Source organism: Castellaniella sp., from assembly GCF_041677825.1.
Classification (GTDB): domain Bacteria; phylum Pseudomonadota; class Gammaproteobacteria; order Burkholderiales; family Burkholderiaceae_B; genus Castellaniella.
The window spans coordinates 1-57,671 of the sequence record NZ_JBAYPG010000005.1; the positions used below are offsets into that span (position 1 = coordinate 1).

Annotated in this window: 49 protein-coding genes, 1 tRNA gene and 2 pseudogenes (1 of these 52 running past the window's edge); 16 read left to right on the forward strand and 36 right to left on the reverse strand. The window is 62.7% G+C overall.

Annotated elements, in window-relative coordinates:
- Positions 1-229 precede the first annotated feature (229 nt).
- Positions 230-1,822 (reverse strand): glutamine-hydrolyzing GMP synthase, encoded by a 1,593-nt coding sequence (gene guaA / locus WCY17_RS03355; protein ID WP_372700756.1) that lies wholly within the window; start codon positions 1,820-1,822, stop codon positions 230-232.
- A 98-nt stretch (positions 1,823-1,920) separates the two neighbouring features.
- Between guaA and WCY17_RS03360 the strand changes: the two genes are divergently transcribed.
- Positions 1,921-3,180: a YbfB/YjiJ family MFS transporter gene (locus WCY17_RS03360; RefSeq protein WP_372700757.1), complete on the forward strand. Its 1,260-nt coding sequence runs from the start codon at positions 1,921-1,923 to the stop codon at positions 3,178-3,180.
- On the opposite strand, the gene guaB is transcribed toward WCY17_RS03360, so the two are convergent.
- The 13 genes from guaB to WCY17_RS03425 form a co-directional block, all read right to left on the reverse strand.
- On the reverse strand, positions 3,165-4,625 hold the full coding sequence (guaB, locus tag WCY17_RS03365; protein ID WP_372700758.1) for an IMP dehydrogenase: 1,461 nt from the start codon (positions 4,623-4,625) through the stop codon (positions 3,165-3,167). The two genes, WCY17_RS03360 and guaB, sit on opposite strands and share 16 nt — an antisense overlap.
- 59 nt (positions 4,626-4,684) lie before the next feature.
- Positions 4,685-8,743: a phosphoribosylformylglycinamidine synthase gene (gene purL / locus WCY17_RS03370; protein WP_372700759.1), complete on the reverse strand. Its 4,059-nt coding sequence runs from the start codon at positions 8,741-8,743 to the stop codon at positions 4,685-4,687.
- Between the two features lie 59 nt (positions 8,744-8,802).
- The gene (gene greB, locus WCY17_RS03375; protein WP_372700760.1) at positions 8,803-9,357 is read right to left on the reverse strand and encodes a transcription elongation factor GreB; all 555 of its coding nucleotides are present in this window, start codon (positions 9,355-9,357) and stop codon (positions 8,803-8,805) included.
- A 58-nt stretch (positions 9,358-9,415) separates the two neighbouring features.
- Positions 9,416-10,252, reverse strand: coding sequence for a PHP domain-containing protein (locus tag WCY17_RS03380; RefSeq protein ID WP_372700761.1), 837 nt, complete (start codon positions 10,250-10,252; stop codon positions 9,416-9,418).
- Between the two features lie 21 nt (positions 10,253-10,273).
- Entirely contained in the window at positions 10,274-11,212 is a 939-nt protein-coding gene (locus WCY17_RS03385; RefSeq protein WP_372700762.1) for an alpha/beta fold hydrolase, read from the reverse strand.
- A gap of 11 nt (positions 11,213-11,223) precedes the next feature.
- A complete protein-coding gene (gene lpdA, locus WCY17_RS03390) occupies positions 11,224-12,636 on the reverse strand; it encodes a dihydrolipoyl dehydrogenase (RefSeq protein ID WP_372700763.1) in 1,413 nt (470 codons plus the stop codon).
- Positions 12,637-12,642: 6 nt separating this feature from the next.
- The gene (locus tag WCY17_RS03395) at positions 12,643-14,079 is read right to left on the reverse strand and encodes a dihydrolipoamide acetyltransferase family protein (protein ID WP_372700764.1); all 1,437 of its coding nucleotides are present in this window, start codon (positions 14,077-14,079) and stop codon (positions 12,643-12,645) included.
- On the reverse strand, positions 14,079-15,116 hold the full coding sequence (locus tag WCY17_RS03400; protein ID WP_372700765.1) for an alpha-ketoacid dehydrogenase subunit beta: 1,038 nt from the start codon (positions 15,114-15,116) through the stop codon (positions 14,079-14,081). Before WCY17_RS03400 ends, WCY17_RS03395 begins: the two co-directional genes overlap by 1 nt.
- A 2-nt stretch (positions 15,117-15,118) precedes the next feature.
- Complete coding sequence (locus WCY17_RS03405) at positions 15,119-16,351, reverse strand: 3-methyl-2-oxobutanoate dehydrogenase (2-methylpropanoyl-transferring) subunit alpha (RefSeq protein WP_372700766.1); 1,233 nt, start codon at positions 16,349-16,351, stop codon at positions 15,119-15,121.
- A gap of 134 nt (positions 16,352-16,485) precedes the next feature.
- The gene (locus tag WCY17_RS03410) at positions 16,486-19,023 is read right to left on the reverse strand and encodes a DNA internalization-related competence protein ComEC/Rec2 (protein WP_372700767.1); all 2,538 of its coding nucleotides are present in this window, start codon (positions 19,021-19,023) and stop codon (positions 16,486-16,488) included.
- A 116-nt stretch (positions 19,024-19,139) separates the two neighbouring features.
- Complete coding sequence (locus WCY17_RS03415; RefSeq protein ID WP_372700768.1) at positions 19,140-19,976, reverse strand: TatD family hydrolase; 837 nt, start codon at positions 19,974-19,976, stop codon at positions 19,140-19,142.
- On the reverse strand, positions 19,970-20,680 hold the full coding sequence (locus WCY17_RS03420) for an ABC transporter ATP-binding protein (RefSeq protein WP_372700769.1): 711 nt from the start codon (positions 20,678-20,680) through the stop codon (positions 19,970-19,972). The genes WCY17_RS03415 and WCY17_RS03420 overlap by 7 nt, the downstream gene beginning before the upstream one ends.
- A complete protein-coding gene (locus WCY17_RS03425; protein WP_372700770.1) occupies positions 20,673-21,938 on the reverse strand; it encodes a lipoprotein-releasing ABC transporter permease subunit in 1,266 nt (421 codons plus the stop codon). Before WCY17_RS03425 ends, WCY17_RS03420 begins: the two co-directional genes overlap by 8 nt.
- Before the next feature lie 43 nt (positions 21,939-21,981).
- On the opposite strand from WCY17_RS03425, the gene WCY17_RS03430 reads away from it, so the two are divergent.
- Both WCY17_RS03430 and recJ read left to right on the forward strand, forming a co-directional pair.
- Positions 21,982-22,911: a hypothetical protein gene (locus tag WCY17_RS03430; RefSeq protein WP_372700771.1), complete on the forward strand. Its 930-nt coding sequence runs from the start codon at positions 21,982-21,984 to the stop codon at positions 22,909-22,911.
- Complete coding sequence (gene recJ / locus WCY17_RS03435) at positions 22,896-24,614, forward strand: single-stranded-DNA-specific exonuclease RecJ (protein ID WP_372700772.1); 1,719 nt, start codon at positions 22,896-22,898, stop codon at positions 24,612-24,614. The genes WCY17_RS03430 and recJ overlap by 16 nt, the downstream gene beginning before the upstream one ends.
- On the opposite strand, the gene WCY17_RS03440 is transcribed toward recJ, so the two are convergent.
- Positions 24,571-25,479: a DMT family transporter gene (locus WCY17_RS03440; RefSeq protein ID WP_372700773.1), complete on the reverse strand. Its 909-nt coding sequence runs from the start codon at positions 25,477-25,479 to the stop codon at positions 24,571-24,573. The genes recJ and WCY17_RS03440 overlap by 44 nt on opposite strands.
- A 316-nt stretch (positions 25,480-25,795) precedes the next feature.
- Between WCY17_RS03440 and infA the strand changes: the two genes are divergently transcribed.
- Positions 25,796-26,056: a translation initiation factor IF-1 gene (gene infA / locus WCY17_RS03445; protein ID WP_372700774.1), complete on the forward strand. Its 261-nt coding sequence runs from the start codon at positions 25,796-25,798 to the stop codon at positions 26,054-26,056.
- 72 nt (positions 26,057-26,128) lie between these two features.
- Here the strand turns inward: infA and WCY17_RS03450 are convergent, their stop codons facing one another.
- The 4 genes from WCY17_RS03450 to WCY17_RS03465 all read right to left on the reverse strand — a co-directional run bounded on the left by WCY17_RS03450 (position 26,129) and on the right by WCY17_RS03465 (position 29,689).
- On the reverse strand, positions 26,129-26,977 hold the full coding sequence (locus WCY17_RS03450; RefSeq protein ID WP_372700775.1) for an ABC transporter substrate-binding protein: 849 nt from the start codon (positions 26,975-26,977) through the stop codon (positions 26,129-26,131).
- A gap of 115 nt (positions 26,978-27,092) precedes the next feature.
- Entirely contained in the window at positions 27,093-27,821 is a 729-nt protein-coding gene (locus WCY17_RS03455) for an ABC transporter permease (protein ID WP_372700869.1), read from the reverse strand.
- A gap of 81 nt (positions 27,822-27,902) precedes the next feature.
- Complete coding sequence (locus WCY17_RS03460; protein WP_372700776.1) at positions 27,903-28,898, reverse strand: ABC transporter substrate-binding protein; 996 nt, start codon at positions 28,896-28,898, stop codon at positions 27,903-27,905.
- Positions 28,895-29,689 (reverse strand): ABC transporter ATP-binding protein, encoded by a 795-nt coding sequence (locus WCY17_RS03465; protein ID WP_372700777.1) that lies wholly within the window; start codon positions 29,687-29,689, stop codon positions 28,895-28,897. The genes WCY17_RS03460 and WCY17_RS03465 overlap by 4 nt, the downstream gene beginning before the upstream one ends.
- Before the next feature lie 200 nt (positions 29,690-29,889).
- Between WCY17_RS03465 and WCY17_RS03470 the strand changes: the two genes are divergently transcribed.
- Positions 29,890-30,456 carry a hypothetical protein gene (locus WCY17_RS03470; protein ID WP_372700778.1) on the forward strand — a complete coding sequence of 189 codons (567 nt, stop codon included), beginning with the start codon at positions 29,890-29,892 and terminating at the stop codon, positions 30,454-30,456.
- On the opposite strand, the gene WCY17_RS03475 is transcribed toward WCY17_RS03470, so the two are convergent.
- The gene (locus WCY17_RS03475; RefSeq protein WP_372700779.1) at positions 30,395-31,531 is read right to left on the reverse strand and encodes a tellurite resistance/C4-dicarboxylate transporter family protein; all 1,137 of its coding nucleotides are present in this window, start codon (positions 31,529-31,531) and stop codon (positions 30,395-30,397) included. The two genes, WCY17_RS03470 and WCY17_RS03475, sit on opposite strands and share 62 nt — an antisense overlap.
- 138 nt (positions 31,532-31,669) lie before the next feature.
- Between WCY17_RS03475 and prfB the strand changes: the two genes are divergently transcribed.
- Positions 31,670-32,774, forward strand: a protein-coding gene (gene prfB, locus WCY17_RS03480; protein ID WP_372700780.1) for a peptide chain release factor 2 whose coding sequence is annotated in 2 segments (ribosomal slippage) — positions 31,670-31,750 and positions 31,752-32,774 — 1,104 coding nt in all. Because the reading frame shifts where the segments join, the coding sequence is not laid out codon by codon here.
- 3 nt (positions 32,775-32,777) lie between these two features.
- Positions 32,778-34,292, forward strand: a complete 1,515-nt coding sequence (gene lysS / locus WCY17_RS03485) for a lysine--tRNA ligase (protein WP_372700781.1) — start codon at positions 32,778-32,780, stop codon at positions 34,290-34,292.
- Positions 34,293-34,430: 138 nt separating this feature from the next.
- Here the strand turns inward: lysS and iscA are convergent, their stop codons facing one another.
- The 6 genes from iscA to uvrB all read right to left on the reverse strand — a co-directional run bounded on the left by iscA (position 34,431) and on the right by uvrB (position 39,782).
- Positions 34,431-34,754, reverse strand: coding sequence for an iron-sulfur cluster assembly protein IscA (iscA, locus tag WCY17_RS03490; protein ID WP_372700782.1), 324 nt, complete (start codon positions 34,752-34,754; stop codon positions 34,431-34,433).
- A gap of 10 nt (positions 34,755-34,764) precedes the next feature.
- Entirely contained in the window at positions 34,765-35,154 is a 390-nt protein-coding gene (locus tag WCY17_RS03495; RefSeq protein ID WP_372700783.1) for an iron-sulfur cluster assembly scaffold protein, read from the reverse strand.
- Positions 35,155-35,164: 10 nt separating this feature from the next.
- Positions 35,165-36,388, reverse strand: coding sequence for an IscS subfamily cysteine desulfurase (locus tag WCY17_RS03500; RefSeq protein WP_372700784.1), 1,224 nt, complete (start codon positions 36,386-36,388; stop codon positions 35,165-35,167).
- A gap of 16 nt (positions 36,389-36,404) precedes the next feature.
- The gene (gene iscR, locus WCY17_RS03505) at positions 36,405-36,923 is read right to left on the reverse strand and encodes a Fe-S cluster assembly transcriptional regulator IscR (RefSeq protein WP_372700785.1); all 519 of its coding nucleotides are present in this window, start codon (positions 36,921-36,923) and stop codon (positions 36,405-36,407) included.
- Positions 36,924-37,202: 279 nt separating this feature from the next.
- A complete protein-coding gene (locus WCY17_RS03510; protein ID WP_372700870.1) occupies positions 37,203-37,694 on the reverse strand; it encodes a low molecular weight protein-tyrosine-phosphatase in 492 nt (163 codons plus the stop codon).
- A 69-nt stretch (positions 37,695-37,763) separates the two neighbouring features.
- Positions 37,764-39,782: an excinuclease ABC subunit UvrB gene (gene uvrB / locus WCY17_RS03515; protein WP_372700871.1), complete on the reverse strand. Its 2,019-nt coding sequence runs from the start codon at positions 39,780-39,782 to the stop codon at positions 37,764-37,766.
- Positions 39,783-39,938: 156 nt separating this feature from the next.
- Between uvrB and WCY17_RS03520 the strand changes: the two genes are divergently transcribed.
- Positions 39,939-41,144: an aromatic amino acid transaminase gene (locus WCY17_RS03520; protein WP_372700786.1), complete on the forward strand. Its 1,206-nt coding sequence runs from the start codon at positions 39,939-39,941 to the stop codon at positions 41,142-41,144.
- An 82-nt stretch (positions 41,145-41,226) separates the two neighbouring features.
- A complete protein-coding gene (lexA, locus tag WCY17_RS03525; protein ID WP_372700787.1) occupies positions 41,227-41,946 on the forward strand; it encodes a transcriptional repressor LexA in 720 nt (239 codons plus the stop codon).
- A gap of 29 nt (positions 41,947-41,975) precedes the next feature.
- On the opposite strand, the gene lon is transcribed toward lexA, so the two are convergent.
- From lon to tig, 4 genes are all read right to left on the reverse strand, one after another.
- Positions 41,976-44,450 carry an endopeptidase La gene (gene lon, locus WCY17_RS03530; protein WP_372700788.1) on the reverse strand — a complete coding sequence of 825 codons (2,475 nt, stop codon included), beginning with the start codon at positions 44,448-44,450 and terminating at the stop codon, positions 41,976-41,978.
- Positions 44,451-44,626: 176 nt separating this feature from the next.
- Positions 44,627-45,913, reverse strand: coding sequence for an ATP-dependent Clp protease ATP-binding subunit ClpX (clpX, locus tag WCY17_RS03535; RefSeq protein WP_372700789.1), 1,287 nt, complete (start codon positions 45,911-45,913; stop codon positions 44,627-44,629).
- Positions 45,914-45,922: 9 nt separating this feature from the next.
- Complete coding sequence (gene clpP / locus WCY17_RS03540) at positions 45,923-46,588, reverse strand: ATP-dependent Clp endopeptidase proteolytic subunit ClpP (RefSeq protein ID WP_372700790.1); 666 nt, start codon at positions 46,586-46,588, stop codon at positions 45,923-45,925.
- Positions 46,589-46,602: 14 nt separating this feature from the next.
- On the reverse strand, positions 46,603-47,913 hold the full coding sequence (gene tig, locus WCY17_RS03545; RefSeq protein WP_372700791.1) for a trigger factor: 1,311 nt from the start codon (positions 47,911-47,913) through the stop codon (positions 46,603-46,605).
- A 129-nt stretch (positions 47,914-48,042) separates the two neighbouring features.
- Here tig and WCY17_RS03550 point away from each other — a divergent pair.
- From WCY17_RS03550 to WCY17_RS03560, 3 genes and pseudogenes are all read left to right on the forward strand, one after another.
- Positions 48,043-48,127 (forward strand) — tRNA-Leu (locus WCY17_RS03550).
- Between the two features lie 399 nt (positions 48,128-48,526).
- Positions 48,527-48,943 (forward strand): type II toxin-antitoxin system MqsA family antitoxin, encoded by a 417-nt coding sequence (locus tag WCY17_RS03555; protein ID WP_372700792.1) that lies wholly within the window; start codon positions 48,527-48,529, stop codon positions 48,941-48,943.
- A 32-nt stretch (positions 48,944-48,975) separates the two neighbouring features.
- Positions 48,976-49,203: pseudogene (locus WCY17_RS03560) on the forward strand (helix-turn-helix domain-containing protein); the annotation flags it as partial.
- A 17-nt stretch (positions 49,204-49,220) separates the two neighbouring features.
- Here WCY17_RS03560 and WCY17_RS03565 read toward each other — a convergent pair.
- The 5 genes and pseudogenes from WCY17_RS03565 to WCY17_RS03585 form a co-directional block, all read right to left on the reverse strand.
- A complete protein-coding gene (locus WCY17_RS03565; protein ID WP_372700793.1) occupies positions 49,221-50,549 on the reverse strand; it encodes an arsenic transporter in 1,329 nt (442 codons plus the stop codon).
- 106 nt (positions 50,550-50,655) lie between these two features.
- Entirely contained in the window at positions 50,656-51,861 is a 1,206-nt protein-coding gene (locus tag WCY17_RS03570) for an ABC transporter substrate-binding protein (protein WP_372700794.1), read from the reverse strand.
- A 62-nt stretch (positions 51,862-51,923) separates the two neighbouring features.
- Entirely contained in the window at positions 51,924-52,523 is a 600-nt protein-coding gene (locus WCY17_RS03575) for a YqiA/YcfP family alpha/beta fold hydrolase (protein ID WP_372700795.1), read from the reverse strand.
- A 46-nt stretch (positions 52,524-52,569) separates the two neighbouring features.
- Positions 52,570-53,376: pseudogene (locus tag WCY17_RS03580) on the reverse strand (enoyl-CoA hydratase/isomerase family protein).
- Between the two features lie 27 nt (positions 53,377-53,403).
- Positions 53,404-53,688, reverse strand: a complete 285-nt coding sequence (locus tag WCY17_RS03585) for an acyl-CoA dehydrogenase family protein (protein WP_372700872.1) — start codon at positions 53,686-53,688, stop codon at positions 53,404-53,406.
- Between the two features lie 299 nt (positions 53,689-53,987).
- Between WCY17_RS03585 and WCY17_RS03590 the strand changes: the two genes are divergently transcribed.
- The 4 genes from WCY17_RS03590 to WCY17_RS03605 all read left to right on the forward strand — a co-directional run bounded on the left by WCY17_RS03590 (position 53,988) and on the right by WCY17_RS03605 (position 57,385).
- Positions 53,988-54,266, forward strand: a complete 279-nt coding sequence (locus tag WCY17_RS03590; RefSeq protein ID WP_372700796.1) for a hypothetical protein — start codon at positions 53,988-53,990, stop codon at positions 54,264-54,266.
- 137 nt (positions 54,267-54,403) lie between these two features.
- A complete protein-coding gene (locus WCY17_RS03595; protein WP_372700797.1) occupies positions 54,404-55,585 on the forward strand; it encodes an alpha-hydroxy acid oxidase in 1,182 nt (393 codons plus the stop codon).
- Between the two features lie 82 nt (positions 55,586-55,667).
- Positions 55,668-56,282, forward strand: coding sequence for a DUF1989 domain-containing protein (locus WCY17_RS03600; RefSeq protein ID WP_372700798.1), 615 nt, complete (start codon positions 55,668-55,670; stop codon positions 56,280-56,282).
- 53 nt (positions 56,283-56,335) lie between these two features.
- On the forward strand, positions 56,336-57,385 hold the full coding sequence (locus tag WCY17_RS03605) for an ABC transporter substrate-binding protein (protein ID WP_372700799.1): 1,050 nt from the start codon (positions 56,336-56,338) through the stop codon (positions 57,383-57,385).
- A 115-nt stretch (positions 57,386-57,500) separates the two neighbouring features.
- Here the strand turns inward: WCY17_RS03605 and WCY17_RS03610 are convergent, their stop codons facing one another.
- Positions 57,501-57,671 carry the 3' portion of a FadR/GntR family transcriptional regulator gene (locus WCY17_RS03610; protein WP_372700800.1) on the reverse strand. The gene runs 555 nt beyond the window's last position, so 171 of the gene's 726 nt are visible here — the last part of the coding sequence; its start codon lies beyond the right edge, outside the window; its stop codon occupies positions 57,501-57,503.

A 57,671-nucleotide genomic window follows, 5' to 3' on the forward strand; every position in this document is an offset into this window, starting at 1 on the left:
CTCTATGCCCACCTTGGCCTTGAATTCCGCGCTGTGAACCTTGCGTTTCCTGACCTCTGTCACGCTGTTTTCCTCCTCGGATTACAGCTTAAACCGCTGTCTCGATTCTGGGGTCCACTTTAGCCATAGCGTGCTTACTGCATACCATGAAAAATGCCATTGACCATGCAAGAAACATCATCAATAGCATTTATTTTATTCAATAAAATCAATCAGATGGGAAACATCCTCACTCCCACTCGATTGTCGCAGGCGGCTTGCTCGACACGTCATAAGTCACCCGGTTGATACCCCGGACCTCATTGATGATGCGTGTGGATACTTTCTTGAGTAGTGCGTAGGGAAGCTCAGCCCAGTCGGCCGTCATGAAATCGGTGGTCTGCACCGCCCGCAGGGCCACGACATAGTCATACGTGCGGCCGTCACCCATCACGCCGACTGACTTCACCGGCAAGAATACGGCGAAGGCCTGCGAGGTCAGATCATACCATGACTGGCCGGTATCCGGATCGATGGTGCTGCGCAGTTCGGTGATGAAAATATCGTCTGCACGGCGCAGCATCTCGGCGTATTCTGCCTTGACTTCGCCCAGGATCCGCACCCCCAGACCCGGGCCGGGGAATGGGTGACGAAACACCATGGCTGGCGGCAGGCCCAGCGCCAGGCCCAGCTGGCGCACCTCATCCTTGAACAGCTCGCGCAGGGGTTCGAGCAGTTTCAGGTTCAGCGTATCGGGCAGGCCACCGACGTTGTGATGCGACTTGATGGCCACCGCCTTGCCCGTGCGGGAGGCGGCCGATTCGATCACGTCCGGATAAATGGTGCCCTGCGCCAGCCAGCGGGCAGTGGCCATGGTGGCCGCCTGCGCCTGGAAAACCTCCACGAACTCGCGGCCGATGGTCTTGCGCTTGGCCTCCGGATCGGCGATGCCGACCAGCTTGCCCATGAACTGCGCCGCCGCATCGACATGAATGACGCGAATGCCCAGGTGGGTCGACATGGTCTCCATGACCTGTTCGGCCTCATTCAGCCGCAGCAGGCCATGGTCGACGAACACACACGTCAGCTGATCGCCAATGGCCCGGTGAATCAGCGCAGCGGCCACCGAGGAATCCACACCGCCCGACAGGCCCAGGATGACCTGATCGCTACCCACCTGCTCGCGGATGCGGGCCACCTGCTCGGTCACGTAATCGGGCATGTTCCAGTCACCTGAGCAGCCACAGATATCGATTGCGAACCGCTGCAGGATCGCCTTGCCCTGCAGGGTATGAGTCACTTCGGGGTGAAACTGGACGCCATAGAAGCCCCGCTGCTCATCGGCCATGGCCGCGATGTCGCAGTTCGGGGTCGATGCCATGCGCACAAAACCGGGCGGCAGGCGGGTCACCTTGTCGCCATGGCTCATCCAGACCTTCAGCATGCCGTGGCCTTCGGCTGTGGCGAAATCCTGCAGACCGTCGAGCAAGCGCGTATGGCCATGTGCGCGCACCTCGGCATAGCCGAACTCACGCTGGTCGGAAAACCGCACTTCGCCACCCAGTTGCAGGGCCATGGCCTGCATGCCGTAACAGATGCCGAGCACCGGCACACCCGCCTCGAATACGGCTGACGGTACCTTGATGGATTCATCGGCATACGCCGAGGCATGCCCGCCAGACAGAATGATGCCCTTCAACCCCTGCGCGGATTGGTCCTGGATGAACGCGGCATCGACATCGCCTGGCTGGATTTCGCAATACACCCCGGCCTCGCGAATGCGACGGGCAATGAGCTGGGTGACCTGGGAACCGTAATCCAGGATGAGAAGGCGCTGATGCATGGTGAATGTGTCCGGGGCTGATCCAAGCCGTTAATGTAACCCATTGGCACAAGCGCCTGCTGGCACGGTACAGTACCGCCTGAAAGGAGATATTGTCGATGGCTTCACCCCTGCTCCGCACGCCCCTGCCGCTGGCCGGCTTTCTCGCATTGGCTGTGGCCATGGGCATAGGCCGGTTTGCATTCACCCCCATCCTGCCCATGATGCAGGTGGATCAGGGGATCAGTCTGTCGCAAGGCGGCTGGCTGGCCAGCGCCAACTATCTCGGCTACTTGCTGGGCGCCCTGTTTGTCACTCGACTGAGCTGGACACCCGCCCGATTGCTGCAGAGCGGCATGTGGCTGGTCGTCCTCTCCACCGCGGCCATGGGACTCGACAGCCACTGGCTGGGCTGGCTGGCATGGCGCCTGTTGGCTGGCGTAGCCAGTGCCTTTGTCCTGATTGGTGTCGCAGCCCTCGGGCTGGCGCGCCTTGCCGCCCAGGGGCGCCCGCACCTGGGCGGCGTGATGTTCTCCGGGGTGGGGTTCGGCATCATGTTCGCGGGGCTGGCGTGCATGGTGCTCATCATGCTGGGCGCTTCTTCGTCCGCAGCCTGGCTGTGGCAGGCCGCAGCCGCTCTGGTTGCGCTGGCGGGCGCATCATCCATGTGGCATGAAGACCTTCGGCGGACTGCACCTGCAGCAACGCATCGACCGGCCAGCGGCGTACGGAAGGCTGCCTGCACACCCGGAAATCACGCCGCATTGTCTGCAGCAGACAGACCCGTCAGCCTGCACTGGGGGTTGATCCTGTGCTACGGGGTATTTGGTTTCGGCTATATTCTGCCCGCCACGTTCCTGCCTGCGCAGGCCCGTGAAATGGTACCAGACCCCTGGCTGTTCAGTCTGGCCTGGCCTGTACTGGGCCTGGCCAGTGCCCTGGCCACCCTGCTGGTGTCGTTCGTTCTGATCCGGCGCTACACCCGCACCCAGATCTGGGCTGCCTCGCACGGCGTCATGGCATTGGGGCTCATATTGCCAATTTTCTGGCATACCCTGACCCCCATTCTGATTGCCGCATGCTGCATAGGCAGCACGTTCGTCGTCATCACCATGGTGGGCTTTCAAGAGGCACAAGCCATTGTCGACCGGGGCATCGTGAAACAGCAAATGGCAGCCATGACGGCATCCTTTGCCGTGGGCCAGCTGGCGGGCCCCTTGTTTTTCAGCCTCACGCACGAATGGCTGGGCGCGCCACTGGAATTTTCGCTGGCGGTGGGGGCCGCAAGCCTGGTGGCCGGTACAGTGCCGATCCTCAGGCTGCAGCAAAGCCCCGGGCCCACCGGCACACCCCCGCCGAAGGATCAGTCGGCCCGATAGTTGGGGGCTTCCTTGGTGATCTGCACGTCGTGCACGTGTGATTCGCGCACGCCGGATGCGGTGATTTCGACGAACTCGGCTTGCGCATGCAGGTCTGTGATGGTGGCACAGCCACAATACCCCATGGCTGCCCGGATACCCCCGACCAGCTGATACATGATGGCGATCACGCTGCCCTTGTAAGGCACGCGGGCTTCGATGCCTTCGGGCACCAGCTTCTCGAGGTTGTTCGTGGGATCCTGGAAGTAGCGGTCGGCCGAACCGTCGGCCATCGCCCCCAGGCTGCCCATGCCCCGGTACGACTTGTACGAGCGGCCCTGGAACAGCACCACTTCGCCGGGCGCTTCTTCGGTGCCGGCGAACATGCTGCCCATCATGCAGCTGGACGCCCCTGCAGCCAGGGCCTTGGCGACGTCGCCCGAATAGCGGATGCCGCCATCGGCGATGAGCGGAATATCGGATCCCTTGAGGGCCTGGGCGACATCGGAGATGGCGGTGATCTGTGGCACCCCGACCCCGGCCACGACGCGGGTGGTACAGATGGAACCGGGGCCGATGCCCACCTTGACGGCATCGGCACCGGCTTCGGCCAGCGCCAGTGCAGCCGCCGCGGTGGCAATGTTGCCGCCGATCACCTGAATGCGCGGATAGTGCTTCTTGACCCAGCGCACCCGGTCGAGCACCCCCGCGGAATGACCGTGGGCCGTATCGACCACGATGACATCCACACCCGCAGCCGCCAGTTTCTCTACGCGCTCTTCGGCGCCTTCACCCACGCCTACCGCGGCGCCCACGCGCAACTGGCCATGCGCATCCTTGCAGGCCAGGGGGTGTTCGGTGTTCTTGACGATGTCCTTCACGGTGGCCAGACCGCGCAATTGGAACTGTTCGTTGACGATGAGCACCCGCTCGAGACGGTGCTTGTGCATGAGTGCCTGGGCTTCTTCGAGTGTCGCACCTTCGCGCAGCGTGACCAGGCGCTCTTGTGGTGTCATGACTTCGCGCAGGGACACGTCGAGGCGATCTTCGAACCGCAGATCGCGATTGGTCACGATGCCCACCAGCTTGCCGGCCTCGACCACCGGCAGACCCGAGATGCCATGCTGACGCTGCAGCGCGATGGCATCGCGCACTTTCATGGTGGGGGTGACCGTGACCGGATCGATGACGATGCCGAATTCATGTCGCTTGACGCGTGCGACTTCGCGCGCCTGGGCATCTGCACTGAGGTTCTTGTGGATGATCCCGATGCCGCCTTCCTGGGCCATGGCGATGGCCAGGCGAGATTCGGTCACGGTATCCATGGCCGCTGACACCAACGGAATGTTCAGCTGGATGGTGCGTGTGAGCTGGGTGCCCAGGCGCGCGTCGCGCGGCAGGATCTGGGAATAGGCCGGGACCAGCAGGACGTCGTCGAAGGTCAGGGCTTTCTTGATGAGACGCATGGAACAACTCCGCACAAAGATCGATTATAGCGTGCCGCACCACACGCCCAGGCCCCACCTCACCCCAGCCAGACACGTGCATTGCGGAACATGCGCATCCAGGGGCTGAACCCGCCATGCGCCGGGGATGCCTCGGCACGATCGGCCGGGCCCCACGATGATGGCCGCCACGACAGATTCAGATTGCGCACGACCCGCTCGGGATGCGGCATCATGACGGTGAACCGGCCATCCGCCGTAGTCACGCCCGCCAGGCCCTGCGGGCTGCCATTGGGGTTGGCCGGATAGGCTTGCGTGCGCTGGCCGCGGGTGTCCACGTAGCCCATCGCCAGCGCAACCCGGGCCGGCTCACCCTGACGCGAGAAATCGGCCCGCCCTTCGCCATGGGCGACCGCAATCGGTGCCTGCATGCCGGCCATCCCCGAAAAAAACAGCGAAGCCGAGTCCGTGATCTCGACCATGGACAGCCGCGCTTCGTATTGCTCGGACTGATTGCGGGTGAAGCGGGGCCAATGTTCGGCACCTGGTATCAGGTCGGCCAGGGCCGCCATCATCTGGCAGCCGTTGCATACGCCCAGTGCAAACGTATCGGGGCGTGCGAAAAAGGCCGTGAAGGCGTCGAGCAGCACCGGGTTGTAGCGGATGCTGCGTGCCCAGCCCTCGCCCGCGCCCAGAACGTCACCGAAACTGAAGCCGCCCACGGCAACCAGCCCCTGCACGCTGGCGAGCCGGGCCCGCCCCTCGAGCAGGTCGGACATGTGCACATCCAGCGCTTCAAAGCCAGCCACATCGAAGGCCCAGGCCATTTCGACCTGGCTGTTGCAGCCCTGTTCGCGCAATATGGCCACGCGGGGCCGCACACCGGTTGCAATGAACGGCGCCGCAATGTCTTCCTGGGGGTCGAATTGCACCCGCGCCCCCAGCCCCGGATCTTCGGTATCCTGCCAGAGCGCGTGCTCTGCCTGGACACAGTCCGGATGATCGCGGTGCAACCGTATGCGCCTGCCCGGTTCAGCCCAGATGCTGCCCAGCTCGGCCAGGGGGCGGTGATAGACGATCGCGCCATCGCGAAAAATCTGCAGTTCGCGCCGATCGTTGGGCATGCCCACCACCTGCGTACAGTGCCCAAGCCCCGCCTGGCGCAGATAGTGCAGGATCTCGTCGCGGCGTTCACGCGGCACCTGCAACAGCCAGCCCGCCTCTTCGTTGAACAACGCGCGCAGGTTGCGGTCGTGGTGCAGCATGGCGACCTGGTCGTTCTTGATCTTGTAATCGCCCGCGTCATCGGTGAGCGGATCCAGGGTCAGCATGTCCAGATTCAGCGATACGCCCAGCCGACCCGTAAATGCCATTTCAGCCGCACAGGCCAGCAGGCCGCCGTCCGAGCGGTCGTGACAGGCCAGCAGCCAGCCCCGTGCCGCCATTTCGCGCACCGCCAGGAAGCCGGCGCGCAACAAGGCCGCTTCGTGCAGGTCGGGCGCTTCGGCACCGATGGTGCCATAGGCCTGCGCCAGGATCGACCCTCCCAGGCGCTGACGGCCCTCGCCCAGGTCGATGAGCAGCAACACCGACGGCCCGGCTGAGGCATCCAGCTGCGGCGTGAGGGTACCGCGCACGTCAGCCACCGGCGCGAACGCCGTGACCACCAGAGACACCGGCGAGACGACCTGGTGCGTGCCCGCGTCATCATCCCATCGGGTGCGCATGGACAATGAATCCTTGCCTACCGGAATCGACAGGCCCAACGCCTGGCACCAGTCGCTTGTGGCGGCCACCGTGTCATACAGTGCCGCATCCTGACCGGGCTCGCCGCATGCCGCCATCCAGTTGGCCGACAGCTTGATGTCCTCGAGCCGGGCCACGGGCGCAGCCGCCAGGTTGGTGAGCGCCTCAGCCACGGCCATGCGCCCCGAGGCCGGCGCGTCGATGATCGCCAGCGGCGTGCGCTCTCCCAGGGCCATGGCTTCGCCGGCCACCCCTTCGTAATCGCGCAGCGTCACGGCGCAGTCGGCCACCGGAACCTGCCAGGGGCCCACCATGGGATCACGGACCGTGAGCCCGCCCACCGTGCGATCACCGATGGTGATCAGGAAGGACTTGTCCGCGACCGAGGGGTGACGCAGCACGCGCTCGATGGCCTCGGCCAGATCGATGTCCGCCAGTTCCGGGTCTGTGCCCGACCAGGCCGCGCGTACCGCTTCACGCTGCATGCGCGGCGGCTTGCCCAGAATCACTTCAAGCGGAATATCGACCGGCTGTTGGGGGATGCCGGACAGGTCTGCAGCAGGCACTGCAGCGGGCCGATCGAGGCCAGGCAGGCCGAGGCCGTCGGTGACCCGCAGGCGACACGCTTCGGTCGCCACGCCAACCACCGCAAACGGACAGCGTTCGCGCCCGGCCAGTGCCGCGAACCGGCCCAGATCGTCGGGGCGCAGGGCCAGTACATAGCGCTCTTGCGATTCGTTGCTCCAGATCTCGGCCGGAGACAGGCCGGATTCCTGCACCGGCACGCGCTGCAGCTCGAACTCGGCCCCTCGCCCGGCATCATTCACCAGTTCAGGGAACGCGTTGGACAGCCCGCCTGCACCGACATCATGGATGGCGAGAATCGGGTTGCCCTCGCCCAGTTGCCAGCAACGATCGATGACTTCCTGAGCGCGCCGCTGCATTTCGGGATTGCCGCGCTGCACGGAGTCGAAATCGAGCGCCTGCGTGTTGCTGCCCACCCCCATGCTGGAGGCTGCCCCACCGCCCATGCCGATGCGCATGCCGGGCCCGCCCAGCTGCACCAGCAGCGCCCCGGCCGGGATGCCCAGCTTGGTGGCCTGGCAGGCGTCGATCTGGCCCAGACCGCCAGCCAGCATGATGGGCTTGTGATAGCCCCAATGAACACCCGCGTGATGCGCCTCGAAAACACGAAAATAGCCCAGCAGATTCGGGCGCCCGAATTCATTGTTGAACGCCGCCGCCCCAATGGGCCCCTGCACCATGATATCCAGCGGCGAGGCAATGCGATCCGGCGCGCTCGAGGGGGGTTCCCAGGGCTCGGGCTGGTCATCGAGCCGCAGGGCGGACACGGTAAACCCGGTCAGGCCCGCCTTGGGACGCGAGCCACGCCCCGTGGCCCCCTCGTCGCGAATTTCGCCTCCGGCCCCGGTTGCAGCCCCCGGAAACGGTGCAATGGCCGTGGGGTGATTATGGGTCTCGACCTTCATGAGCACATGCGCCGTGATGCCATGGCGCCCGTAGGTGGTGCCATTCGGCCCCGCGTGAAACACCTGGGCCGGGCCACCTTCCATGACGGCTGCGTTGTCGGAATACGCCACGACGGTACCGCGCGGCTGTGCGGCATGCGTGGCTCGAATCATGTCGAACAGGCTGTTGCCATGCGCCTGGCCATCGATCACCCAGTGGGCATTGAAAATCTTGTGGCGGCAGTGCTCGCTGTTGGCCTGGGCGAACATCATCAGCTCGACATCGGTGGGGTCACGCCCCAGATCATGAAAGGCACGCATGAGATAGTCGATTTCGTCATCCGACAGCGCCAGCCCCATGGCCAGATTGCCCTCTTCGAGCGCGACCCGCCCGCGTGCCTGTACGTCGAGCGTAGCCAGCGGCTTGCCGGGCATGGATTCGAACAAGGCCACGCCATCGAAATCCGCAGGCACCACGGCCTGGGTCATGCGGTCATGCAAGCGGGTGGCCACTTTGTGCTGCTGCTCGATACTCAGCCCCTTGCCGCGCAGCAGGCCGCTCTGTGGCCAGAATTCATAGCGTACGGCCTGCTCGATGCGGCGTACGCTGCCCAGGCCACAATGATGGGCGATATCGGTGGCCTTGCTTGACCAGGGCGAGACCGTACCCGGGCGCGGGATCACCAGCACGCTGACCACATGCCGCTCGGCCACCGGCGCAGGGGCGGGCCGGCCATCAGCCAGCAAGGCCTGCAGACGGGCCTGCTCGCTCTTTGAGAGGGTGGCATCGAACTGCACGAAATAACGGGCGGCCGCCTGCAGGCCGGCCAGGGCCACCCCCTGATCGTTGAGTTCACGCAACAGGCGATCACGGCGAAAATCCGACAGGGCGGCAGAGCCCGGGAGAATCAGGATGGAGGACACGACAGCAGGCTCGCAGACAGCAATGAATGGCTTATTTTAGCCGGCCCCCCGAAGATCGTTCACGGGTCGGGATACTCTACATCAAGTATATCGAGTTCCTGTATGCCCGCAGGCGTACGCAGACTGACCGTATCGCCCACATGCGCCCGCAGCAGCGCCCTGGCCACCGGCGATATCCAGCTGATGCGCCCGGCCAGCGGCTCGGCCTCGTCCACCCCGACGATGGTCACCGTCGTGTCCTCGCCATCTGCCGGACAGTAAGTGACCGTGGCACCGAAGAACACCTGGTCCCGATTGGGTTGCTGCGCCGGATCGACGACTTCGGCCTCGGCCAGCCGGCGGGTCAGGAAGCGGATGCGCCGATCGATCTCGCGCAGGCGCTTCTTGCCATAGATGTAATCGCCGTTCTCTGAGCGATCGCCATTGGATGCCGCCCACGACACCACCGAGACCACCTCGGGACGCTCGGTGTTCATGAGATGCATGAGTTCGTCATTCAGTGCCCTGTAGCCATCGGCCGTGATGTAGTTCTTGACGCCCGCCGGCAGGGTCTGGATCTCGGGCAGATCGTCTGCATCATCGTGGTCTGTTTCTTTGACAAAAGCCTTGTTCATCACTGCACTCCAGGCACCTGCGCCATTTGCGCGCATTTGCACCAGCGCGTTGGGCGCATCATACCCAATCGTGCCACACCGGCGTCAGACCCGGGGGCAGATCGGGCATGCAGCCCAGATCGAACTGCCCGGCCCCGGGCGCATGGAAGTCCGATCCACGCGACCCTTCAAAGCCATAGCGCGCGGCCAGCCGCGGCCAGGCATCCTGCCCGGACCCCGCACGAGGCCCGGACATGACCTCGAGCCCCTGTCCGCCCAGATCCCGGAAGGCGTCAAAGAGCGCCGCTTGCTGCACCGGCGTATGCCGGTTGCGCCAGGGATGGGCCATGACGGCCTTGCCGCCTGCACCATGGATCCAGCCCAGGGCAGCCTCGAGGCCGGCCCAGCGCACGGGCACGAAGGCACGCCGGCCTTCACCCAGATAGCGGTCGAACGCCTGCTGCACGGATTGGCAATGGCCTTGTTCGACCAGAAAGCGGGCAAAGTGCAGGCGGCCCATGAGTTCGGGGTTGCCTGCCTGCGCCAGGGCCCCCTGCAAGGCATGCCCAATGCCATGGGCCGCCAGCCGGTCGGCAATGAGGCGGGCCCTTTGGTTGCGCGCCAGACGAACCTGAGCCAGCCCCGCCGCCAGGGCCGCATCGGCAGGATCGACATTCAAGCCCAGCACGTGCACCGTATGCCCGCCCCAGGTCACCGAGATCTCGACCCCGGGAATGAACGCCATGCCCAGCGCCATAGCCGCCCGGTCCGCCTCGGCCAGGCCGCAGGTTTCGTCGTGGTCGGTCAGCGCCCAGACCTGCACCCCATTTGCTGCCGCGCGCGCCGCGACCCCGGCGGGTGGCAGTACGCCATCCGAGGCCCGGGAATGACTGTGCAGATCGACATTGAACGCCACGCCGCAGTGCCCCCCTCCGACCTATGCCAGCAGGAAGCTCCGTACCGCGGCGATCTGATCGGCACTGCGCAGGGTCGGCGCATGCCCCACCCCTGCAAACTCCACGCAGCGGGCCTGCGAATTGCGCTTCAACATCTCCTGGGCAATGGGTTCCGGAAGAATATCGGAGTCCTGGCCCCGCAAGACGAGCACCGGCCCGGGTAGGTGGTCCCAGGCACGCCACAGGACTTTTTCGGCACCTGCGAGAGCGTCGGGCGTCTGGCTGGCGAAAGGCTGCGCCAGACGCAGGTCATAGTGCTTGACCCACTGGCCGTCTTGCTCGTTGAACACGTGCTCGGTGAGTTCGGCCCAGCCCTGTTCGTCATGCGGACCAAAGCCAGCGGACGTGCTGCGCACATAGGCCACCGCATCGGAAAAATCCTTGAACTGGCGGTCTTCACCCACGTAGTCGGCAATGCGGCTCAAGCCATCGAGATCGAGCGCGGGGCCGATATCGTTGAAGACCATGCGACCGAGCGGGATGTCGGCTGCATGGCCCAGCCCCCATGCCCCGCGATCCGGGCGCCGCGCTGGCGAGGCCGCCACGGCGCCCGCCAGCACCATGCCGATCAGCCCGCCCATGGAGGTGCCCACCCAGTCGACCTGGCGCGCCTGCACGCGTGCCAGCAAGGTGACCATGTCGGATACGTACTGCGGCACGATGTAATTGGCCGGATCGATCAGCCAGTCGGAACGCCCCCGCCCGGCCACGTCCGGGCAGATCACCCGATACTCGCCCTGCAGGGCGCGGGCCAGGTGATCGAAGTCGCGCCCGGACCGGGTCAGCCCATGTACGCACAGCAGGACGCGATCATTGGCGGGATCGCCCCACTCCCAATACGCCATGCGGTGCAGGCCCGAGCGGCTCGCGCACGTGACATGTTCAAGACGCGGCTGCGCGACCTGGGCTGATTCGGACATGATGCTTCTCCTTAGACGTGCAGGGCCTGGCCCAACGCACGCAAGGCGGCCTCTTGAACGGCTTCGCCCTGCGTGGGATGGGCGTGAATGGTATGCGCCACATCTTCGAGTCGCGCGCCCATTTCGAGCGACAGGCCAAAGGCAGCGGCCATTTCGGATACCCCCCGCCCCACGGCCTGCCAGCCCAGCAGCAAATGATTGTCTTTGCGCGCCACCACCCGTACAAACCCGTCCGTGGACTGCAGGGTCATGGCGCGCCCGTTGGCTGCCAGCGGAAAGCTGGCTTCGAGGTAATCCACGCCGGCCTCGGCCGCCTGCTGCGGCGAGAGCCCGGCGGTCACCACCTCGGGATCCGTAAAGCATACCGCAGGTATGGCCTCGGGCGTGAAGTATCGCGTCTGGCCGGCGATCTGCTCGGCCACGCAGACACCTTGGGCCATGGCGCGATGCGCGAGCATGGGCTCGCCGGTGAGATCACCAATGGCCCAGACGCCCGTCATGGAGGTACGACAGCGCGTGTCGGTACGCACGGCCTCGCCATCCATGTCGAGCATCAGGGAACTGAGCCCGAAGCCCCGGCTGCGCGGCGTGCGCCCCACGGCCACCAGAACCTGCTCGGCCTCGAGCCGGGTTTCGTCGCCCTTGCCCTTTTGCAGCCGCAATGCCTTGCCGTCGTCGCTCAGGCCCAATACCCGGGTGTCCACATGCACACCCACGCCCAGGGCCTTGAGGCTCGCCGCAACAGGCCTGGACAGTTCGGCGTCGTACACGGGCAGCAGCCTGTCCTGCGCTTCGATCACGTCGACCTGGACCCCGAGCTTGCGATAGGCCGTGCCCAGTTCGAGCCCGATGTAGCCGGCCCCGACCACGGCCAGGGACGCTGGCAGCTTCTTCGGTGACAGGGCCTCGGTGGATGAAATGACCCGGCCGCCAAACGGCATGAACGGCAAGGCCATCGGCTCGGAACCGGTGGCCAACAGCAGGTGTTCACAGCGTATGCGCTGCGGCGCGCCCGCCCTGCCCCGCAGGGCCGGGTCCACATCCACGGTCTTGCCGTCCACGATGTGCGCGCGCCCCTGAATCACCGTCACCTTGTGTTTTTTGAGCAGCGCCCCCACACCCTGGGTCAGCCGCTTGACGATGCCGTTTTTCCAGGCCACGCTCGCGGTGATGTCGATGTCCGGCGCACCCACCCGGATGCCCAGGGGAGAGTCACCGGCCTGTGCCTGGATTGCATGAAACTGCTCGGCCACGTGGATCAGCACCTTGGACGGGATGCAGCCGATGTTCAGGCACGTGCCCCCCAGCGCCGATGCCTCGACCAGCACCGTGGGGATGCCGAGTTGCCCGGCCCGTATGGCGGCAACATAGCCGCCCGGGCCGCCGCCGATGATGAGCAGGGTGGTTTGGACAGGATTGGCCATCAGGGTTCACTCCACAAACAACAGGGCCGGGCACTCAAGGTAACGGCGCATGCCCTGGATGAATTCAGCGGCATGCTGGCCATCGACCACGCGGTGATCAAAGGACGAGGACAGGTTCATCAGCTTGCGCGCCACCACCTGGCCATTTTGCAACACGGGGCGCTCGGCCACGCGGTTGACCCCGACGATGGCCACTTCGGGATGATTGATGACCGGCGTGGAGACGATGCCCCCCAGGGCCCCCAGGCTGGTGAGCGTGATGGTGGACCCGGTGAGTTCATCGCGTGCCGCCCTGCCCTGACGGGCAGCCTCGGCCAGGCGCGCGATCTCGGCGGCGCACGACCACAGATCGAGCGTCTCGGCGTGGTGCACGACAGGTACCATCAGCCCGGCCGGCGTCTGGGCCGCAACCCCCAGGTGAACCGCGGCATATTGGGTGACCACGCCCGCATCATCATCGAAACGCGCATTGATCTGCGGATACTCGCGCAGGGCCAGGACCATGGCACGGGCCAGGAATGGCAGCAGGGTCAACTTGCCCCGCTCGGTGCTGTAGCGCGTGTTCAGACGCGCCCGCAGGCTTTCGAGTTCGGTGACATCGATTTCCTCGACGTAGGTGAAATGCGGAATGCGGCGCTTGGCTTCCTGCATTTTCTGAGCGATCTTGCGCCGCAGCCCGATGACCGGCACGGTAGTCTCTTCGTTCTGTGCAAGGTATTGCACACTGGCCGTGCGTGGGCCGGTGTCGTTGCGGTCCCGTGCCAGCCAGGCATCGAGATCGCCGTGGGTGATGCGCCCTGCCGGGCCACTGCCCGGCACATATTGCAGGGTGATGCCCAGATCCCAGGCCCGCCGACGCACCGCGGGCGACGCCAGGGGCCGCTGCCCCTGCGGACGCGCCGGCGCCAGAGCCGCTGGCGGCACGGCAGCCATTGCAGGTGTGGCGGTTGCGCGCGCCGTGGCCGTCTGTGGCCGCGCGCCGCCAGCGGATGATTCCGATCCTGCCTGTGGTGCCGCCTCGGCCCCCTTCGCAGCAGACCCGGACGCCGCTGCCACAGGCCCGGACGCCGTCGCAGCAGGCCCCGGCACGGACCCGGCAGGCGCGGGCTGTGCGCCCGCAGCGGACCCATGGCCCGCCTGGCTGGCCGCGGTGGCGCGCACGGGCGCAGCGCCCGCCTGCCCGGCCGGGACGTTGCCTTCGCCCTCGACCTCGAGACGGATCAATTCGGAGCCCACGGCCATCACCTCGCCCACGACCCCGCCAAGGGCCAGCACCTTGCCGTTCACCGGCGACGGCACCTGGACCGTGGCCTTGTCGGTCATGACGTCGGCGAGCACCTGATCCTCGACCACGGCATCGCCGGCCTGCACGTGCCATTCGACCAGTTCGACCTCTGCAATGCCTTCACCGATATCCGGCATCTTGATGATATGTATACCCATCATGCCTCCTGGAACACGCGTTTGAACGCTTCGGCCACCCGCCGCGGACTGGGAAAATATGCCCATTCATGCGAATGCGGATAGGGTGTGTCCCAGCCCGTGACCCGCGCGATGGGGGCCTCGAGATAATAAAAGCAGTGCTCTTGTACCAGCGCACAGAGTTCGGCACCAAAACCGCCGGTGCGGGTGGCCTCGTGCACCACCACGCAGCGGCCGGTCTTGCGCACCGAATTCAGGATGGTCTCGAGATCGAGTGGCCAGAGACTGCGCAGATCGATGATGTCGGCCTCGATGCCGGCATCCAGTGCCGCCACCTCGGCCACGTACACCATGGTGCCGTAGGTGAGCACCGTGAGTTCACGCCCTTCGCGGTAGACGGCAGCCGAATCGAGCGGCACCGTGTAATAGCCTTCGGGTACATTGCCCAGAGGGTGCTTGGACCAGGGCACCACCGGCTGGTCGTGGTGACCATCGAAGGGGCCGTTGTACAGCCGCTTGGGTTCGAGGAAAATGACCGGATCGTCATTCTCGATGGCACTGATGAGCAGCCCCTTGGCATCGATGGGGTTCGAAGGCATGACCGTACGCAGGCCCGTGACATGCGTGAACAGGGCCTCGGGGCTCTGGCTGTGGGTCTGGCCACCGAAGATGCCACCGCCACAGGGCATGCGTATGGTCAGCGGCGCGGTGTAGCCGCCCGCCGAACGGTAGCGGATTCGCGCCGCCTCGGAAAAGATCTGATCGGCGGCCGGATAGAAATAGTCGGCAAACTGGATCTCGACCACCGGCCGCAGGCCGTAGGCCCCCATGCCGATGGCCGTGGCCACGATGCCGCTTTCGGAGATGGGCGAATCGAATACGCGCATCGAGCCATATTTGGCCTGCAGGCCTTCGGTGCAGCGGAATACCCCACCGAAGTAACCGACGTCCTGACCAAAGACCACGACGTTGTCATCGCGCTCGAGCATGACATCCATGGCCGAGCGCAAGGCCTGGATCATGGTCATGGCGCGGGTACGGGATTTTTCGTGGGCCATGCTCACACCCCCATTTGCTGGCGTTGCTGCCGCAGGTGCAGCGGCATGTCCTTGTACACATCCTCGAACATGGTGGCCACGCTGCTCGTGCGCCCCGTGGCCAACGTGCCGTGGGCCTCGGCCTTCTTCTGGGCAGCCACCACTTCGGCCTCGCAGGACTTCTGCAGGGCCTGGTGCTCTTTTTCGGACCAGATGCCACGTGCGATCATGTACTGCTTCAGGCGGATGATGGGATCGCCCAGGGGAAAGCGCGACCAGTCATCGGCCGGACGGTACTTTGATGGGTCATCGGAGGTCGAGTGGGGCCCGGCCCTGTAGCTGATCCATTCGATCAGGGTGGGGCCGAAATTGCTGCGCGCCCGCTTCGCCGCCCAGCGCGATACCGCATGCACGGCCAGAAAGTCGTTGCCATCGACCCGCAGCGAGGCCACATTCGAGCCGATGCCGCGCGCCGCCAGGGTCGTGTTCTCGCCCCCGGCCACGGCCTGGAAAGTGGAAATGGCCCACTGGTTGTTGATCACGTTCAGGATCACCGGCGCACGGTACACGTGCGCGAAGAGCAAGGCGGTCTGGTAGTCGGACTCGGCTGTCGCGCCATCACCGATCCAGCCGCAGGCGATGCGGGTATCGCCCTTGATGGCCGATGCCATGGCCCAGCCCACCGCCTGTGGCATCTGCGTGGCCAGGTTGCCGGAGATCGAATAGAAGCCCTTTTCGGGCACCGAGTACATGATGGGCAACTGGCGACCCTTGAGCGGATCCTGGTCGTTCGAGAAAACCTGGCACATCATGTCGAACAGGTCGTAGTCGCGCGCGATCAGCAGGCCCTGCTGACGATACGACGGGAAATGCATGTCATCGGGGCGCAGGGCCAGAGCCTGGCCGATGCTGATGGCCTCTTCACCCAGGCACTGCATGTAGAACGACGTCTTTTTCTGCCGCTGCGCAATCACCATGCGCGCATCGAAGATGCGCGTGCAGACCATGGCCCTCATGCCCTTGCGCAGCGTGTCGTCGTCGGGCGCATCGTCGGCCCAGGGGCCTTGCGGCTGGCCGTTGTCATCCAGCACCCGGATGAAACCCTGGGCCAGATCGCGGGTGTCGTAAGGCAGGACGTCGATGGGGGGTTTGCGGGCCTGACCTGCCGGTTGCAGACGCAGGTAGGAGAAATCGGTAGTCTGCCCGGGGCGCCCGGACGGTTCGGGCACATAGAATTCGAGTGGTGTCTGTGTCATGGTCATGAAAATCTTGTGGATTTATGACAGGCCCGGACATGCCCCGAAACAGGGCACGCAAGGCTGCAAGCCGTCTTTTGGACGTCTGACGCATGATCGCCGATCTGACCTATTTGCGCAAGATCGGCCTGACCTTACCCGCGCCGCCCATGCCAGTATCGGCGTGACGACTCCAGCACACTGTACACCGAGAGCCCCCGCATGCGCGAGTGTGCCATGATGGCGCCCTGCCGGTCCGTGCGCCAGATGCGTGCGCCGGCGCGCTGCCACCGGCGCACGACGGCACGATCCGGATGCCCGTGCCGGTTCCAGCGCCCGGCCTGGATGAGGACATGTCCTGGCACACTGGCCTCGACAAACGCCGCCGTCGAAGAGGTCCGCGAGCCATGGTGGGCGGCCACGACCACGTCGCTTGCGCCCAACCCGCGGTGTACCAGGGCAGCTTCGGCCTGCCGTTCGATGTCCCCGGTCAGCAGCGCGCCGTGCCGCGCGCCGCGCACCCGCAAGACACAGCTGCCTTCATTGGCCGCATTGCCTTTGCGCACGGCCCGCTGATCGAGAGGCCAGAGAAACTCGAACGCGACGCCATCGACGACCCAATGGCTGCCGAACAGGCAGGGCACCATCGCCAGTGGCCCGGGTGGTACCCCCGCCTGCAGTTTGCGCGCCTCGGCCTGCAGCCAGTTCTGGAGATCGAACGAGGCGAAGCTCTGTTCAACTGGAATGCCCTGAAGCACGCCCGACACCCCACCCGCATGATCCAGATCGGCGTGCGAAACGATCAGGGCATCGAGCCGGGTGATCCCCAGCGCCCTGAGCGCGGGCAGCACAGTGCGCGAGCCCTCTTCCGAATCGCGGGCGTGACGGGCACCCGCATCGAACAGCAACGTGTGGCGCGCCGTCTGGATCAGCACCGCGCTGCCTTGCCCCACATCCAGCGCCAGCAGATCCCATTCACCGGAACCCGGCCGTGGCGGCGTCCACAGCAGCATGGGCAGAAAGGCCAGCCACGGCCAATAGCGCTGGCCTGCCACGACGGGCTTCGGATACAGGGCCAGGCCCGCACCGCACAAGGCCACCAGATAGATCCAGGCCGGGCCGGCCGGCACCGGCCAGGTCGGCAGCGCAGCCAGCCATTCGGTCGGCCACATCATGGCCTGCAGCACGGCGTGCGCCAGCCAGGCGAGACCCTGCGCCGCCCAATCCGCACCCGGCAGCAGCGCGACCGCAGCCAGCAGCAGCGACAGCGGTGTGACCACGAGTTCGATAAGCGGTATCGCATAGGCATTGGCCAGCGGCGAGACCACGGAAATCTCGTGAAACAGCCAGGCGAGCGCCGGCGCCAGCGCGAACGTGACGGCCAATTGCAACTTGACCGCCAGGCGCACTGTGCGCTGCCAACTGGCATCCGCCCTGTTGCCCGGGCCAGCGGACGCGGAGTCACCTTCGTGCAAGGCCTGCTGCGACGCTGCGCCGACCGCAAACAGGATGGCCACGGCCATGAACGAGAGCCAGAATCCGCTGGCACGGATGGACCACGGATCGAAGGCCACCACCAGCACGGCGGCCAGCGCCAGCACCCGACTGGGACTCAGGCGCAACTGCAAGGCCTGTGCGCCCGCCACGACGGCGAGCATCAGGAAGGTGCGCTGGGCCGGCACGCCCCAGCCCGCCAACAGACAGTACAGCCAGGCCACCAGGAGCGCGGCGCACGCAGCGGCCCGGCGCGCCGGCCAGTGCTCGGCCAGGCAGCGCCCCCGCCAGCGCGCACGCCGCCACAGCGCTGACACGAACAGCGCCGCTGCGCCCGACAGCATCGTGATGTGCGAACCCGAGATCGAGACCAGATGGGTCAGCCCCGAGCGGTTGAAGACCTGCCAGTCGGCATCATCCACGCCATCCTGATCGCCGATGGCCAGCGCCCGCAGGACCGGGCCATAGCGACGCTCGACCAGCCAGGGCGCCATGGCCTTGCGCACCGCGTGGCGCGCGCGCTCAGCCACGATGGACAGGCTGTGCCAATCGTCGTCGCGCAGGTGCAGGGGCGTGCCCCGCACCGTGCCCACGGCGCGCAGGCCCTGTGTGAACACATGGCCTTCGTAGTCGAAGCCGCCGGGGTTGTGCGCGGAGAAGATGGGCCGCAGGACGAGCGCCATGCGCCACACCTGGCCAGGCCGCACTTCCGGAAAGGGTGGATCGGCCGCCCGGGGTGCGGCGTGTGGGCTGCGCCAGCCGGTGGCGGCCCAGTTCACCCGGATACGCTGCGGTACCCCGGCCGGATGCGCATGCAGCACGTCGGCATCGAAACCGATGCGGTCCGGCTGCAGGCGCGGCAGGCTGGCCACCCGCAGTTCGACCCGCGAGACCCGATCCACGTTGCCGTCGGCCAGGGCCTGGCCAAGCCGCGCCTGTGCCCACACCGTGGTCAGCGCGAAACCCGACCAGGCGGCGAGCAGACACCAGCCCAGGCGTGAAAGGCCAGGCCACATTTCGGGCCAGAGCGTGCCAGACCAGACCATTGGCCATGCACGTGCTCCCCACCACGCCAGCACCTGAACCGCAAGCACGGCCACCAGCGCCGCGCCCAATGCAGGCCGCGGGGCCAGGCTTGCCATCTCGTGGACTGCAATCACCCCCAGCAGCCCGGCCATCACCGCCAGACGCCCCACCATGTCGTACCCCCGACAACGCTTCCGGGATCATGGTAGGCGCCATCCGGGGCGCCGCCGGTGGCTGCGGTTGCCACAGTCACAGCGGGAATCCCGCAGTCTTGGGCACCCCGGCCGCGCTACAGCGACTCCGTGGCCAGCAAGGCCTGCAGGCGCGGCAGAACGCGCAGGGCGTTGCGGGCACATTCGCGCGCCACATCCGCAGTGTCCAGCCCGCGCAGCTGCGCCAGCGTGTGCGCAATCCCCGCCAGTTCCGCCGGCTCGTTGCGCGGCCGCGCGGTGGCTGCGGCACCGGGCCCCCCGAGCCAGGCGGGCGGCATATCGGGTGCATCGGTCTCGAGCACCAGGGCAGACAAGGGCAACTGGCTGGCCAGGCGCCGGATCTGCAGGGCGCGCGAATAGGTCAGCGCACCCCCCATGCCGAGCGCAAATCCGCGCGCCATGAATTGTTGCGCCTGCTGGAAGCTGCCATTGAATGCGTGCGCGATGCCGCGCACGCCGGACACCTGGCGCAGATACTTGAGCAGCCGGTCCTGTGCCTTGCGCCCATGCAGGAGCACGGGCAGGTCATGGGCTGCGGCGAGCTGCAGCTGGCGCACGAAAAAACGTTCCTGGCGGGCCCGATGCGGCGCGTCGGCATGCCCGGGTGCATAAAAGTCCAGACCGATCTCGCCCATTGCGAGCAGCTTGGGATCCTGGCAAGCCGCCTGCAGGCATTGCTGCAGCCGGTCCAGATCCCCCTCGGAGGCCTGGGCAACATACAGCGGATGAATGCCCAGGGCATAACCCACCCCGGGGGTGGCGTGGGCCAGGCGCTGGACGGCCTCGAAGTTGGCGACGGCCACGGCCGGCACGACGATGGCCCGCACGCCGGCCCGGCGCGCCCGGCCCAGCACCAGGGGCCGATCCGCAGCGAATGCCCCCGCATCCAGATGGCAATGGGTGTCGATCAGCATGCCGGATCCAGGCGACCGGCATCCATGGTCAGCTGCCGGTGCGCCAGCGCGGCCAGGGCAGGATCATGGGTCACGATCACGAAGGCCATGCCGAGCGAGCGATTGATGTCGAGCAGGAGTTCGAACATGGCTCTGGCCGTCTCGCGATCGAGATTGCCAGTGGGCTCATCGGCGAGTACGCAGGCGGGCTCGGCCACCAGCGCACGGGCCAGCGCCACCCGCTGGCGCTCGCCGCCCGACAGCTGCCCCGGAAAATGCCCTGCCCGCTGCTGCAGGCCAACCCGCGCCAGCAGCCGTTCGGCAGCCGCGCGTGCCCTGGCCCTGGGCTGGCCACGCACGATGAGCGGCATGGCCACATTGTCGAGCGCGCTGAATTCGGGCAGCAGGTGGTGGAACTGGTAGACGAACCCGAGGGCCCGATTGCGCAAATGGCTGCGCGCTGCTTCGGACAGACCATCTGTCGGCTGGCCAGCAACATCCACCGAGCCGGAATCGGGCACATCGAGCAGCCCCAGCAAGTGCAGCAGAGTACTCTTGCCCGACCCCGACGCGCCCACGATGGCGACCATTTCACCAGCGTGCACCTGCAGGTTCACGTCCTGCAGCACGGGCACCCGGCCAGCCCCTTCATCATAGGTACGGCAGAGCCTGCGCGCGTGCAGCACCACGGTGCGACTGGAGTTCACGGTACGGGCATCAGTCATGGCGCAGTATCCGGGCCGGCTGCAGGCGCGCGGCACGCCAGCCGGGGTACAGCGTGGCCAGCAGTGACAACACCAGCGAGGTGCCGGCGATCACCACGATGTCGGCCAGTTGTGGATTGGAAGGCAGCTCGCTGATGAAATAGATCTGCTGGGGCAGAAAATGGATGCCCAGCAAGCGCTCGATCCAGGGGACGATGACGTCGATGTGGACCGCGACCAGGATCCCCCCCGCCACCCCCAGGGCGGTACCCAGGACACCAATCAGGGCGCCCTGGATCAGGAAAATGCGCGCCACCTGGCCCGGCGTGGCCCCCAGCGTGCGCAGGATGGCGATGTCCGACCGCTTGTCCTTGACCGCCATCACCAGCGAAGACAGCAGATTGAACGCCGCCACCGCGACGATCAGGGCAAGAATCAGGAACATCATGCGCTTTTCAGTCTGCACCGCGGCAAACCAGGTGCGGTTGTTCTGGGTCCAGTCTGACGCCAGCACGCCAGGGGGCAGTTCGCCAAGCAGGGCGTGAGCCACCCGGGGTGCCTGCTGCATGTCGGCGATGCGCAAGCGTACGCCGCTGGTGCCACTGCCCCTGAACACCCTGCCGGCGTCCTGCACGTCGATGAAGACGAGCGATGAATCGTATTCATAATGGCCGCTGGAAAACAGGCCCGAGATGGTGAACTGGCGCATGCGCGGCGCAAACCCGGCAGGCGAGACGGAACCTTCCGGGGCCAGCAGCAGGACCGTGTCGCCCACACCCGCCCCCAGCGACCGTGCGAGCTGGGTGCCAAGAATCAGGTGATAACGGCCCGGTGCAAGGCTGTCGAGCGATCCATCGACCATCTGCCCGGCCAGATCCGAGACCTCCGGCTCGAGCGCCGGATCGATCCCCCGGACCTGCACCCCGGACAGGGCCCTGCCACGCGCCAGCATGGCCTGCGACGCCACGAACGGTGCCGCAGCACGCACTTCGGGCAGCTCTTCGGCCTGTGCGGCCAGCGCTTGCCAATGCTGCAGAACATCGTCATGGCCCACACCCGGCACGATCAGCTCGATGTGCGGCAGCACCGACAGCATGCGATCGCGCACCTGGGCCTGAAAGCCATTCATCACGGACAGCACGATGATGAGCGCCGCCACGCCCAGTGCGATGCCCGCCATGGAACTGAAGGCCACGAAGGACACGAAGCGGTCACCGCTTCGTCGCCCCCAACGCCCCAGACCCGCATAACGGGCGCCTATCCACCATTCATACGCCATGTGTATCGCCCCGTGCCCCGATCCTATCCTCTACAATCGCGCCATGCACATACTCTTGCCCGGTGCCTGGCCAGAGCCCGAAGTGGCGGCCGATCTGGCCCCCCACCTCGAAGCACGCGCCCCGGCGCTGGTGCAATGCCTGCGCAGTGTGCGCCCGGCGCCACGGTCCGTGGCCTGCCCGCCAGCCGACACCTGGTGCACCGCCGAAGAGCACTGGCTGTTGCAGGCCACCGGCTACACCCCAGACGGGCATATTAGCGCAGGTCTGGGGCCGCTGCGTCTGCCTGCGGAAGCGGGCGTGCCCGGGTCGGAGCCCATCTGGCTGGCCGAACTGATCCACATGGCGCCCTCGCGCGATGGCGCCGCGCTGCTCCCTGCCCGCACATTGCACATCACGCCCGACCAGGCCCAGGCCCTGCTCGAATCGGCCCGCGCAGAACTGCAGGATCACCCCATGCTCGATCTGCAGCCCACGGCATTGGCCAGCACCTGGCGCGTGTCCTGGTCCGAGCCCGTGGCGATCGATTGCGCAAGCCCCGCCCTGGTGGCCGCCAGCGCGGTGAATGATTGGTGGCCGCAGTCGCCCCAGGCCCGCCCCTGGCGCCGGCTTGTCAATGCGCTGCAAATGGCGTGGTTCGAACACCCCGTCAACCTGGCGCGAACCCGGCAGGGCGAGCCCCCGATCAACAGCCTGTGGCTTTATGGTGGCGGGCGACGCGATCAATTGCGACGCCCACTGCCCCCGGATCTGCACATCGACGACCGCCTGGGCGACTTCGCCATGCGCCAGGACTGGGGCGGCTGGCTGCAGGCGCTGGCCGACATGGACAAGACTCTGTTCGGGGTGCCGGGGCAAGTCCCCGATCACCTGACACTATGCGGCCGCGAACGACACATCACCCTGAACATCCGACCTGGCTGGTTCAGCCGCCTGCGCCCTCACAACTGGAGCCTCTGGTGGTCGAGCCGCTGATCGTCGATCGCCCGCACCTGCAGGCACCGTGCCAGGCCCTGCTCGAGGCGGGGGCACATCCATTGCTGGCCCGTCTCTGGGCGTCGCGGGGGCTGACGCAAGCCGACACCCATGCCTGGGCACACCTGATCGCACCTGCGCGCATGACCCACGTACAGCAGGCGGCCCGGCTGCTGGCAGATGCCCTGGCCGGGCAGCGCAAGCTGCTGATCATCGCCGACTACGATTGCGACGGCGCCACCGCCTGCGCGCTCGCAATACGCGTGCTGCGCGAACTGGGTGCGGATGTGGACTATCTGGTGCCCAATCGCTTCGAGACCGGTTATGGCCTGTCGCCGGCCGTGGCCGAGCTGGCCTGCCAGCACCCGGCGGGCCGGCCTGACTGGCTGATCACGGTGGACAATGGCATCGGCAGTATCGAGGGCGTGGCCGCCGCCGAGGCGGCCGGCATGCAGGTGATCGTCACCGATCATCACCTGCCGGGCGCCACCCTGCCGCAGGCCCGGGCCATCGTGAATCCGAACCAGCCCGGCTGCGGCTTTCCATCCAAGCATCTGGCCGGTGTGGGCGTCGTGTTCTATCTGATGCTCGCGCTGCGGGCCGAACTGCGCCAGCGCGGCAAACTGCCCGCACGCCAGGGGCCCCGGCTCGAGGCACTGGCCGACTTGCTGGCCCTGGGCACGGTGGCCGACGTGGTGCGGCTGGATGCGAACAACCGGCTGCTGGTGGCCCGAGGCCTGGACAATATCCGCCAGGGGCGCATGCAGGCCGGCATTGCGGCGCTGTTTGCCGTTGCCGGGCGCGACCCCGATCATGCAAGCACGGCGGATCTGGGCTTTGCACTGGGGCCGCGCATCAACGCCGCAGGCCGCATGGCTGACATGAGCCTGGGTATCCAGTGCCTGCTGGAAGATGATCCGGTACGCGCCACGAAACTGGCCCAGGCACTGGATGCGATCAACGTCGAACGACGCAGCCGCGAAGCCACCATGCAGGCGCAGGCCCAGGCCAGCATCCAGGCAGCGCCCGTGGCCGGTGCGGCCAGCCTGTGCATCTGGCAGGATGACTGGCACCCAGGGGTGATCGGCCTGGTGGCTTCACGCCTGAAGGAAACCTGGTGGCGCCCCACACTGGCCTTTGCCCCCGATCAGGATGACACGTTGCGTGGTTCGGGGCGTTCCGTGCCCGAAGTGCATCTGCGCGACGCACTGGATCTGGTCTCCAGGCGCATGCCCGGCGCCATCCTGAAGTTCGGTGGGCACGCCATGGCCGCCGGGCTTACGCTGCGGCGCCCGGCATTCGAGGATTTTGCCCGGCATTTCGATCAGGCCGTACGCATGCTCAGCGGCTGCGACTCGTTCGAACCTCGCCTGGATACAGATGGGTCCCTGGAATTCGAGTTCTGCACCCCTGAAATGGCCGATGTGCTGAACCGGCACATCTGGGGGGCCGGTTTTCCGGCCCCCCTGTTTCGCGACCGCTTCCGGGTGCTGCACCAGCGGCTGCTGAAAGGCCGTCACCTGAAGCTTTTCCTGGAACGCGGGCCCCTGCGCATCGATGCGATCTGGTTCAACCACGACCAGATGCTGCCCGACGAGATCGAAGCGGTCTACAGGCTGGACAACAACCGCTGGGGGGGGCGCACGCAACTGCAGCTGCTCATCGAACATGCCGGCGCGACGACAGCACGATCCCCCCGATGATGAGCGCAAACGCCACCGCATGAAAGAGCCGCGGGTGCTCGCCGAGCAGGAAGAGCGACAGCAGGGCGGCAAACAGTGGCGTGAGGTTGTTGAAGAACCCCGCCACCGTCGGGCCCACGCGCTGTATGCCAGCACCCCAGCAGCGGTACGCAATCACGGCCGGCCCCAGCGCCACGAACAGGATGGCCAGCACCAGCCCGCCACTCCAGAGAATCCGGGCATCCGACCACTGCCATTCGATGGCCGTGAACAGACCGGACCAGGCCACGCCATACAGGATCTGCCCGAACAGGAATCCGGCCCAGTCGCCCCGCATGGGCGAGTCTGCCGGCACCCGCGTCAACTGCCAGCTATAGAACGCCCAGATCATCGTGGCCAGCACCATGAGCAGATCGCCGGCCACGAACTGCAGGGCCATCAATTCGGCCCAGCGGCCACCGGACAGCACCACGGCCACGCCAGCCAGCGACAGCACCGCGCCGACCACCTGCGCGGGCCGAATCGCCACCCCATGAAACATACGCCCTATGATCAACATCCATACCGGCGTACTGGCTGCCACCAGCGTCACATTCATGGGTGTGGACGTATGCAGAGCCAGGTACTGCAGCGAGTTGTACAGGCCGATACCCAGCAAGCCCAGCATGGCGTAGCGCGGCCATTCGCGCCAGAGCACGCTGTGCCGGCCCAGAACACGCCAGCCCAGCGGCACGAGCAGCAACAGCGCAAGCAGCCAGCGCAGGAAATTGAGGGTAAGCGGAGGCACCATGTCGGCCACGGCGCGGCCCACCACGGCGTTGCTCGCCCACATCAGGGGCGGCACGACCAGCAGGACCGCTGTTTCAATGGAAAGCTTCTGGCTCATGCTGCATACATAAGGTGTCGTGTCCGTCTGGCGTAGGCCTCCCGGCATTGTAACCAGTGCTCACAGTTCACGTTTGCTTGACATGACCACGTTTACTGTATAAAATGCAAGTGTTTGAAAGCACACAGCTTTCATTCTTGCATCTGGATTCATTCCATCGCCTGCCCAGCCAGAAGCCCGTTTGCTCTGGCGGCTTGTCTCGTATCGGGGTACTCAGCGCCCCGTCCGGATTTCATTCTGCCCTGCCGATCTGCCTTGCCGTCAGAACGCTGGTTCACGGTCGCGGGCCGTCGTTCAGCCATTTACAGGAGTCTCCATGGCCAAAGAAGAATTATTGGAAATGCATGGTTCAGTTACCGAAGTCCTGCCCGATTCCCGTTTCAGGGTCACACTGGACAATGGCCACCCGGTCATTGCCTACACGGGCGGCAAAATGCGCAAGCACCACATCCGTATCCTCGCCGGCGACCAGGTCACGCTCGAAATGTCACCCTATGACCTGACCAAAGGGCGCATCACGTTCCGCCACCTGAACCGCTCGCCGGGCAGCCCGGCACCGCGGCGCCGTTCACGCTAGGCCCCGGCCGACGCACCACCGGTTCGCCCCCACCACGAACAAGCGACGGCCGGCAGGCCGGTGCCCAGCACACTAGTGGCAGTCCGGGACGGTCTGATCCAGGTAGACTTCAAACGCAATGTCACGTGCCTGCTGGCGACCCAGGGCCTGGAACACGGCGGGCACGGGCACGCCATCGGGCGGCACGCCAGAGCCGCTGGCCGGACGGCGGCTGAGCCATGACAGGTGGCGCCTGTCCGTTGGCATCAAGCGGGCAGAGAACTTCTGCCATTCGGGAAACGTCAGCACATTCTCCAGAAGCCCCTCGTCCATCACCGCCGCATCGCAGGCGCCGATGCGCAAGGCCAGCAATGCGTCGGCTGCGGCCGGATAGATCTGTTCGATGGCGCCGTACCGGGCAGACACCCGATCCACGTGCCGGCTCTCCTGGCTCAGGCACACGGTGCGCCCCGCCAGATCGCGCCACGCATGAATGTCGGTATCCGTGCGCAGGATGGCCATGGCGGCGACAGACCAGGGCAGCGGCCGCGCCAGAAGGCCAGCGGGCACGGCCTGATCGGCCGGCAGCACACCGGCCCAGGCATCCACCCTGCCCTGTTGCAGCGCCTGGATTGCCTCGTCCGGGGACATCGCCTGCGGACGCGTCCCGGTGGCGTCTCCAGTACCCGCAAGCGGCTCGCCACGGCGGGCCGCGCGCCCTTCACGTGCCGGCCCCGGATCCAGCTGCGCAAGCAGGGCTTCGATGCGTTCCGGCGTACGCGCTTTTGCACCAGGCAGGGACGCCGGCGGCAAGTACGCCACCCCCAGACGCACGGCGCTGGCCACGGCGGACACCTGGGCGGCCGGCGCAGCAGCCAGGCACGGTACGCCCAGCCCGAGGCTGGCGAGTGCCAGCCCCATGGCCCAGCCTGCACGGTGCATGACAGACCCCCTTGCGCGGTGCATGAGAGACCCTCCTGCACGGTTCATGATGACAGCCCCCTGTTCGAGCCTGTTCGAACGCCTGCCCCGCGAGCCAGACACCCCGAGCCCAGAATCAAACATATTGATAGCGCAATATCCTGCGCTTGATGTTTTCCAGGAACACCTGATCGATGAGCGTGGCCAGCAGGGCAATCGTCAGGATGTTGGCCATTACACCGGTCATGTCGGCCGTTTCGCCTGCATACGCCAGAGACCGGCCCAGGCCCTGGCCAAAGCCGATCAGCATTTCGGCGGAGATCAGCGCGCGCCACGCATTGCCGAAGGCCAATTGCGCCCCCGTAATGAGCTCGGGCATGACGGCCGGCAGATAGACGCGGCGCAGCAGGTCCCAGGGCCCGGCCCCCATGACGCGGGCCGCGGCCACATGAGTCTGCAGCACGCTCTCGGTGGCGTTCATGACGGACAGGGCGGCGGGAAAGAACGCCGCCAGGGCAACCACCACGATGATGGGCACATTGCCAAAGCCCATAAGGATCAGAAACAGCGGCACCCAGGCGATCGACGGAATGGACTGCAGCACGATGATGGCGGATTTCAGCACTTCGCGAAAGAATTGCAAAATGCCACCGGCCAATCCGAAACCGATCCCGGCCAGCAGCGCAGAGGCATAGCCGGCGCCCAGCCGTCCCATGCTGCCCGCCAGCACGGCATGGAACTGTGCCGTACCCAGTTCGCTGGTGATGCGGGCCAGAACGGCCGGCACGCCAGGCATCAGAAAATCCGGCAGGCTCCAGGCCGACAACTGCCAGAACAGCAAAATGGCGAGTATGGCCATCAGCATGGCCAATTTTCGGGCCCCTGCCGACAGATTCCGGGTCGTAGTCATGAGTTCGAATATGAGTTCGAATGAGGTCAGGTCTGGCTACAGCCCGCGTTCCTGCTGCCACTGCAGATCCACGATGCGGCCCACATCGAAGCGTTCGCCGCTGCGCGTCTTGAGCGAGCCCAGCGACTGCATGATGTCGGCCACCTCTTGCATGCGATCGAGGTCCTGGCGATCGAGCGCGGCATTGAAGGTCTGGGTCCGGATCGCCTGCTCGATCACCTGCTCGCGTGGCAGTGCGCGCCCATCCTGCGTCGTGAGGGTCGGCTCGGCAATGAAGTACGAGGCGATCAGTTCGGCCGCCTGCTGCGGCTGATGGGTCAGGAGATCGATCGCCTCACGCTGCGCATCCAGTGACTTCCAGACCAGATCTTTCCGGTCCTTCAGTACCTCACCGGACGTGATGACCACCATGCACGGAAACGGCCAGGTCTCGCCGATCTCGTAGATCTGGGTCACCGGAGCGATCAGCTGCGCGATGCTGGCCTGCGGCTCGAACAGGAATGCGGCATCCACCCGCTTGCCCACGAGCGATTGCACCGCCACCTGCGGGCTCACGCCGAGTATGTCCACATCCTGGGCGCTCAGGCCGGCGTCTTTCAGCACCACGCCACGCAGTACCGTATCCGCGGTGCTGCCTTCCTTCTGCGAGGCCAGGGTATGCCCCTTGAGATCCGCCACGGCATGCACGCCGCTGTCGTTGCGCACCACCAGAGCATGGTAGCCGCGCTGGGCACCCCCAACCACCTTCAGGTCGGCCCCGCGCGAGGACCAGGACGCTGCGTTGGTGAAGCCCAGCACCCCGGTGTCGAGCTGACCACCAACGATGGCCTTGATCAGATCGGTACCGGACTTGAATTCAACCAATTCGACATCCAGCCCCTGTTTTTCGTACAGCTTGCCCTCATGGGCCACAATGGCCTGGGCATCATCCATGACGCGCAGATAGCCGATGCGGAATGGTTCGGCTGCCAGGGCCGGCGCCGCGACGACCACTGCCACCAGGGCGGCGATCAATGACTGAACAACTTTCATGCTGCAAGTACCTCGGAAGAAGAATTGGAAATGAAGGGAGCTGACCTGCGGCCCTGTGCGCCGTGACCAATGCCCAGCAGACCCAGGATTTCGCGCCGGACATCGGCATGGCGCGAGAGGTCATGGGATCGCCGCGCAGCGGGCACGCAGAAGGTCTGCAGCACCCGGGACGGGCGCGCACTGAAGACCAGGATGCGATCCGCCAGGAACAGCGCCTCGTCCACATCATGGGTCACGAGCAGTACCGTAGGCCCGGTTTCTCGGATCAGTGCCAGCAGGACATCCTGCAGGGTCATGCGGGTCAGTGCATCCAGTGCGCCGAAGGGCTCATCGAGCAGCAGCACTTCGGGCTGTGTGATGAATGCCCGGGCCAGTGCGCAGCGCTGGCGCATGCCGCCCGAGACCTGATGCGGAAAGTAGTGCTCGAAACCTTGCAACTGCACTTTTTCGAGCCACAGGACGGCCTGTTTGCGAGCTTCGGCGCGCCTGATCTTCTGCAATTCGAGCGCCATGGCCACGTTGTCCCGCAGGTTGAGCCACGGATACAGCGCGTTTTCCTGGAACATCAGCATGCGGCGGGGATCGGGGCGCCGCACGGGCTGTTCATCGGCCAGGACCCACCCCGCAGAGGGCCTGTCCAGACCCGCAGCCAGGTGCAGCAGGGTGGATTTCCCGCAACCGGAAGGACCGACCAGCGCGGCGAGTTCTCCCGGGCCAAAGGTGCAGTCGAAGTGGTCGAGCACCGGCAGATCACCGAATTGCTTGCGAATATTTTCAAATGTGAGGATCATGGATCAGCGGTCGTTGCCTGTGATTGACGCGGGGCTGGACGCACCCCGCAGGACGGATCAGGCTTTTACTATACGCAGCGCGCTTAATAATCAACAACCACTGATTAGTGATTTTCATATAACAAACAAATATATAAATGCCGGATGTGATGAATCCAGAACCTGACTTCCCCATTGCGAGCCCTGCGGACGATCCCATCATGCAGTTGCAGCGGGTCTGTGCACAGCTGCTGCAGGCCGTGCGGGCCACTCAGCGGCGTGCATCGGACAGCCCGGCATGCCCGGTCGCGCCGCAGCGCCTGCAGCCCGTCCAGGCACCGCTGTACGCCTTGATGGCCATCATGGACGAGGCCCTCGCCCCTGCGCTCATCGAATCCATGGCGGGCTCCGACGCGATCTGCATACGGGGGTTGACGCAAGGCCTGGCCCAGGCCCATGCCGACGTACTGCAACTGTGGCCCGTGGGCATGGCGCAGCCGGTGCAAATGCACCTGAACGAGCCCGCCCGCGACAACATGGGCCCCTCTGGCAGCCGCTTCGATCACGGCCCATGCCAGGCCTGGCTCGAACGCGCACTCGAATGGCTGGCTGCGGCACACGACGACGTGCTGCCCATGGCGGCACGCCTGCTCGACCCCACCGCCATCCGGGTGGTATCTGCAGCATGCAGTAAGCAGCCCGGCCTGATGCAGGCCGTGTCACTGTTCAGCAGGCCCTGGAGCCACGCAGCACCCAGAGCACGCGGCGCAGCATGCCAACGAAAGTGATCGCCCAGGCGAGCACGGCAAAACCCAGAAAAACGTGGGGCACCCCGGCAAGAAAATCGAAATGCATGGCCCGGTTCATCTGCCATGTACACACGGCGTACATGCCCAGCGGGAATACGGCCCCCCAGTACAAGGGGTCGTATATGAACGGGAAGCGCATGAAGCCGTAGCGCCAGATGCCCAGCAATACGAGCATGGGGATCCACCACGAGCCGGTGGCCCAGTAGAACACCGTGAATCCTTTCAGGAATGGCAGCAGGGACACCAGAAAAGGCGCATCGGGTGCATTCAGGATGAGCAGCGACCCCGCCAGTGTCGAGATGGCCATGGCGCCCATGTTGATCCAGTACGGCGGCACCAGGTCGCTGGGCAGAAACTTGAAGAATACATAGCGGTAAAAGATCAGCGACATCATCCAGATGTACAGCATTCCGCCCCACAGCCACATCGACAAAGCCATCAGGTTCAGTTCGAGCCGAAATGGCTGGTCGATGTGCGTCGCAAGCAAGGCACTGCTCACGGCAATCGCCTGGGTGGCCACCACGGCCAGCAGCCACGCCCCGCTGATGCCCTCGGCCAGCGTCGGCTTTTCGGGCTTGACCGTGAACGCCGTGAAGATCGTATAGGTGAGCAGTATCCAGAGCAGGCACGCCAGAGCCCACAGGGCAAAACCCAGTCGATAGTCGTTTTCCTGCACCATGAGCTGGCTGGCCAGCACGCCGGTGGCCGCCACCAGGGTGAAGTAGCCACTGCCTTTCAGGTGATCGACCATGTCGCCAAAAAAACGGCGCGTATGGTGGATCGCACGCAGAACGTACAGGATCCACAAAATCACATACTGGACCACGTTCAGCACCAGAAGGATCCGCGCCAATACCGGATAGCCCATCAGGTGCCCGCCCATGGAGACGATCCCGGTCGCCATGACCAGGGCGAAGTACGCCGGCGACAGGTCGGCGACCATGGCACGCCATCCCCAGGGTGCGCGCTGGCCTGGCGAAGGCCGCACGGCCGTGGCCGCAGGCGCAGCCGGCAGCCTTGCGCCGGGGCGGATGTTCTTGTGAGTGTCGGTCATGCAAGTCTCTCCATGATCTCTTGGCCCGCATCCTGTCCGCCCCCGTATGCGGCCCTGGCCGGATGTGACCGTGGCTACCATGCGGTCGGGTAAAATGGCAGATTGAACTGAAGTGTAATACCAAGCCACAGGAACCCCATGGAAGCAGAACGCCAGAACCAGATCATCCACCATATCGAAGACGGCCTCGAGCGCCAGGCCGCCTTACGGAGGTATCTTTGACTACGATGCCAAGGCCGAACGCCTGCTGGTCGTCAATGCCGAACTCGAAAATCCCGACATCTGGAATGATCCCGAACACGCCCAGGCACTGGGGCGCGAGAAAAAATCCCTCGATACCATCGTCCAGACCCTGACCGAACTCGAAAGCGAGCTGCTCGATGCGCGCGAACTCTACGAGCTGGCCAGCGACGAAGACGACGACGCCTCGCTGCTGGCCATAGAGGCCGATTGCGCCACCCTCAACGAGCGCCTCGAGGCGCTCGAGTTCCGGCGCATGTTCTCCAATCCGGCCGACCCGCTCAATTGCTTCGTCGACATACAGGCCGGCGCCGGGGGCACCGAGGCCCAGGACTGGGCCGCCATGCTGCTGCGCCAGTATCTGCACTACGGCGAGCACAAGGGCTTCAAGGCCGAGATTCTCGAAGAGTCCGAAGGCGATATCGCCGGCATCAAGTCGGCCACCGTCAAGTTCGAGGGCGAATACGCCTATGGGCTCCTGCGTACCGAAACAGGCGTGCACAGGCTGGTGCGCAAAAGCCCGTTCGATTCGTCCAACGGGCGGCACACCTCATTTGCGAGCGTCTTCGTCTACCCTGAAATCGATGATTCGTTCGAAATCGAGATCAATCCGGCCGATCTGCGCATCGACACCTATCGCGCCAGCGGTGCCGGCGGGCAGCATATCAACAAGACCGACTCGGCGGTGCGCATCACGCACCAGCCGACCGGCATCGTGGTGCAGTGCCAGAACGACCGCTCCCAGCACCGCAACCGCGCCGAAGCCATGCAGATGCTCAAATCGCGCCTGTACGAGCTCGAAATGCGCAACCGCATGGCCGAACAGCAGAAGCTCGAAGACAGCAAGAGCGATGTGGGCTGGGGCCATCAGATCCGATCCTACGTGCTCGACCAGAGCCGCATCAAGGATTTGCGCACCGGGGTCGAAATATCGAACACGCAGAAAGTGCTGGATGGCGACCTCGACCCCTTCATTACCGCCAGCCTCAAGCAAGGCATCTGATTCATGACCCACCCCCTTGATTCCAGTACCGAAGAAAACCGCCTGATCGCCGAGCGGCGCAGCAAACTGTCCGCCCTGAGGGCGCGCGGGCCCGCCTACCCGAACGACTTCCAGCCCGATGTGCATGCAGCCGATCTGCACGCCGAGTTCGATGCGTACGATGACGCCGCTCTGGAGCAACTCGACCGGCATGTCCGCATCGCCGGCCGCATGATGCTCAAGCGAGTCATGGGCAAGGCCAGTTTCGCGACCCTCCAGGATGGCAGCGGCCGCATGCAGTTGTACCTCGATCGCGGCCTGCTGGGCGAGGCCGACTATGCCGCCTTCAAGACGTGGGACATCGGCGATATCCTGGGTGCCGAAGGCGTCGTCTTCAAGACACGCAAGGGCGAACTCTCGGTGCGTGTGCAGCATGTACGCCTGCTGTCCAAGGCCCTGAGGCCCCTGCCCGATAAATTTCACGGGGTGGCCGATCTCGAACTGCGCTACCGGCAGCGCTATGTGGATCTCATCATGACCGAATCCACACGGCAGACCTTTCTGCAGCGCAGCCAGATCATCACCACCTTGCGCAGCCTGATGACCGACGCGGGGTTTCTGGAAGTGGAAACCCCCATGCTGCATCCGATTCCTGGTGGCGCCGCAGCGCGGCCTTTCGTGACGCACCACAACGCGCTCGACATGCAGATGTACCTGCGCATCGCCCCCGAACTCTATCCCAAGCGCCTGATCGTGGGGGGCTTCGATCGGGTCTTCGAAATCAACCGCAATTTCCGCAACGAAGGGGTGAGCCCGCGCCACAATCCGGAATTCACGATGATGGAATTCTACGCAGCCTACGCCGACTATCATTGGCTGATGGACTTCACCGAACGCCTGATCCGGGAAACCACCTTGCGCGCCTGCGGGCATACGGACCTGACCTACCAGGGCCAGGCCCTCGATCTGGGCCGGCCATTCGAACGCCTGACCATCGCCCAGGCGATCCTCAAGCACGCACCGCACTACACGCACGCGCAACTGAATGATGCCGCCTTCATCCGTGCCGAACTGCAGCGACTCGGGGTGGACACCCAGGCGCCAGCGCTGGCGCAGGCCGGTCCGGGCGCGCTGCAACTGGCCTTGTTCGAGGAAGCCGCCGAAGAAAAGCTGTGGCACCCCACCTTCATCATCGATTATCCGGTAGAAGTCTCACCCCTGGCGCGGGCATCCGACACACGCGAAGGCATTACCGAGCGCTTCGAGCTGTTTGCCTGTGGCCGTGAAATCGCCAACGGTTTCTCGGAGCTCAACGACCCCGAAGATCAGGCGGCCCGCTTCCTGGCACAGGTGCAGGCCAAGGACGCGGGCGACGAAGAAGCCATGTACTATGATGCCGACTACGTGCGGGCACTGGAATATGGCATGCCGCCGACCGGCGGCTGTGGCATCGGGGTGGATCGGCTGGTCATGATGCTGACCGACAACCCCAACATACGCGACGTGATCCTGTTCCCCCATTTGCGGCCGGAAGACTGACCCCGCTGATTTGCGGCCGGAAGACTGATCCTGCTGGCTGGCGTGGCCGGCTGGCCACGGCCTCGAGCCGGTAAGGGGCCAGGCCTGCCAGTGCCCGAAACCATGCGGGGCAGCGCAGAGACCCCGGTACCCGCCGCTTCAGACGGTGAACGACTCACCGCAACCGCAGGCCCCCTTTTCGTTGGGGTTGTGAAAACGGAAGCCTTCGTTCAGGCCTTCGCGGGCGTAGTCCAGTTCGGTACCGTGCAGATAAGGCAGGCTGTCGGGCGCCACATACACCTTCGCCCCGAACTGCTCGAAGAGCTCGTCCTGGGGGTCGGCCGAATCGACATATTCGAGCTGGTACGAAAACCCGGAACAGCCCGATGACTTGACCCCAAGGCGCAGGCCCAGACCTTTGCCGCGGGTTTCCAGATGGCGGCGAATCTGCACCGCCGCCTGCTCAGTAAGTGTGACAGACACGATAGACCTCTCAGTTGGCATGCTTGCCTTGGTAATCTACCACAGCCGCCGCAATCGCATCGAGCGCGAGCAAGGCACAGTGCAGTTTGTCCTGCGGCAGCTGCAGTGGCCCGACGATATCCCCACTGCTCATGCCCTGCAGTTGGGCCAGGCTCAGTCCAGGCAGAACTTCGGCCAGCAGGGCCCCCGTCGCGATCAGGGCCCCACAACCGTACGCCCTGAAGCAGGCCGCATCCACAACGCCATTGCGCACGCGAATCTGCAACTTGAGCACCTGCCCCAGCTGGGGTGAGCCGACCAGGGCCGTAGCGACCTCGGGGTCGGTCGCGTCGAACGATCCAACACCTTGTGGATTTCGGTAACGCTGCTCTACGGCAGGGCCATACTTCGCAAGAGCCATCAAAAGACCATCAGCAGATCAGCGCCCAGTCTGCCGGCAGGCGGCCCGACTGGCGCATTTCCCAAAGGGGCGACAATTCGCGCAGGCGCAGGATTTCGGCGCGCAAGCGCTGCGCTGCGAATTCGATCTCGGCCTGGGTGGTGAAGCGCCCCAGGGAGATGCGCAATGAGCTGTGGGCCAGCGCATCGCTGCGGCCCATGGCCCTGAGGACGTGCGACGGCTCGAGGTTGGACGACGTACAGGCCGAACCGCTGGAGAGCGCCAGTTCGGGCACGGACATGAGCAGGGCCTCGCCTTCGATATGGCTCACGCTGAAATTGAGCGTGTGCGCAACCCTGTGCTCGGGGTGTCCGTTCAGATGGATATCGGGCATGTCGGACAGCCGGGCCCACAAGGCATCACGCAGCGCCCGGATACGCGCAATCTCGGTGTGCATGAGTTCTTCTGCCAGGGCATAGGCGGCGCCCATGCCAACGATCTGGTGCGTGGCCAGGGTGCCTGAACGCAGGCCTCTTTCATGCCCGCCGCCGTGCATCTGCGCCATCAGGCGCACGCGCGGCTTGCGGCGCACGTACAAGGCACCGATCCCCTTGGGCCCGTAGGTCTTGTGGGCCGACATGGACAGCAGGTCGACCCCCAGGGCCTGGACGTCGATGGGCAGTTTACCGGTCGCCTGTGCCGCATCGGCATGGAACAGAATCCCCTTCTCGCGACACAGCGCCGCCAGCGCCGCAATATCGAGGATCACGCCGGTTTCATTGTTGACCAGCATCATGGAGACCAGCAGCGTGTCGGCCCTGAGCACACGCGCCAGTGTCTCGGGCTCGACGAGGCCGTCGGGCCCGGTATCGAGGTACGTGACCTCGAACCCCTGCTGCTCGAGTGCGAGGCAGGTATCGAGCACCGCCTTGTGTTCAGTGCGCACCGTGACGATGTGCCGGCCCCGCCCCTGGTGGAACTGGGCGACCCCCTTGAGCGCCAGATTGTCGGATTCGGTCGCACCCGACGTGAACACGATCTCGCGCGGATCTGCGTGAATCAGGCTTGCCACCTGGGCGCGCGCCTGTTCGACTGCGTCCTGGGCCTGCCAGCCCCAGGCATGACTGGTGGATGCCGGGTTGCCGAAATCATCTGCGAGCCACGGCACCATGGCGTCGACCACACGCCGATCCACTGGGGTGGTCGCTGCATGATCGAGGTAAATGGGGCGATCCTGTAACAGATCGAACGACATGCAGGCTCCTGGAGGTTCAGGCCGAAACGGTGTCCTGCACCGAAGTGACGGCCATGGGACTGGCGGACGGGGCCTTGCGCCGCTGGCGCAACTGGCCCGATTCTTGCCATTCGCGCAGCCTTTCCTGGTCGGCCAGGTCCTGCAGCGACACCGAATCAAGATAGTCGACCATCTTGCGATTGAGCGTGGCCCAGAGATCGTGCGTCATGCACTTGCCCGTATGGCCGTTGCGCCCGATGTTGCAGTTTTCCTTGCCGCCACAGCTGGTGGCATCCAGTGGTTCGTCGACCGCAAAGATGATGTCGGCCACCGAGATATCACGCGCATGGCGTGCCAGAGTATACCCCCCGCCCGGACCGCGCACACTGTCGACCAGTTCATGGCGCCGCAACTTGCCAAACAGCTGCTCGAGATAGGACAACGAAATGTTCTGGCGCCCGCTGATGGCTGCCAGCGTAACCGGACCACTATGATGTCGCAAGGCGAGATCGATCATGGCCGTGACGGCAAAGCGCCCCTTGGTGGTCAAACGCATGGTGATATCCTTTGTGACATTGACGGGTGAATGGGAAACCCGCGGCTGCCCGGGGAATTCCTGACTGATGCAGTCAAGTATAGCGCCTTTACCCGACGAGAATAGTCAACTTTAGGGTTATTCGATCAGCAGAGTTGACGCAAGTCAACCCCTGAAGCCCCGTCACCCCAGACGAGGAATACACGGTACGCGATGGGCTGACGATGCTGCGGGCGATGTTGCGGACAGAATCGAAAAAGGCGCCCGACGGCGCCATTTGTGGGTTTTGCCACAGGTGTATCAGGCTGCCTGATACTGCAGCACCCGCTTGCGAACGAGTTCGAGCACCCCCTGGGTGGCATCTTCGATGTAATCGAGTACCTTCACGAAACCCTCGGGACCGCCGTAGTACGGATCGGGTACCGTGGCTTCTTCGAATTCATTCGAGAAGCGCATGAGCAGCATGAGCTTGTGGTGGTAGATCTTGGGGCAACGCTGCTGCAGCGCCGAGAGGTTTTCCCAATCCATGGCCAGAATGAGATCTGCGTCGCGAAAATCTTCGGGCTGTATCTGCCGCGCGACATAACTGGACAGATCATACCCACGCTTCTGGGCTGCTGCCTGTGCACGCGCATCAGGGGCTTCGCCCACATGGAAATGATGGGTGGCTGCCGAATCGACCGAAACTGCATCAGACAGGCCAGCTTCGTTGACGATGTGCTGGAAGACGCCCCGGGCAGTAGGGGAGCGACAAATGCTGCCTGTGCAGACAAAGAGTACCTTATGCATGATAGGTGAAAGTGTGAGGGAAAACCCCAAACTTGTCCAGCATTTTTGGACGAAAACAGCAAAAATTGTGAGTCAGGACAACAGCGCCCGACTCTTGAGCGCGTTCAGGGCATCACGTGCCCGGGCGGCCTGCTCGAATTCGAGATTGCGCGCATGCTCGTTCATGCTCTGCTCAAGGCGACGGATCTCGCGAGCCAGTGCCTTTTCATCATGCAAGGCGGCCTCGTCATAGGCGCTTGCTTCAACGACGGGCAGATTCGGACTCACGCCATCGATCAGATCACGCACGGCCTTGCTCACGCCGCGCGCCGTGATGCCATGGGCCCGATTGAACGCTTCCTGCTTTTCACGCCGGCGCGCGGTTTCATCCATGGCCCGGCGCATGGAATCGGTGATCTGCTCGGCATACAGGATGGCCTGGCCATTCAGGTTGCGGGCCGCCCTGCCCATGGTCTGGATCAGGCTGCGCTCGGAACGCAGAAAACCCTCTTTGTCCGCATCGAGAATCGCCACCAGGGAGACTTCAGGGATATCCAGCCCCTCGCGCAGCAGGTTGATCCCCACGAGCACATCAAAGGCCCCGAGACGCAGATCCCGGATGATTTCGACCCGCTCGACGGTATCGATATCCGAATGCAGATAGCGTACCTTGAGGCCGTTTTCCTGCAGATACTCGGTGAGATCCTCGGCCATGCGTTTGGTGAGGGTCGTGACGAGCACGCGCTCATGGCGGGCGATGCGCAGTTTCGCTTCGCCCAGCAGGTCATCGACCTGGGTACGTGCGGGGCGCACCTCTACAGCGGGATCCACCAGGCCGGTGGGCCGCACCACCTGCTCGACCACCTGGTCGGCGTGGGCGGCCTCGTAGGGGCCTGGAGTGGCCGAGACGAAAATGCATTGCGGCATGCGCGCCTCGAACTCTTCCAGCCGCAAGGGGCGGTTGTCAAGTGCCGATGGCAAGCGAAAGCCAAAATTGACCAGTGTTTCCTTGCGCGAACGATCGCCTCGGTACATGCCACCCAATTGCCCGACGGTGACGTGGCTTTCGTCGATGAACATCAGTGCCCGGCGCGGCAGATAGTCGATCAGCGTCGGTGGCGGCTCGCCCGGTGCGGCGCCGGACAGGTGCCGCGAATAGTTCTCGATGCCCTTGCAAAAGCCAAGTTCCTGCAGCATTTCAAGGTCAAAGCGGGTGCGCTGCTCGAGCCGCTGCGCCTCGACCAGACGATTGTCGGCCACCAGTTCGGCCAGCCGTATGCGCAGTTCATCCTTGATGGTGTCTATCGCGCGCAGAATGGTTTCGCGCGGCGTCACATAGTGCGAGCCCGGAAACACCGTGAAGCGCAGCAGATCCTGGATCGGCCGGCCCGTCAGGGGGTCGAACAGGGTCAGCGATTCGATCTCGTCGTCGAACAGGGTGATGCGCAGGGCGTTTTCGGCGTGTTCGGCCGGGAACACGTCGATCACCTCGCCGCGTACCCGGAACCGGCCGCGGATGAATTCCGCGTCGTTGCGTTCGTACTGCATGGAGACCAGCCGGCCCAGGATCGCCTGCCGGCCGATGTGGTCACCCGTGCGCAGCGTGAGCACCATGGCATGGTAATCACCCGGGTTGCCGATGCCATAAATGCACGAAACAGTGCCCACGATGATGGTGTCGGCGCGCTCGAGCAGGCTCTTCGTGGCCGACAGGCGCATCTGCTCGATGTGTTCGTTGATGGACGAATCCTTTTCGATGAACAGGTCGCGCGATGGTACGTAGGCCTCGGGCTGGTAATAATCGTAATACGAGACGAAATACTCGACGGCGTTGCGCGGAAAGAATTCCCGCATCTCGGCATACAGCTGGGCAGCCAGCGTCTTGTTCGGTGCCAGCACGATGGCCGGACGCCCCATGCGCGCAATGACATTGGCCATGGTGTAGGTCTTGCCCGACCCGGTCACGCCCAGCAAGGTCTGCGCCATGAGGCCATCACGCAGACCCTGCTCGAGCAGGGCAATGGCCTCGGGCTGGTCACCCGCAGGGAGGTACGGCTGGAACAGCTGGAATGGGCTGTCGTCGAACTGAACAAACTGGCCTTGCGCAGGCAGAACTTCCATATCAATTTTTACATCCATCATGGCTGTGCTGGACACCATTGGGGTAAACCCCTTATTATCACATCGTTCGTTTCCCGGACCAAGCACACCGATTTTGCGGACTACGCGCTGCAGCAGATTCTGTCCACCCACCACGGCCCACACTCCATGTCATCCATTTTTTCCGCCGTTGAACTGGCACCCCGCGACCCCATCCTGGGCCTGAATGAACAATTCAAGGCCGATGAACGCAGCAACAAAGTCAACCTGGGTATCGGGGTCTATACCGATGACACCGGGCGCATTCCCCTGCTGAAAGCGGTTCGCATGGCTGAAAAGCAGCTGTACGAGCAGGCCGAACCCCGCAATTATCTGCCGATCGACGGGATCCCGGGCTACAACCAGGGTGCGCAAAAACTGTTGCTGGGCCAGGACTCTCCATTGGTGTCGGAACACCGTTCGCTGACTGTACAAACCCTGGGCGGTACGGGTGCACTGCGGATCGGCGCCGATTTCCTCAAGCAGGTCCTGCCCGGTGCCCGGGTGGCCATCAGCAGGCCCAGCTGGGCCAACCATGAGGCGTTGTTCACGGCCGCAGGTTTTCCGGTGGTGCATTATGCCTACTATGATGCCGGCAACCACGGGCTGGACTTCGACGGCATGCTGGCAAACCTGCGTGAACTGGCACCCGGCACCATCGTGGTGCTGCACGCCTGCTGCCACAATCCGACGGGGGTCGACCCCACTCTGGCACAGTGGGGCCTCATTGCCGATGTACTGCAGGATCGGCAATTGGTGCCTTTTCTCGATATTGCCTACCAGGGGTTCGGCGAGGGGCTGGAAGAAGACGCCGCCGCGGTGCGCCTGTTTGCCAGCCGGGGCATGACCATGTTCATCAGCTCCTCTTTCTCGAAATCCTTTTCGCTTTACGGCGAACGGGTGGGCGCACTGACTCTCGTCACCAGCGGCGATGATGAAAGCACGCGCGTACTCAGCCAGCTCAAGCGCGTCATCCGGGCCAACTACTCAAACCCGCCCACGCATGGCGGCGCCCTGGTTGCCACGGTGCTGAACACCCCCGAACTGCGGGCTCTCTGGGCCGATGAACTCGCCGGCATGCGCGAGCGCATCCGCCAGATGCGCCACCAGTTCGTCGAAAAGCTGAAGGCCAGCGGTGTACCGCTCGATTTCAGCTTTGTCGGGCACCAGCGCGGCATGTTTTCGTTCTCTGGCCTGTCCAGGGATCAGGTCGGGCGCCTGCGTGAAGAATTCGGCATTTATGCAGTCGACAATGGCCGCATCTGTGTGGCGGCACTGAATACGGGCAATATCGATCATGTGGTCGACTCCATCGCCACGGTGCTGAAAGCCTGAGGCCGCAGGCGGCCGGCACGGCCTTGCGCATCAAGGCGCAATGGGCGACAATCAGGCCTGTTTTTATATACAGCTCATTGCCATGGCCCGAAAACTCACTGATCGCCAGCACCAGATCCTCGAACTGATCCGGCAGGCCATCCTGCAGAGCGGTCGTCCCCCCACCCGCGCCGAAATAGCCCAGGAGCTCGGGTTCCGCTCCGCGAATGCCGCCGAAGACCATCTGCGGGCCCTGGAACGCAAAGGCTATATTCAGCTGTCGGCCAATACGTCGCGCGGTATCCGTCTCACGCCTCTGGCCCTGCCCGATCAGGCAGACCACGCAGAGGCAGGCCATGCCGAGGCATTCCGTGCGCCCCGGCCCCAGTACGAATTTTCTGCCACAGGCCAGGTCAGCACTGCCATGCCGGCTATCATGCAGTTGCCGCTGGTCGGCCGGGTCGCCGCCGGTGCACCCATTCTGGCCACCGAACACATCGAAACCGAAGTCGCGGTGGCCCCTCATCTGTTTGCCCGCAGGCCCGATTATCTGTTGCGGGTTCGCGGCAGCAGCATGCGCGATGCCGGCATCCTCGATGGCGACCTGCTGGCCGTACAGCGCACACCAGAAGCCCGGCACGGCCAGATCGTGGTTGCCCGCCTGGCCAATGAGGTCACGGTCAAGCGGCTCAGCCACCAGGGCCGGCATATTTCATTGCTGCCCGAAAATCCCGATTTCTCACCCATACAGATTGGCCCGGGCGATGATTTTTCGATCGAAGGCATCGCGGTGGGCCTGATCCGTACCGCCGCGCTTGCGTAGGCACTTGCAGGCCCGGGGCGCGCTGCATATCAATGCTTGATCAGCCCGCTTTGCCCAGGCTCGGCCGGCTTGCTCGTGGCTGCTGCTTCAGCAGCCAGGCGGGCAACCTCTTCGTCTGACAGGGCCACAGGCATGTGCTGCAATGCAACTTCGAGCACCCGATCGATCCAGCGCACCGGGACAATTTCGAGATGATTCTTGACATTGTCGGGGATTTCGACCAGATCCTTCACGTTCTCTTCGGGAATCATCACGGTCTTGATGCCCCCACGGTGGGCCGCGAGAAGTTTCTCTTTCAGGCCGCCGATCTCGAGCACTTCACCGCGCAAGGTGATCTCGCCCGTCATGGCAACATCCGAACGTACCGGGATGCCGGTCAGTGCCGAGACCATGGCCGTCGTAATGGCGATACCGGCTGACGGGCCATCCTTGGGCGTCGCCCCTTCGGGAAAGTGCACATGCAGATCGCGCTTCTCGAAGGTCTGGTCTGCGATGCCCCATTTCCGCGCCCGGGCGCGAACCACGGTGCGGGCCGCCTCGACCGATTCTTTCATCACGTCGCCCAACGACCCGGTGCGCAGTACCACACCCTTGCCGGGCATATCGGCCACCTCGATGGTGAGCAGATCCCCACCCACCTCGGTCCAGGCCAGCCCGGTGGCCTGCCCGACCTTGTCTTCGGTCTCGGCATGGCCAAAACTGAAACGGCGCACGCCAAGGAAATCGCTGAGGTTGTCCGAGTCCACCGTGATCATCTGGGCGGGCTTGGCATCGGTCGCCACCTTCCTGCCTTTCTTGCCGGTCGACGGATCAGCCGCGAGCAGGCGCTTGACGGTCTTGCGGCAGATCTTGGAGATCTCGCGCTCGAGCGCCCGGACCCCTGCTTCGCGCGTGTAATAGCGCACGATATCGCGCACGGCCGACTCGGTGATCGTGAGTTCGCCTGCGCGCACGCCATTGTTCTTCATCAGCTTGGGCAACAGGTGATCGAACGCAATATGCACTTTCTCGTCTTCGGTGTACCCCGAGAGGCGGATCACCTCCATGCGGTCGAGCAGGGCCGGCGGGATGTTGAGCGTGTTGCTGGTGGCCACGAACATCACGTCGGACAGATCGAAATCCACCTCGATGTAGTGATCCTGAAAGGTATGGTTCTGCTCCGGATCCAGCACTTCAAGCAGGGCTGACGACGGGTCGCCGCGGAAATCGGCCCCCATCTTGTCGATTTCATCGAGCAGGAACAGCGGATTGCGCACCCCGACCTTGGCCATGTTCTGCAGGATCTTGCCCGGCATCGAACCGATATAGGTGCGCCGGTGCCCGCGGATCTCGGCCTCGTCACGCACACCGCCCAGGGCCATGCGCACGAATTTCCGGTTGGTGGCACGCGCCACCGATTGCCCAAGCGACGTCTTGCCCACCCCGGGAGGCCCGACTAGGCACAGTATGGGCGCTTTGAGCTTCTCGACCCGCTGCTGTACCGCCAGATATTCGATGATGCGCTCCTTGACCTTGTCCAGGCCATAGTGATCGGCATCGAGCACCTGCTCGGCGTTCTGCAAGGAATTGTTGACCCGGCTCTTTTTCTTCCAGGGCAGGTTGAGCAAGGTATCGATGTAATTGCGCACGACCGTGGCCTCAGCCGCCATGGGCGACATCAGCCTGAGCTTCTTGAGCTCGGCATCGGCCTTCTTGCGCGCGTCCTTGGGCAGGTTCGCTGCCGCAATCCGCTTTTCGAGTTCCTCGATATCGGCGCCTTCTTCGCCCTCGCCCAGTTCTTTCTGGATGGCCTTGACCTGCTCGTTCAGATAGTAGTCGCGCTGGCTCTTTTCCATCTGCTTCTTCACCCGGCCCCGGATGCGCTTCTCGACCTGCAGGATGTCGATCTCGGACTCCATCTGCGAGAGCAGCGATTCGAGACGCTTGGTGACGGACAGGGTTTCGAGCAGCGCCTGCTTTTGCTCGATCTTGAGCGGCAGGTGCGCCGTGACGGTATCCGCCATACGGCCGACGTCCTCGATATCCAGCAAGGACGCCAGGATTTCCTGGGGGATCTTCTTGTTCAGCTTGACGAACTGCTCGAACTGAGCCATGACCGTACGCCGCAGGGCCTCGGCTTCGGAGGGTTCGTAGGGGGCTTCATCGAGCCCCACGACACGGCTCATGAAATGGGTCTCGGCATCTTCGACTGCTTCGACACGGCAGCGCCGTTCACCCTCGACCAGCACCTTGACCGTGCCGTCAGGCAATTTCAGCATTTGCAGAATGTTCGCAGCGCATCCGATCTCATAAAGATCTTCGGGTACCGGTTCATCCTTGCTGGCGGATTTCTGTGCCACCAGAACGATGGGGCTGCTGGACTCCATGGCCAGCTCGAGGGCCTTGATCGAACGGGGCCGCCCGACAAACAGCGGGATCACCATGTTCGGAAACACCACGACATCGCGCAGAGGCAGCAATGGCAGGCTGGTGGGGCCCAGACTGGAAATCTGACTGGCAGACATGCTTTTTTCCTTGAAGGATTGAATCAAAAGCCAAAGGAAGCATGAAGCTCCTTCGTGGCATCATGCGACGGCATCACGCCTGAAACAGCATATGGTGTCGCACAGCCCGGACTTCAAGGCCCGACCTGCACCGTGGGTGCAGATCGGTACGCGGGCCGGAACCCGCAACAGGCCCGTCAGGCGGCTGCAGTGCGCAGATTCTTGTCTTCGGCGTGATGCTCGGGCCTGGGGCCCTTGATGAGCCTGGGAGTGATGGCGTCGGCGTCGGTATCGAGCACGACACGATTGATGTCGTGCAGCGAGGGCAGGTCGTACATGGTGCCAAGCAACGATTGCTCGAGTATCGATCGCAGGCCGCGCGCGCCTGTACGCCGCTTGATGGCCTGCTGCGCAACCGCCTGGAGGGCTTCGGGGGTGATATCGAGCTGCACGCCCTCCATTTCGAAGAGCTTCTGGTACTGTTTGACCACGGCATTGCGGGGCTCGGTCAGAATGCGTACCAGAGCGTCTTCGTCGAGTTCATCGAGCGTGGCAAGCACCGGCAGGCGCCCCACCAGTTCGGGGATCAGACCGAACTTGATCAGATCCTCGGGTTCGACCTCGGCAAAGAGTTCACCCACACCCCGTTCGGAACGAGCGCGCACGGTCGCCGAAAAACCGATCCCCGAGCGTTCGGTGCGATCACGTATGACCTTGTCCAGACCGGCAAATGCCCCGCCCACGATGAACAGGATATTGGTGGTATCGACCTGCACGAAATCCTGGTTCGGGTGCTTGCGCCCGCCCTGCGGCGGCACAGACGCCACTGTACCCTCGATCAGCTTGAGCAAGGCCTGCTGTACCCCCTCGCCAGAAACATCACGCGTGATGGACGGGTTGTCGGACTTGCGTGCGATCTTGTCGATTTCGTCGATGTAGACAATGGCCTGCTGCGCCCGATCGACCTCGTAGTTGCAATTCTGCAGCAGCTTCTGAATGATGTTCTCGACGTCTTCCCCCACATAACCGGCTTCGGTCAGGGTGGTGGCGTCTGCCATCACGAATGGCACGTCGAGCATGCGCGCCAGCGTCTGCGCCAGCAGGGTCTTGCCCGACCCCGTGGGCCCGATCAGCAGGATGTTGCTCTTGGAGAGTTCGACATCGCCCTGGCTGGCCTCTTGGTAGCGTATGCGCTTGTAATGGTTGTAGACGGCGACGGCCAGGTTGCGCTTGGGCGCGTCCTGGCCAATGACATAGCCGTCGAGGAACGACTTGATCTCGTGCGGGGTGGGCAGTTCTTCGCGCACCGCCGCACGCGCGGCATCCTGGGACTCTTCGCGAATGATGTCGTTGCAGAGGTCTATGCATTCATCACAAATGTAGACCGAAGGCCCCGCAATCAGTTTCTTGACCTCGTGCTGGGTTTTGTTGCAGAAGGAGCAGTGCAGGGTCTTTTCCTGCCTGGAACCTTTTTTGTCGGTCATGGCAATCCACTACTTTTTGGCTTCGTCGGCACGCGAAACCAGAACCTTGTCGATCAGGCCGTAGGCCTGAGCCTCTTTGGCAGACATGAAATTGTCGCGCTCGGTGTCTTCGGCGATGCGGTCGATGCCCTGCCCCGTGCGCTCTGCCAGTATGCCATTGAGGCGCTCACGCAAATGCAGGATTTCCTTTGCCTGGATCTGGATGTCGGATGCCTGGCCTTGCGCCCCCCCGGATGGCTGATGGATCATGATACGCGAATTGGGCAAGGCATAGCGCTTGCCCCGGGCCCCGGCCGCCAGCAGGAAGGCCCCCATGCTTGCCGCGATCCCCGTGCACAGGGTGGAGACTTCGGGCTTGACGAACTGCATGGTGTCGTAGATGGCCATCCCGGCGTAGACCGACCCCCCCGGTGAATTGATGTACAGGGAGATGTCCTTGTCGGGGTTTTCGGATTCGAGAAACAGCAGCTGCGCCACAATCAGATTGGCAGAGTGATCGTTGACCGGCCCCACGAAAAAAATCACGCGCTCGCGAAGCAGCCGGGAATAAATGTCGTAGGAACGCTCGCCCCGGCCCGACTGCTCGATGACGATAGGCACGTAACCCAGCCCCGAGGGCGCGACGGACTCGCCCCCGTTCAGGGACGCATAGAAATCGGTGAAACGCGACGTCATGGGGTGACCTGCCATTACCGGGTGCCCATCAGGGTGTCGAAGTCAACGGCCTGATCGGTCACCTTGGCGACCCCCAGGACATGGTCGACCACGTTGTCTTCGAGAACAAAGGATTCGATCTCGGCCCGACGCTGCTTGTCGGACAGATAGTAGGCGACGACCTGTGCAGGCTGTTCGTAGCTCTGGGCAAATTCTTCAATGCGCGCGCGCACCTGCTCGGGCCGCGCCTTGAGCTCGGCCTGCTGGATGAGTTCGCCCACCAGCAGCCCCAGGCGCACCCGGCGCTCGGCCTCGGGGCGCAGCTTGTCTTCGGGGAGTTCGACCGTGTCGGCATTGGGCAGGCCACGCTGGGTGAGTTCTTCGCGCATGGCCTTGATGCGCTCCTGGAGTTCGCTATCGACGAGGGCCTTGGGCAGATCGAAGGAACAGGCAGCCGCCAGCGCATCCATGACACTGGCTTTGGTGCGGTTGCGCGCACGGGCGCGGGCTTCGCGCTCTACGTTGCCACGGATCTCGATCATCAGGGCAGCCACGTCGCCCTCGGCCTGGCCCAGCGCCCGGGCAAAATCGGCGTCGATTTCGGGCAGCTCGGGCTCGGCCACTTCGCTGACCTTGATGGCGAACTGGGCCTCTTTGCCGGCCACATCGGGGCTGCCGTAGTCATCCGGAAACTTGAGCGGAAAGGTCTTTTCTTCGCCCGCCTGCATACCCTGGACCGCAGCCTCGAACTCGGGCAGCATGCGCCCCTGGCCAAGCACGAATGGAAAGCCTTCGGCCGTCCCCCCCTCGAAGGCGACCCCGTCGATGGTGCCGGCGAAATCGAGCGTGACCCGATCGCCATCCTGGGCGATGCGACCTTCGGCCGGCTTGAACACCGTACGCTGGCGACGCAGGATATCGATGGTTTTATCGACTTCGGCATCACCGACCTCGACCGTACTGCGCACGACGTCAAGTGCACCCAGATCGGGGACCTGAACCTCGGGGTAGACTTCGAACGTGGCCGAGAACGCCATGACGCCGTCTTCGGCATCGTCGACCTTGGGCTCGAGCACCGGGGCACCGGCCAGGCGCAGTTCGGCCTCTTCGATCACCTTGTCGAACGACTTGCCAATCTGCGTATTGATGACCTCATAGCGCACGGATGGCCCGTGGCTGCGTTCAATGATCGACAACGGCGCCTTGCCGGGCCGAAAGCCCTGCACTTTCGCCGTACGCGCAATGCGCCTGAGCTGAGCCTGGACTTCTTTCTCGACGTCGGCGACCAGAACGGTCAGATCCACTCGGCGCTCAAGGCCGGACAATTTTTCAACCACGGGCTGCATCAGGTACCTATCGGGAATTGGACGATGAACAAACGACCCATTTTAACGGAAAGTCACGGGTGACACAGGGCACCACAGCCAAGGTAACCGATCGGCCCTGTATGGCACGTTATAATTCCCTGCCCGATTGCGAACGTGGCGGAATTGGTAGACGCACCAGGTTTAGGTCCTGGCGCCGCAAGGCATGAGAGTTCAAGTCTCTCCGTTCGCACCACTGGCCTTGCAAACGCTGATAGCATATCAACAATAATCAGCGAAATCAGTAGGTTACGAAATACGTACGGTCAGTTCCACAAAGAGACGACGAGGCACTGATCACCTGGACCCGAAAATGCGCGCTCGATTTGCAGCGATTGGCTTTCGACATGGCGGATGTCCGGGCACTGGTGAGCGAAGCCTTGAGCACAGGCAAATATCGGAATTCGGAGTGGTGCCAGCAACATCCCAACGGCCCATGGGCCGCCTGCGACGCCTATCAGGTCACCAGAATGGAATGGGTGTATGCAGCACGCAAAGACATGAGATTCGACTACTACGTCAAATTTGGAATCGGCAAGACCGGCAAGATACTGCTGATAGTGTCCTGCCACGAGCCCCAGGAGCGAGGCTTACCATGAGCAAGCACAACTTATGCCCCATCTGCGAAGCAGGTGAACTGCACGAGCACATAGAACCGATCGAAGTGGAATACCATGGCCACACGGCCACGCTGGATTCCCGGTATTCCGTTTGTGATGCTTGCGGATCAGAGCAAGCCGACGCAGCTCAAACGCGTCAGAATAAACGCGCCACGATCGCCTTCCGCAAAACGGTGGATGGTCTGCTGACCGGTGCGCAGATCCGGACGCTACGCGAATCACTCGGGCTCACTCAGGCACAGGCAGCCAGAATTTTTGGTGGCGGTCCGGTGGCCTTCTCCAAGTATGAGCACGACGATGTCACCCAGTCTGACGCCATGGACAAGCTGCTGCGCGTAGCCAACGCCGTCCCCGAAGCACTCGCTCACCTCGAACGCGCAGCACACAAATGACTGGCCCAGCTGAACGGATCCCAGCTGAACGGATCCCATACGACGTTGTCAGCCGCACAGCAGATGGGGCGGCTCCCCTTCGGGCCCGGCGTGAGCACCTGGGCCTAACTCAAGCTGAAGTGGCCAAACGCCTGGCCATCGCCCAGTCGGCCTATGCTCAGCAGGAAAACAGCCAGCGCCTGCGCAAGGGATCACGCGACAAGATCGCTGCAGCGCTGGGCATCGCGGGGGTCCAGCTGAATTTCCAACCGTTTTCGTGACGCCACGAAAACCACTCTTACGTTGGGAAAGCCGGCGCAGGCATGACAACCGGCAACCACAGGTACAGTGCAATGAGCGTGGCCACCAAGACCGGCGGGGTGATCAACAGGCCAATCTTCATGTATTGCCCCCAGCCGATCCTGTGGCCCTTGCCTGCCAGAACGTGCAGCCACAGCAAGGTGGCCAGGCTGCCAATCGGGGTGAACTTGGGGCCCAGGTCGTTGCCTATGATGCTGGCATAAATCATCAGCTGGCGGGTCATCCCAGGCAGCTCGACCTGATCGACGGCCAGCGCCGAAAGCAGCGTGGAAGGAAGATTGTTCACGATCGAGGCAACCACCGCGGCCAGCAGGCCCGTACCCACCGTTGCAACAAAATGACCCTGCTGCGCCAGCCAGTTGAGTATCCGGGTGCCTTGGTCAGTGAGCCCCGCCTTGCCCAGCCCATAGACCACCAGATACATGCCCATGGAAAACAGCACGATCTGCCACGGGGCATGACGAAGCACTGATTTCACCGAGACCATCGCCCCACGGCCGCCTCGCCACCAGCGACCAGCCATTCCCATCAGCAGCACCGCCATCACACCGGTGACCGCGGATACCGGGACGCCGAATGGCGCCGTGACAAAGTAGGCGATAAGCAGAACCACGAGCAGTGGAAATGCCGCACGGAAAACCAGGTTGTCCCTGATTGCCCGCCGGGGCATTTCCAGTGCTGCCACGGCATAGCGTTTCGGGAGCTGGCGCCCGAAAGCCGTCCAGAGAACGAGCAATGTCGCCACCAGGGCAATCAGATCAACCGGCACCATCACCATGGCATACTGGTCAAAGCCAATACCGAAATAGTTCGCGGTAACAATGTTGACCAGGTTTGAAATAATCAGCGGCACGCTTGTGGTATCGGCCACGAACCCTGTGGCCATGACAAATGCCAGAATGGCGCCGCTGGAGAAGTCAAGCCGTGCCAGCATGGCGATCACGATCGGGGTCAGGATCAGCGCTGCACCATCATTTGCAAAAAAAGCGGTGATGAATGCGCCCAGAATCACCACCAGCGGAAACAGTACCCGCCCGCGACCGCCACCCCAACGGGCCACGTGCAGCGCTGCCCAGGCGAAAAACCCGGCCTCATCCAGAATCCGCGAAATGATGATCAGCGCAACGAAGGTGACCGTGGCGTCCCAGACGATGGCCCACACCACGATGACATCGGACCACTGTGCCACACCCACGATCAGGGCCATCAGCGCCCCGCCCAGCGCGCTCCAGCCGATGCCCAACCCCCTGGGCTGCCAGAGCACCAGTATCAGGGTGGCGATGAAGATCGCCAGGGCTGCTACCAAGATCCAGCCGCCTGCAGATCGACATGCAGCCCGACCGGGCCCACCGAAAGGCACGTTCGGGCGCCGGATTCACACCCGGCCACCCAAAACGCAACAGGACTGATTTTCAATGCTTGACCAGACTGCAGGTGCTTTCATCGAGTGACCCGAATGCCACTTCGCCGTCGACCGCTGCCAGGCGCTCCATGTAATCCCAGGGTTTTTTCGATTCTTCGGGCGTCTTGACGCGGAACAGATAGAAATCGTGCACCATCGTGCCATCTTCGCGCACGTGCCCCTTGGCATACATATCGTCGATCTGCATCGTGCGGAGTTTTTCCATCACCTTGTCGGGATCATCCGAACCCGCAGCCTCGACCGCTTTCAAATAGCTGAGCGTGGCGGAGTAATCGGCCGCATGATTGCCATTGGGCATTTTGCCGACCACATCGTAATAGCGCTGCGCAAACGCCCGGGTCTCATCGTTGGTATCCCAGTACCACGGCTCGGCCAGCAGCAGGCCCTGCGCGTTATCCAGCCCCATGGCATGGACATTGGTGACATACATCAGCAGGGCGGCAACCTTCATCTGGTTGGTCAGCCCGAATTCCTGGCTGGTGTTGATGGCATTGATGGTGTCGTCTCCGGCGTTGGCCAGGGCCAGCACCTGCGGATTGGCGGCCTGGGCCTGAAGCACGAAGGACGAAAAGTCACTGGTACCCAGAGGGGCCCTGACCCGCCCGGTGACATGGCCGTCATTTTTCTCGAGTACGTCGACGGCTTCTTTTTCGAGATCATGGCCAAAAGTGTAATCGGCCGTGAGGAAGAACCAGTCCTTGCCGCCTTCTTTCAGGATGGCGGAGACGATGGTGCGGGCCACCGAACGTGTGTTGTAGTGATATTGCACCGTATAAGGCGTGCATTTGTCGTTGGTGAACGCGGTTGACCCGCCCCCGACGTTCATGAAGACGAATTTCTTGTCATTCAGCAGGCCATTGACCGCCAGCAGCACGGCTGAATTGTCGCCCCCCACGATCATGTCCAGCTTTTCTTCATCCAGCCATTGACGCGCGATCGAAGCACCGATGTCGGCCTTTGCCTGATGATCTGCAACATACAGCTTGATGGGCTTGCCGGACACGGTGCCGTTGAAATCATCGATGGCCAGCTGAATGGCCGTCTTGCCGCCAATGCCGGTGTTGTCTGAATAGGGGCCGGACAGGTCTGCCAGATACCCTATGCGAACCTCATCCTGCGAGATGTCGGCCCAGGCTGAACCCGCCATGGCCAGAGCCAGAATACCCATTCCCAATTTCAATGTCGATGATGCCATGATGCGCTCCCGAGAATCCGCGTGTAGATGACCGCCCATTAAAGCAGATGGCCGTAGGCCGATCAAGAACGTGTCTGCTGCCCCGGCAGCGCAAATTCAAGTACGGTAGCAACATACTGTTCAAAGCCCGAAATCCCATGGTCGCTGCCTTCCACGATCAGCTGCGGTGAGGCCGGATAACGTGCCTGCATTTCGCGCCAGTCCAGCACCTCGTCGCCCGTGGTCGCCAGCAGAAAATACCGCTCCGGCCGGGTCAGCACAGAAACCCCCGCTTCGGCCTCGGCCAGTTCATCGACGTACCGGGGCAGGAACTCGAACGGCTGGTCATCGTGAAAAGTACGATGCTGGCCGACCTGTGTGGCGAGGTCACGTGCTGCATGCACCACAGGGTTGAGCACGATGGCGCGACAGCCTGTCTGTTCTGCCACCCAGGTGGCATAGAAGCCTCCCAATGAAGAACCAATCACCGCCAGAAGACCATCTGGCGCATCGCTGGCCGCCCTGGAAATCTGCAGTGCCAGGCGTAGCGCCGCAGCGGGGCTGGCAGGCAGTTGGGGACAGCACCACTGATCTGCCAGACCGCGACGCGCGAGCCCGGCTGCGAGCAAGCGGGCCTTGGCCGAATCAGGTGAAGAGCGAAAGCCATGCAGGTAGAGGATCATGGATCAGACGCCCTTGCTGAATCCGGCGCCACAGGCCGTGCACATGTCAAGGCAATCGCGCAGTGGGGAAATCAGGCTGGCGCTTTTCACGCACCGCCGCCAGACCCTCGCGCACATCGGGCCCCATGAAACAAAGCATTTCCAGAGCCAGCGAATGATCGAATACCGGACCCGCCGCCCGTATCCAGTGATTCAGCGCCTTTTTCGTACCACGTATGGCGACTTGGCTGCCCCGCGCCAGACGCGCGGCAATGGTCAGCGCCCTGTCGACTACCTCTTTTTGTGGCGCGCAGAAGGTTACGAGCCCCAGACGCTCGGCTTCCGGCCCATCGATGAAATCAGCTGTCATCAGGTAATATTTTGCCTTCGCCATCCCGCACAACAGCGGCCACAGAATGGCAGCGTGATCCCCAGCCGCCACCCCCAGCCGTACGTGCCCGTCGGTGATGCGGGCCGTATCTGCCATCACACTGATATCTGCCAGCAAGGCAACGGCCAGGCCAGCCCCCACGGCCGTACCATTAATGGCCGAAACGATCGGCTTTTCGCAGGCCAGCATGTTGTAAACAATGTCCGCGGCCTCCTTCATCACTTGCGCCACAGCCTCTGAATTGCCGACCATGTCCTCGACCCACGACAGATCGCCACCTGCCGAGAACGCCCGCGAGCCTGCGCCCGTGACCACCAGCACTTTTGCCGCAGGGTCGGCATCCACCACCCCCCAGACCTTGGTCAATTCCTAATGCAGGCGGGCGTTCGTGGCGTTCATGACATCCGGCCTGTTCAACGTAGCCAGAACCACGCCATCGGGCCGACGATCAAAGCGGATGAATTCGAAATCAGCGTATTGCATAATAAATACCTTTGCGGAATACCTACGTCAGGCCAATTCGCGCAGCATCTGGCGAGCAATCACCAATTGCTGTATCTGGGTAGTACCTTCGTAAATACGAAATAGTCGTGCATCCCGGTAGAAACGTTCAATCCCGTATTCGCTCATATACCCGGCACCACCGAAAATCTGCACGGCACGATCGGCCACGCGACCGCACATCTCGGATGCAAACAGTTTCGCGCAAGATGCCTCTGTTGTCACAGGCAACCCATAACTGGCCGAGTCTACGGCGATCAGATCGACAGCGCGATGGTCAGCAAATGGCGTGATTTCCCAGGCACGCCACCGGGTTGGCGCCGGGGTATCTGAATCGCTGCACCGCTCGCAAGCTCAGGTGTATGGTCCCGGCCCGATGCCGGGCGGTTGGTATCGCGGCTTACGAATCATGCGCCTGGATGGCAGCACCATGGGTACACGTGGTGAGCGAGCCGATGCGGCCAGCCCTGTTATCCTGGCGCTTCGCGTGGTGCACCGGCCTTTCCCCGATTCCGTTTTTGTGCCTTGGAGGAGTAGGCACTCGCCTCCTCGTGAGCACGCACGCGGGCCCATATCGGGACAGCGAACAGGCCGTGGCCCCTCAGGTGATGCAAGCCACACCGCTCGACATGATTGTGCTGGCCGACCAGCGACTTACAGGCTACGCCTTTTGGCAGCAGGCCCAGGCCAATGGTTCCCGGCCTCTGCTTCGGGCGTGCGCCAGCCAGGTGCAGCCTGTACACCAGCGACCGTCCGATGGTTCATACCTGAGCAAACTCTACGAATCGCTCAAGATTTCCAAACAGAGCAAGAGACGCGTCGCTGAACAGGCGAACATCCTGTGCATTCAAACTAAACAGTACAGAAATTGAATTTCATCAGGGTTTACCATAATTCACATTAGGTCTGCAAAGCTGAAAAATAAGTTGTCGGACAGCTTATAGAAATTGTCCGACTTTTAGAAATATTCGGTTATAGATGATACAACCAGTTGATCATCCAATCTCGTATGAGTAAAAAAATAATCTGCCTGGAAGATTTTGAAGAGAAAGCAAGGCGCAAGCTTCCGAAGATGATCTTTACGTATGTAGATAGCTACGCGGAAGATGGGCAGTCGTCACGACGCAACATAGAGTCTTTCAAAGAACTTTATTTTGTTCCACGCTGTCTGAACGACACAAGTCAACGATCATCACGCACACATCTGTTTGGACGATCCTATGACGCACCGTTCGGTATCGCTCCAATGGGAATTGCAGCACTGACAGCGTACCAGGGAGATCTGATTCTCGCGAAATCTGCAATGGCAATGAACATACCAATGATCCTCAGTGGCTCATCACTGATCCCAATGGAGGTAATCACTGATGTGGCGCCCGGAACATGGTTTCAAATGTATATTCCTGAAACCAGTGAAAAACTGGAGGCGTTGATCGAGCGCGTGGGAAAAGCAAATTTCGAAGTGCTTGTAATCACAGTTGATTTTCCCGTTTCCGGAAATCGGGAAAATGAAACGAGGACTGGTTTCTCTACACCATTTAAACCAGGCGCGCGATTGATCTGGGATGGCATCACACATCCTCGATGGCTGCTTTTCACTTGGTTAAAAACCCTCTTGACTAGCGGAATTCCTCATTTCGAGAACAATTATGCAGTACGTGGAGCCCCAATTATTTCTAAATCTGTATTCCGCGACTTTTCGGGCCGTACCACTTTCAGCTGGAACAATCTGAGTGAAGTGCGCAAGCTCTGGAAAGGACCGCTGGTCGTAAAGGGCCTGCTAAACGATGAAGATGCAAGAAAGGCATGTGAGCATGGAGCTGATGGCATAATTATTTCAAACCACGGAGGCCGCCAGCTGGATGGGTCCATTTCCCCCATGGACGCATTACCCCGGATCAGGCAAGCGGTATCAAATAATGTCAAACTCATGCTCGATGGAGGAATCAGGCGAGGCTCCGACATTTTAAAGGCGCTTGCCTCGGGAACCGACTTCGTCTTTATTGGCAGGCCTTTCAATTACGCTGCGGCGGTAGCTGGTGCGCAGGGTGTGACGCAGGCCATCCAGATATTACTGGCCGAGATCGATCGCAACCTCGCGCTGCTGGGCATCGATTCAATCGATGAACTCTCTCATTCATTCTTGTATAAACCTGGAAGCCAAATCGAGAGGCAGCTCGCCCGAAGATGAATAGATCAGTGAATTTATTAATAAAGCTCCCAATCCCATGGGTCAATGCGCCCATTAATTAACCACACCAAGGAGATCAGTCATGACAAGAAACGCAGTGAATAATGATATGAGCATCGTTCCAGCTCGCATGGGAAAAGCAATACGCCTGACTAAAGGACAGGCACTGAAAATCACAAGCATCCATGGGCATCAAGTGGTGGATACCTGGGCCTTCAATGCAAACGATATATACGAATACTCATCCATGGAGCATACAAGAGCAAAAAATGCCAAATATTTCTTTGAGAAAGGCGATTCAGTGATAACCAATAAAAGACGGCCAGTTTTGGTCATGGAGGAAGATACATCACGGTCCAAACATGACACGATGATCGCCGCGTGCGACTCATATCGATATAGTGAAGGAGGCTGCACAACCTATCATGAAAACTGTACTGATAATTTATACATTGCTTTGCGAGAGATCGGCATCTCAATGCACGACTGCCCAAGTCCACTTAACCTGTGGATGAACTTTCCCATCGACGCAGAGGGAAAAATTCACTGGAGTGAGCCAACATTGAAAAAAAATGACTATATCATCCTGCGTGCAGCAATGGATACGATAGTCGTTCTGTCGTGCTGTCCGTTTGATCTGATACCCATTCATGGTGATGGTGCGGAACCAACAGAAGTTGGATATTCAATAATATAGAAAATTGAGAATCGGAAATCAGATTGGCATATGCAACCGCACAGGAGAGCGACATGAAGGTTATAACCTTTCAAGCTATTTCTACAATAAGCGTATTGTTCCTTTCTTTATCATTCAGCTCATCGGTAAACGCTCGGGATCTCGCAGTAGTAAACTATGGAGGGACCACCGGACAGGCCCTACAGGAAGCATTCATGGACCCATTTTCAAAAAAAACCGGTGTCAAAATAATCAATATTCCATACAATGGTGAACAGGCGAAGATCAAGGCCATGGTTCAGGCAGACAATGTCGTATGGGATGCAATCGACTCTGAACCACAATATCTAGTAAAAGGTTGCGAGGAAGATTATTATGAAAAAATAGACTGGCCGGCACTGCTGAATACCGAAGACTTTATACCAGGCGCCATTTCCGAATGTGGCGTAGGTATCTACGTGGTTGGAATAGTGATGGCTTACAATAAAGAAGCCTTGCCGAGCGGCCCAAAGAACTGGACCGATTTCTGGGACATCAAGAATATACCTGGAAAACGCTCCCTCAGAAAGGTAGCTCAGGGGAATCTAGAATACGCACTCATGGCTGATGGTGTGGCTCCAAAAGACGTCTATCAAGCCCTTGAAACTCCCCAAGGGGTGAATCGCGCATTCGAAAAGCTTGATGAGATCAAAGACCATATTATCTGGTGGGAAACGGGTGCACAGCCAGTGCAAATGCTCGCATCCAACGACGTTATCATGTCGTCAGCGTACAATGGAAGAATAGATGCAGCAAAGGACGAAGGTTACCCGCTGGACGTTGTCTGGAATGAGGGTATATTCGAAACGGATTACTGGGTCATTCCAAAGGGTTCGCCGAACAAGGAGCTAGCCATTGATTTCGTGCGATTTGCAAGTTCCCCTGAAGCTCAGGCCGAATTGGCCAAACGGGTAACCTACGGGCCCACAAATAAAAGAACAATGGATCTTCTCGATAGCAGCAGAAGTGGCGTGTTGCCTACATCACCCGAAAACAGCAAGAACGTTCTCTACACGGATGCAGCATTCTGGCTTGACCACGGAGAAGAGTTGGAACAACGATTCACTGCGTGGTCAGCACGCTGAAGGATATTCTATCGATTCCTTGTCCAGTATTTGAGTGACAACATAGAACACTACACGGCGGGTACATTCTGCATTTTCAGATTTCAGCAGAAAACGTACGCGTCGTGCCTATCTCTTAAAATTGAGACTCACCACTCAATAAGCGCATCCTAGAATTTGAGATGTGACGACGCATGTTATCTCGCGCCGCCTCGGAATTTTGGTCCTTGATGGCATTAAATACAACTTCGTGCTCATTCTGCACTTGCCTCAATCTATCCGCATTCGAAATCAGAGACAAGCTGCG

Coding starts and splice junctions, on each gene's coding strand:
- guaA (WP_372700756.1), bottom strand. CDS start 1,822: ATGCATCAGCGCCTTCTCATCCTGGATTACGGTTCCCAGGTCACCCAG.
- WCY17_RS03360 (WP_372700757.1), top strand. CDS start 1,921: ATGGCTTCACCCCTGCTCCGCACGCCCCTGCCGCTGGCCGGCTTTCTC.
- guaB (WP_372700758.1), bottom strand. CDS start 4,625: ATGCGTCTCATCAAGAAAGCCCTGACCTTCGACGACGTCCTGCTGGTC.
- greB (WP_372700760.1), bottom strand. CDS start 9,357: ATGAACAAGGCTTTTGTCAAAGAAACAGACCACGATGATGCAGACGAT.
- WCY17_RS03385 (WP_372700762.1), bottom strand. CDS start 11,212: ATGTCCGAATCAGCCCAGGTCGCGCAGCCGCGTCTTGAACATGTCACG.
- lpdA (WP_372700763.1), bottom strand. CDS start 12,636: ATGGCCAATCCTGTCCAAACCACCCTGCTCATCATCGGCGGCGGCCCG.
- WCY17_RS03395 (WP_372700764.1), bottom strand. CDS start 14,079: ATGGGTATACATATCATCAAGATGCCGGATATCGGTGAAGGCATTGCA.
- WCY17_RS03400 (WP_372700765.1), bottom strand. CDS start 15,116: ATGGCCCACGAAAAATCCCGTACCCGCGCCATGACCATGATCCAGGCC.
- WCY17_RS03405 (WP_372700766.1), bottom strand. CDS start 16,351: ATGACACAGACACCACTCGAATTCTATGTGCCCGAACCGTCCGGGCGC.
- WCY17_RS03410 (WP_372700767.1), bottom strand. CDS start 19,023: ATGGTGGGGCGTCTGGCGGTGATGGCCGGGCTGCTGGGGGTGATTGCA.
- WCY17_RS03415 (WP_372700768.1), bottom strand. CDS start 19,976: ATGCTGATCGACACCCATTGCCATCTGGATGCGGGGGCATTCGCTGCG.
- WCY17_RS03420 (WP_372700769.1), bottom strand. CDS start 20,680: ATGACTGATGCCCGTACCGTGAACTCCAGTCGCACCGTGGTGCTGCAC.
- WCY17_RS03425 (WP_372700770.1), bottom strand. CDS start 21,938: ATGGCGTATGAATGGTGGATAGGCGCCCGTTATGCGGGTCTGGGGCGT.
- WCY17_RS03430 (WP_372700771.1), top strand. CDS start 21,982: ATGCACATACTCTTGCCCGGTGCCTGGCCAGAGCCCGAAGTGGCGGCC.
- WCY17_RS03440 (WP_372700773.1), bottom strand. CDS start 25,479: ATGAGCCAGAAGCTTTCCATTGAAACAGCGGTCCTGCTGGTCGTGCCG.
- infA (WP_372700774.1), top strand. CDS start 25,796: ATGGCCAAAGAAGAATTATTGGAAATGCATGGTTCAGTTACCGAAGTC.
- WCY17_RS03450 (WP_372700775.1), bottom strand. CDS start 26,977: ATGCACCGTGCAGGCTGGGCCATGGGGCTGGCACTCGCCAGCCTCGGG.
- WCY17_RS03455 (WP_372700869.1), bottom strand. CDS start 27,821: ATGCTGATGGCCATACTCGCCATTTTGCTGTTCTGGCAGTTGTCGGCC.
- WCY17_RS03460 (WP_372700776.1), bottom strand. CDS start 28,898: ATGAAAGTTGTTCAGTCATTGATCGCCGCCCTGGTGGCAGTGGTCGTC.
- WCY17_RS03465 (WP_372700777.1), bottom strand. CDS start 29,689: ATGATCCTCACATTTGAAAATATTCGCAAGCAATTCGGTGATCTGCCG.
- WCY17_RS03470 (WP_372700778.1), top strand. CDS start 29,890: ATGCAGTTGCAGCGGGTCTGTGCACAGCTGCTGCAGGCCGTGCGGGCC.
- WCY17_RS03475 (WP_372700779.1), bottom strand. CDS start 31,531: ATGACCGACACTCACAAGAACATCCGCCCCGGCGCAAGGCTGCCGGCT.
- lysS (WP_372700781.1), top strand. CDS start 32,778: ATGACCCACCCCCTTGATTCCAGTACCGAAGAAAACCGCCTGATCGCC.
- WCY17_RS03495 (WP_372700783.1), bottom strand. CDS start 35,154: ATGGCTCTTGCGAAGTATGGCCCTGCCGTAGAGCAGCGTTACCGAAAT.
- WCY17_RS03500 (WP_372700784.1), bottom strand. CDS start 36,388: ATGTCGTTCGATCTGTTACAGGATCGCCCCATTTACCTCGATCATGCA.
- iscR (WP_372700785.1), bottom strand. CDS start 36,923: ATGCGTTTGACCACCAAGGGGCGCTTTGCCGTCACGGCCATGATCGAT.
- WCY17_RS03520 (WP_372700786.1), top strand. CDS start 39,939: ATGTCATCCATTTTTTCCGCCGTTGAACTGGCACCCCGCGACCCCATC.
- lexA (WP_372700787.1), top strand. CDS start 41,227: ATGGCCCGAAAACTCACTGATCGCCAGCACCAGATCCTCGAACTGATC.
- lon (WP_372700788.1), bottom strand. CDS start 44,450: ATGTCTGCCAGTCAGATTTCCAGTCTGGGCCCCACCAGCCTGCCATTG.
- clpX (WP_372700789.1), bottom strand. CDS start 45,913: ATGACCGACAAAAAAGGTTCCAGGCAGGAAAAGACCCTGCACTGCTCC.
- clpP (WP_372700790.1), bottom strand. CDS start 46,588: ATGACGTCGCGTTTCACCGATTTCTATGCGTCCCTGAACGGGGGCGAG.
- tig (WP_372700791.1), bottom strand. CDS start 47,913: ATGCAGCCCGTGGTTGAAAAATTGTCCGGCCTTGAGCGCCGAGTGGAT.
- WCY17_RS03555 (WP_372700792.1), top strand. CDS start 48,527: ATGAGCAAGCACAACTTATGCCCCATCTGCGAAGCAGGTGAACTGCAC.
- WCY17_RS03570 (WP_372700794.1), bottom strand. CDS start 51,861: ATGGCATCATCGACATTGAAATTGGGAATGGGTATTCTGGCTCTGGCC.
- WCY17_RS03575 (WP_372700795.1), bottom strand. CDS start 52,523: ATGATCCTCTACCTGCATGGCTTTCGCTCTTCACCTGATTCGGCCAAG.
- WCY17_RS03595 (WP_372700797.1), top strand. CDS start 54,404: ATGAGTAAAAAAATAATCTGCCTGGAAGATTTTGAAGAGAAAGCAAGG.
- WCY17_RS03600 (WP_372700798.1), top strand. CDS start 55,668: ATGACAAGAAACGCAGTGAATAATGATATGAGCATCGTTCCAGCTCGC.
- WCY17_RS03605 (WP_372700799.1), top strand. CDS start 56,336: ATGAAGGTTATAACCTTTCAAGCTATTTCTACAATAAGCGTATTGTTC.